At 63.1% G+C, this 57,671-nt stretch carries 46 protein-coding genes and 1 tRNA gene (1 of these 47 running past the window's edge); 23 read left to right on the top strand and 24 right to left on the bottom strand.

Annotated elements, in window-relative coordinates:
- Positions 1-3,922 carry the 3' portion of a PAS domain S-box protein gene (locus AC04SG_RS08070; protein WP_488550600.1) on the top strand. Its footprint begins 71 nt before the window's first position, so 3,922 of the gene's 3,993 nt are visible here — the last part of the coding sequence; the start codon falls outside the window, past its left edge; the stop codon is at positions 3,920-3,922.
- 259 nt (positions 3,923-4,181) lie between these two features.
- Here AC04SG_RS08070 and AC04SG_RS08065 read toward each other — a convergent pair whose 3' ends face one another.
- Positions 4,182-6,140 carry an acetoacetate--CoA ligase gene (locus tag AC04SG_RS08065; protein WP_488550599.1) on the bottom strand — a complete coding sequence of 653 codons (1,959 nt, stop codon included), beginning with the start codon at positions 6,138-6,140 and terminating at the stop codon, positions 4,182-4,184.
- A gap of 329 nt (positions 6,141-6,469) precedes the next feature.
- Here AC04SG_RS08065 and AC04SG_RS08060 point away from each other — a divergent pair, with 329 nt between their 5' ends.
- Entirely contained in the window at positions 6,470-8,323 is a 1,854-nt protein-coding gene (locus AC04SG_RS08060; protein ID WP_488550598.1) for an AsmA family protein, read from the top strand.
- Between the two features lie 68 nt (positions 8,324-8,391).
- Here the strand turns inward: AC04SG_RS08060 and AC04SG_RS08055 are convergent, their stop codons facing one another.
- The 7 genes from AC04SG_RS08055 to AC04SG_RS08025 all read right to left on the bottom strand — a co-directional run bounded on the left by AC04SG_RS08055 (position 8,392) and on the right by AC04SG_RS08025 (position 16,482).
- The gene (locus AC04SG_RS08055; RefSeq protein WP_488550597.1) at positions 8,392-9,210 is read right to left on the bottom strand and encodes an ABC transporter permease; all 819 of its coding nucleotides are present in this window, start codon (positions 9,208-9,210) and stop codon (positions 8,392-8,394) included.
- Entirely contained in the window at positions 9,207-10,172 is a 966-nt protein-coding gene (locus tag AC04SG_RS08050) for an ABC transporter permease subunit (RefSeq protein WP_488550596.1), read from the bottom strand. The genes AC04SG_RS08055 and AC04SG_RS08050 overlap by 4 nt, the downstream gene beginning before the upstream one ends.
- Before the next feature lie 9 nt (positions 10,173-10,181).
- On the bottom strand, positions 10,182-11,321 hold the full coding sequence (locus AC04SG_RS08045) for an ABC transporter ATP-binding protein (RefSeq protein ID WP_477337897.1): 1,140 nt from the start codon (positions 11,319-11,321) through the stop codon (positions 10,182-10,184).
- Between the two features lie 83 nt (positions 11,322-11,404).
- Complete coding sequence (locus AC04SG_RS08040; RefSeq protein ID WP_488550595.1) at positions 11,405-12,502, bottom strand: polyamine ABC transporter substrate-binding protein; 1,098 nt, start codon at positions 12,500-12,502, stop codon at positions 11,405-11,407.
- A 377-nt stretch (positions 12,503-12,879) separates the two neighbouring features.
- Entirely contained in the window at positions 12,880-13,833 is a 954-nt protein-coding gene (locus tag AC04SG_RS08035) for a DMT family transporter (protein ID WP_488550594.1), read from the bottom strand.
- Between the two features lie 165 nt (positions 13,834-13,998).
- Positions 13,999-14,898 (bottom strand): DUF2167 domain-containing protein, encoded by a 900-nt coding sequence (locus tag AC04SG_RS08030; protein ID WP_488550593.1) that lies wholly within the window; start codon positions 14,896-14,898, stop codon positions 13,999-14,001.
- A 150-nt stretch (positions 14,899-15,048) separates the two neighbouring features.
- Entirely contained in the window at positions 15,049-16,482 is a 1,434-nt protein-coding gene (locus AC04SG_RS08025; RefSeq protein WP_352591022.1) for a helix-turn-helix domain-containing protein, read from the bottom strand.
- Between the two features lie 247 nt (positions 16,483-16,729).
- On the opposite strand from AC04SG_RS08025, the gene aceA reads away from it, so the two are divergent.
- The 3 genes from aceA (at position 16,730) to AC04SG_RS08010 (ending at position 19,054) form a co-directional block, all read left to right on the top strand.
- Positions 16,730-18,019, top strand: coding sequence for an isocitrate lyase (gene aceA / locus AC04SG_RS08020; RefSeq protein ID WP_488550592.1), 1,290 nt, complete (start codon positions 16,730-16,732; stop codon positions 18,017-18,019).
- 54 nt (positions 18,020-18,073) lie between these two features.
- Positions 18,074-18,316 carry an SMc00767 family acetate metabolism repressor gene (locus tag AC04SG_RS08015; RefSeq protein ID WP_006202762.1) on the top strand — a complete coding sequence of 81 codons (243 nt, stop codon included), beginning with the start codon at positions 18,074-18,076 and terminating at the stop codon, positions 18,314-18,316.
- 276 nt (positions 18,317-18,592) lie between these two features.
- A complete protein-coding gene (locus AC04SG_RS08010) occupies positions 18,593-19,054 on the top strand; it encodes a response regulator (RefSeq protein WP_488550591.1) in 462 nt (153 codons plus the stop codon).
- Positions 19,055-19,094: 40 nt separating this feature from the next.
- Here AC04SG_RS08010 and AC04SG_RS08005 read toward each other — a convergent pair whose 3' ends face one another.
- A complete protein-coding gene (locus tag AC04SG_RS08005; RefSeq protein ID WP_488550590.1) occupies positions 19,095-19,811 on the bottom strand; it encodes an HAD family hydrolase in 717 nt (238 codons plus the stop codon).
- 87 nt (positions 19,812-19,898) lie between these two features.
- Here AC04SG_RS08005 and AC04SG_RS08000 point away from each other — a divergent pair, with 87 nt between their 5' ends.
- The 5 genes from AC04SG_RS08000 to AC04SG_RS07980 all read left to right on the top strand — a co-directional run bounded on the left by AC04SG_RS08000 (position 19,899) and on the right by AC04SG_RS07980 (position 25,760).
- Positions 19,899-20,723, top strand: a complete 825-nt coding sequence (locus AC04SG_RS08000) for a hypothetical protein (RefSeq protein WP_488550589.1) — start codon at positions 19,899-19,901, stop codon at positions 20,721-20,723.
- Between the two features lie 152 nt (positions 20,724-20,875).
- Entirely contained in the window at positions 20,876-21,694 is an 819-nt protein-coding gene (locus AC04SG_RS07995) for an ATP-grasp fold amidoligase family protein (protein WP_488550588.1), read from the top strand.
- A gap of 102 nt (positions 21,695-21,796) precedes the next feature.
- Complete coding sequence (locus AC04SG_RS07990; protein ID WP_477237528.1) at positions 21,797-23,233, top strand: glutamine synthetase family protein; 1,437 nt, start codon at positions 21,797-21,799, stop codon at positions 23,231-23,233.
- A 129-nt stretch (positions 23,234-23,362) separates the two neighbouring features.
- Positions 23,363-24,649, top strand: a complete 1,287-nt coding sequence (locus tag AC04SG_RS07985; protein WP_488550587.1) for an NAD(P)/FAD-dependent oxidoreductase — start codon at positions 23,363-23,365, stop codon at positions 24,647-24,649.
- 247 nt (positions 24,650-24,896) lie between these two features.
- Positions 24,897-25,760, top strand: coding sequence for an SH3 domain-containing protein (locus AC04SG_RS07980; protein WP_488550586.1), 864 nt, complete (start codon positions 24,897-24,899; stop codon positions 25,758-25,760).
- 40 nt (positions 25,761-25,800) lie between these two features.
- On the opposite strand, the gene AC04SG_RS07975 is transcribed toward AC04SG_RS07980, so the two are convergent.
- From AC04SG_RS07975 to AC04SG_RS07965, 3 genes are all read right to left on the bottom strand, one after another.
- Positions 25,801-27,096, bottom strand: a complete 1,296-nt coding sequence (locus tag AC04SG_RS07975; RefSeq protein ID WP_488550585.1) for a Mur ligase family protein — start codon at positions 27,094-27,096, stop codon at positions 25,801-25,803.
- Between the two features lie 86 nt (positions 27,097-27,182).
- Positions 27,183-28,478, bottom strand: coding sequence for a Mur ligase family protein (locus tag AC04SG_RS07970; protein WP_488550584.1), 1,296 nt, complete (start codon positions 28,476-28,478; stop codon positions 27,183-27,185).
- A gap of 181 nt (positions 28,479-28,659) precedes the next feature.
- Positions 28,660-29,406, bottom strand: a complete 747-nt coding sequence (locus AC04SG_RS07965) for an SDR family oxidoreductase (protein ID WP_488550708.1) — start codon at positions 29,404-29,406, stop codon at positions 28,660-28,662.
- 323 nt (positions 29,407-29,729) lie between these two features.
- On the opposite strand from AC04SG_RS07965, the gene zwf reads away from it, so the two are divergent.
- From zwf to edd, 3 genes are all read left to right on the top strand, one after another.
- The gene (zwf, locus tag AC04SG_RS07960; RefSeq protein ID WP_488550583.1) at positions 29,730-31,199 is read left to right on the top strand and encodes a glucose-6-phosphate dehydrogenase; all 1,470 of its coding nucleotides are present in this window, start codon (positions 29,730-29,732) and stop codon (positions 31,197-31,199) included.
- Positions 31,181-31,897 carry a 6-phosphogluconolactonase gene (pgl, locus tag AC04SG_RS07955; protein ID WP_488550582.1) on the top strand — a complete coding sequence of 239 codons (717 nt, stop codon included), beginning with the start codon at positions 31,181-31,183 and terminating at the stop codon, positions 31,895-31,897. Before zwf ends, pgl begins: the two co-directional genes overlap by 19 nt.
- 63 nt (positions 31,898-31,960) lie before the next feature.
- Positions 31,961-33,784: a phosphogluconate dehydratase gene (gene edd / locus AC04SG_RS07950; protein WP_488550581.1), complete on the top strand. Its 1,824-nt coding sequence runs from the start codon at positions 31,961-31,963 to the stop codon at positions 33,782-33,784.
- A gap of 69 nt (positions 33,785-33,853) precedes the next feature.
- Here the strand turns inward: edd and AC04SG_RS07945 are convergent, their stop codons facing one another.
- From AC04SG_RS07945 to AC04SG_RS07930, 4 genes are all read right to left on the bottom strand, one after another.
- Positions 33,854-35,506: a vWA domain-containing protein gene (locus tag AC04SG_RS07945; RefSeq protein ID WP_488550580.1), complete on the bottom strand. Its 1,653-nt coding sequence runs from the start codon at positions 35,504-35,506 to the stop codon at positions 33,854-33,856.
- Between the two features lie 149 nt (positions 35,507-35,655).
- Positions 35,656-36,618, bottom strand: a complete 963-nt coding sequence (locus tag AC04SG_RS07940; protein WP_112561945.1) for a GlxA family transcriptional regulator — start codon at positions 36,616-36,618, stop codon at positions 35,656-35,658.
- A 53-nt stretch (positions 36,619-36,671) separates the two neighbouring features.
- The gene (folD, locus tag AC04SG_RS07935; RefSeq protein WP_488550579.1) at positions 36,672-37,571 is read right to left on the bottom strand and encodes a bifunctional methylenetetrahydrofolate dehydrogenase/methenyltetrahydrofolate cyclohydrolase FolD; all 900 of its coding nucleotides are present in this window, start codon (positions 37,569-37,571) and stop codon (positions 36,672-36,674) included.
- 227 nt (positions 37,572-37,798) lie between these two features.
- On the bottom strand, positions 37,799-40,150 hold the full coding sequence (locus AC04SG_RS07930) for a GumC family protein (protein ID WP_488550578.1): 2,352 nt from the start codon (positions 40,148-40,150) through the stop codon (positions 37,799-37,801).
- Between the two features lie 200 nt (positions 40,151-40,350).
- On the opposite strand from AC04SG_RS07930, the gene AC04SG_RS07925 reads away from it, so the two are divergent.
- Positions 40,351-41,646 carry a lipopolysaccharide biosynthesis protein gene (locus AC04SG_RS07925; RefSeq protein ID WP_488550577.1) on the top strand — a complete coding sequence of 432 codons (1,296 nt, stop codon included), beginning with the start codon at positions 40,351-40,353 and terminating at the stop codon, positions 41,644-41,646.
- A 157-nt stretch (positions 41,647-41,803) separates the two neighbouring features.
- Positions 41,804-42,862, top strand: a complete 1,059-nt coding sequence (locus AC04SG_RS07920) for an alpha-hydroxy acid oxidase (protein ID WP_488550576.1) — start codon at positions 41,804-41,806, stop codon at positions 42,860-42,862.
- A 77-nt stretch (positions 42,863-42,939) separates the two neighbouring features.
- Here the strand turns inward: AC04SG_RS07920 and AC04SG_RS07915 are convergent, their stop codons facing one another.
- Genes AC04SG_RS07915 through AC04SG_RS07905 form a run of 3 tightly spaced genes read right to left on the bottom strand, consistent with a single transcriptional unit; the run spans position 42,940 to position 45,847 of the window.
- Entirely contained in the window at positions 42,940-43,887 is a 948-nt protein-coding gene (locus AC04SG_RS07915; RefSeq protein WP_488550575.1) for a DUF6492 family protein, read from the bottom strand.
- Positions 43,884-44,678: a WecB/TagA/CpsF family glycosyltransferase gene (locus tag AC04SG_RS07910; RefSeq protein ID WP_488550574.1), complete on the bottom strand. Its 795-nt coding sequence runs from the start codon at positions 44,676-44,678 to the stop codon at positions 43,884-43,886. The genes AC04SG_RS07915 and AC04SG_RS07910 overlap by 4 nt, the downstream gene beginning before the upstream one ends.
- Entirely contained in the window at positions 44,675-45,847 is a 1,173-nt protein-coding gene (locus AC04SG_RS07905; protein WP_488550573.1) for a glycosyltransferase, read from the bottom strand. The genes AC04SG_RS07910 and AC04SG_RS07905 overlap by 4 nt, the downstream gene beginning before the upstream one ends.
- Before the next feature lie 171 nt (positions 45,848-46,018).
- Between AC04SG_RS07905 and AC04SG_RS07900 the strand changes: the two genes are divergently transcribed.
- The 3 genes from AC04SG_RS07900 (at position 46,019) to proC (ending at position 49,206) form a co-directional block, all read left to right on the top strand.
- Positions 46,019-47,017, top strand: a complete 999-nt coding sequence (locus tag AC04SG_RS07900) for a glycosyltransferase family 2 protein (RefSeq protein ID WP_488550572.1) — start codon at positions 46,019-46,021, stop codon at positions 47,015-47,017.
- The gene (locus AC04SG_RS07895; RefSeq protein WP_488550571.1) at positions 46,986-48,305 is read left to right on the top strand and encodes an O-antigen ligase family protein; all 1,320 of its coding nucleotides are present in this window, start codon (positions 46,986-46,988) and stop codon (positions 48,303-48,305) included. The genes AC04SG_RS07900 and AC04SG_RS07895 overlap by 32 nt, the downstream gene beginning before the upstream one ends.
- Positions 48,306-48,390: 85 nt before the next feature.
- On the top strand, positions 48,391-49,206 hold the full coding sequence (proC, locus tag AC04SG_RS07890; RefSeq protein ID WP_488550570.1) for a pyrroline-5-carboxylate reductase: 816 nt from the start codon (positions 48,391-48,393) through the stop codon (positions 49,204-49,206).
- 3 nt (positions 49,207-49,209) lie between these two features.
- Here proC and AC04SG_RS07885 read toward each other — a convergent pair whose 3' ends face one another.
- Positions 49,210-50,523 (bottom strand): NAD(P)H-dependent oxidoreductase, encoded by a 1,314-nt coding sequence (locus AC04SG_RS07885; RefSeq protein WP_477351336.1) that lies wholly within the window; start codon positions 50,521-50,523, stop codon positions 49,210-49,212.
- Positions 50,524-50,677: 154 nt separating this feature from the next.
- Positions 50,678-52,072 carry a multicopper oxidase family protein gene (locus AC04SG_RS07880; RefSeq protein WP_488550569.1) on the bottom strand — a complete coding sequence of 465 codons (1,395 nt, stop codon included), beginning with the start codon at positions 52,070-52,072 and terminating at the stop codon, positions 50,678-50,680.
- 209 nt (positions 52,073-52,281) lie between these two features.
- Between AC04SG_RS07880 and AC04SG_RS07875 the strand changes: the two genes are divergently transcribed.
- On the top strand, positions 52,282-53,055 hold the full coding sequence (locus AC04SG_RS07875) for an SDR family NAD(P)-dependent oxidoreductase (protein ID WP_488550568.1): 774 nt from the start codon (positions 52,282-52,284) through the stop codon (positions 53,053-53,055).
- A gap of 113 nt (positions 53,056-53,168) precedes the next feature.
- Here the strand turns inward: AC04SG_RS07875 and AC04SG_RS07870 are convergent, their stop codons facing one another.
- Complete coding sequence (locus AC04SG_RS07870) at positions 53,169-53,531, bottom strand: hypothetical protein (protein WP_488550567.1); 363 nt, start codon at positions 53,529-53,531, stop codon at positions 53,169-53,171.
- Positions 53,532-53,747: 216 nt separating this feature from the next.
- On the opposite strand from AC04SG_RS07870, the gene AC04SG_RS07865 reads away from it, so the two are divergent.
- Positions 53,748-53,960 (top strand): hypothetical protein, encoded by a 213-nt coding sequence (locus tag AC04SG_RS07865; RefSeq protein ID WP_488550566.1) that lies wholly within the window; start codon positions 53,748-53,750, stop codon positions 53,958-53,960.
- Positions 53,942-54,433 carry a DUF6314 family protein gene (locus tag AC04SG_RS07860; protein WP_488550565.1) on the top strand — a complete coding sequence of 164 codons (492 nt, stop codon included), beginning with the start codon at positions 53,942-53,944 and terminating at the stop codon, positions 54,431-54,433. Before AC04SG_RS07865 ends, AC04SG_RS07860 begins: the two co-directional genes overlap by 19 nt.
- A gap of 341 nt (positions 54,434-54,774) precedes the next feature.
- Here the strand turns inward: AC04SG_RS07860 and AC04SG_RS07855 are convergent, their stop codons facing one another.
- Together AC04SG_RS07855 and AC04SG_RS07850 are read right to left on the bottom strand one after the other, a co-directional pair.
- Entirely contained in the window at positions 54,775-55,068 is a 294-nt protein-coding gene (locus tag AC04SG_RS07855; RefSeq protein WP_203279851.1) for a GYD domain-containing protein, read from the bottom strand.
- A 385-nt stretch (positions 55,069-55,453) separates the two neighbouring features.
- Positions 55,454-55,528: transfer RNA gene (locus tag AC04SG_RS07850), tRNA-Thr, on the bottom strand.
- A gap of 148 nt (positions 55,529-55,676) precedes the next feature.
- Between AC04SG_RS07850 and AC04SG_RS07845 the strand changes: the two genes are divergently transcribed.
- Positions 55,677-55,895: a hypothetical protein gene (locus AC04SG_RS07845; RefSeq protein WP_488550564.1), complete on the top strand. Its 219-nt coding sequence runs from the start codon at positions 55,677-55,679 to the stop codon at positions 55,893-55,895.
- A gap of 141 nt (positions 55,896-56,036) precedes the next feature.
- A complete protein-coding gene (murA, locus tag AC04SG_RS07840; RefSeq protein ID WP_488550563.1) occupies positions 56,037-57,329 on the top strand; it encodes a UDP-N-acetylglucosamine 1-carboxyvinyltransferase in 1,293 nt (430 codons plus the stop codon).
- Positions 57,330-57,671: the final 342 nt, after the last annotated feature.

Raw genomic sequence — 57,671 nt, 5'->3', positions numbered from 1 at the left:
CGACGCGATCGCGATTCTGTCGGCTGACCTCGAACAGGTGATCTGGGCCAACGGGCCGGGCGCGACGGTGTTCGGCTATCCCGATATCGAAGCCATCATCGGCGCCTCGGCACAGCTGCCGCTGATCGCCAGGCGGCAGATCATGGCGACCGCAGGCTTTCCGAAGATCGGCAGCGACCGTGCCATCACGGTGCGACTGGCGACCGGCATGACCAGCCGCGCCGTCGGCTTCCTGGCCAGTGCGGTGACCATGCCGGACGGCGAAAGCGCTATCATGCTGGCGCTGCCGGCAGCGCAGACCGGCTCGCGCAGTGCTGCAGACATTGCGGCCCGCGCCATCAGCGGCTTTAACGAAGACGGCCATTTCATCGCCTTTGTCGACGCCGCCGGCACCGTCGAGGCGGCTTCGGATGGTTTTGCCGCGCTCGCCATCCGGCCTGAAACGCTGGCGGCGCTCGTCGCCGATGTGGCGAGCCAGGACGACCGCATCGTCAAGCGGCTGGTCCCGGGCGGTACCACGTCCTATCCGGCGGGCTTTGCCCGTCTGACCGAGTCCAGGCATCTGCTGGTGGTCATCGACGAGGATCAGCTCGGGGAGGAAAACCCCGTCGGTGAGCTGGATGCCGAACCCGCCGCAGCGCAGCAGGACGCGGGCCCGACGCAAGCCGCCCCAGAGGACGCAGTAACAGCGGATGCAGTAGCCGACCAACCCGCAGCAAGCGGCAATCAGGGCGCACCGCTCGCGGTCGTGCCAGACGTCGCCGAGGCCGCTCCGACGGCGACTGAGCATGATGCTTCGGCGTCAACCGATACAAAGGCAGGCGATCGCGGGCAAACGACCGGCCGCGAGCAGGCGGCGAACGACAGCGCGCCTGTGCAACATGATCATTGGTACTTCCATGCCGGCGAAGAGCCGCAGGCGAGCGAGCCGGACAGCCCGACCGAAGCCGAGCCGGAATCGGTTGTGTCGGCGGTGAGCCCGCAGCCGGACAGTACTGTTGCCACCTCGCCCACCCTGCCCTCCAATGTAACCTCACCGGCTGCGCCACCCGCCGCCCGCGAGATCGACCGCACGGCGCCGCCGCTGCGTTTCGTCTGGCGCACCGACGCCGAGGGCAAATTCAGCGCGTTGTCGCCGGAATTCACCGACATCGTCGGCAAGCCCGCCGCCGACGTGATCGGCCGCCGCTTCAAGGATGTCGCGGCAACATTCGGCCTCGATGCCTCTGGCGAGATCGCCGGCCTGCTCGAACGGCGCGACACCTGGTCGGGCCGCTCGGTGCTGTGGCCGGTGACCGGCACGGACCTGAAGATTCCTGTCGATCTGGCGGCACTCCCCGTCTATGGCCGCAGCCGCGCCTTCGAAGGGTTCCGTGGGTTCGGCGTCGCCCGCGCCAGCGATGCGGTGGTCGATCCGGAAGCGATCGGCATGGCGCTGGTCCCCAACGGCACGCCACCGGCGGCAGCCGAGCGAGCCGCGGAACAGACCGTGGCGGAAGCTCCCAAGGCGGCCGATCCGTTCGAGGGCGAAGTGCCTGCACTGACCATCGTGCCGAAGCAGGAACGGCGTTTCGCCGACAAGGTCATTCGGCTGGCCGAGCATCGGCAGCCCGCCAATGATAAGGGCCTGTCGACGCTGGAACGCAGCGCTTTCCGAGAGATCGGCGAGCGGCTGAAGAAGGACAATCCTCCGCCGGAGCAGCCGGAAACCAGCAAGCCGGCCGAACCTGCCAAGCCAGATCAGGTGGCGCCGGCCCAGGCCGGGCCGGACCACGCCAAGGCAGATCAGCCCAAGCCGGATCATGTCGAGGTGGACCAGGCTGAAACGGCCGCGCCAGCCCAGCAACCCGCCGAAGCCACGGACAAGACCATCCCGGCAGCCGCATCCGAAACACCGGCAATTGAAAGCGAAACGGCTGAGGCCGAACCGCCCGAAGGCGACGCCGAGGACGAAAAGGATCTGGCGCGGCTCGACGGCGCCGAGCCGGACAAAGCGGCTGCAGACAAGGATGCGGGCGAGACGAAAGCGCCGATCGTGTCGCGCTCGCTGCTCGACTATGCCGATCCCGAACCAGGCTCCGTCACCGGCGAAGGCGACGCGGCGACGTCTTCCGGTAGCGAACCGGCGCCGGCTTCCGAGCCGGTAGAGACGAGCGCACAAGAGACCGTCGAAGCTTCCGAACCGCAACCGGCTGTTGCCGAGGCGCCGGCCGATGCCGGCGAAGACGACAGCATGACTGCCGCCGATTTCCGCGATGCCGAGGACAATGAGGATTGGGCCCCGGCTGGCGAGGCGACCGGTTCGGCCGTGCAAGACGGTGACAAGGCCGGCGCTGCGGACACCGCGCCGGCAGAACCGCCGCGCCTGAAAGTGCCGCCACTCAAGCTTGAAGGGTTCGTGCCCTCGGCATTTTCGGCCGGAGATGAACACAAGGCGCCGGACACCTCGTTGCTCGGCAGATTGCCGGTGCCGCTGCTGATCCATTCCGGTGACGAGCTTTACTACGCCAATGAGGAATTCCTCGGCCTCACCGGCTATGACACGCTCGAGGATTTGAGCGATGCTGGGGGCCTCGACGCGCTATTTGCCGATCCCTATTCTGAAGCGGCAGATGAAAGCGACCACGCGCTTCGGCTGAAGACGCGCGAGGGCCAAGAATTTCCGATCGAAGCCATTTTGCGATCGGTGCCATGGCGGGCCGGCAAGGCGCTGATGCTGGTGGTGCGGCGCACCGGCGACGATGAGGCGCCGGTGGCTGCGCATGTCGCAGCTGAAGAACAGACGCAGCCCGACGTTTCCGAGCTCAAATCGCGCATTGCCGAAATGCGCACCATCATCGACACCGCGACCGATGGCGTGGTGCTGATCGGCCGTGACGGCGACATCCGCTCGATCAGCAGGCCGGCCGAGGCGCTGTTCGGCTTCGACAGCGACGAGGTGACCGGCAAGCCGTTCGCCTCGCTGTTTGCCATCGAAAGCCAGCGCGCGGCGCGCGACTATCTCAACGGCCTGTCCGAGCCCGGCGTGGCGAGCGTCATGAATGATGGCCGCGAGGTGATCGGGCGGGAGGCGCAGGGGCGCTTCATTCCGCTGTTCATGACCATAGGCCGGCTGCCCAACGACAGCGGCTTCTGCGCCGTGGTGCGCGACATCACGCAGTGGAAGCGCGCCGAGGAGGACCTGACCCAGGCGCGCGCGGTGGCCGAGCGCGCCTCCTCGCAGAAGACCGATTTTCTCGCGCGCATCAGCCACGAAATCCGCACGCCGCTCAACGCCATTATCGGCTTCTCCGAGCTGATGGTGGATGAGAAGTTCGGCCCGGTCGCCAATGACCGCTACCGCGACTATCTGCGCGACATCAACCGCTCGGGCAATCATGTGCTCGACCTCGTCAACGACCTGCTCGACATCTCGAAGATCGAGGCCGGCCAGCAGGAGATGGACTACGAGGCGGTGTCGCTCAACGATACGCTGGGCGAGACGGTGGCGATGATGCAGCCGCAGGCCAATCGCGAGCGCGTCATCATTCGCTCCAGCTTTGCTTCGCGGCTGCCGGAAGTGGTCGCCGACCTCAGAAGCGTGCGCCAGATCGCGCTCAACATCCTGTCCAACGCCATCCGCTATACGCAGGCCGGCGGCCAGGTGATCGTGTCGACCGCCTATGAAACCTCCGGCGACGTCGTCATGCGGGTGCGCGACACCGGCATCGGCATGAGCCATGCCGAGATCGAGCAGGCGCTGAAGCCGTTCAAGCAGATCAATGCGCTGAAGCGCGGACGCGGTGACGGCACTGGGCTCGGCCTGCCGCTGACCAAGGCGATGGTGGAGGCCAACCGCGCCCGCTTCACCATCACCTCGACACCCGGCGAAGGCACGCTGGTCGAGGTCGCCTTCCCGTCGACGCGTGTTCTGGCGGAATAGAGCCGCTCCATCCAGAACCGGCACAAAGAAAAGGCGTCCAACAGGACGCCTTAAAGGGATTTTGCTGTCACAACGGGGGCTTGAGCGAATCTGATCCTCAGGGGACGAGGAACGGGATTTCTCCCTCAAGTTACGTGCGACTATCGACGCCGGGCCTTAACAACTTCTTACCGGCCGCCCAAAAAATTTACGAATGTGTACCACTCGTGAAATCTAGGTAAATTCGACCGATATATCTCGTTAACCATGCCGGCGCCGCTCACTCCGCCAGCTGCGGCAAGTTCCTGAACAGCTCCAGCGCCTCCGGATTGGCCAGCGCCTCCTTGTTCTTGATGGCGCGGCCGTGGACCACGTCGCGCACCGCAAGCTCGGTGATCTTGCCCGATTTGGTGCGCGGAATGTCTGAGACGGCAACGATCTTTGCCGGTACGTGGCGCGGGCTGGCGCCGGTGCGGATCTTCGCCCGGATGCGCTTTTCCAGATCCTCGTCCAGCGTCACGCCGGCGGCCAGCCGCACGAACAGCACGACGCGTACGTCATTGTCGAAATCCTGGCCGATGCACAGTGCTTCGAGGATTTCCGGCATCTGTTCGACCTGGTTGTAGATCTCCGCCGTGCCGATGCGCACCCCGCCCGGATTGAGCGTCGCGTCGGAGCGGCCATGGATGATCATGCCGCCATGCGCCGTCCATTCGGCGAAGTCGCCATGGCACCAGACGTTGTCGAAGCGCTCGAAATAGGCCGCCTGGTATTTCTTGCCGTCAGGGTCGTTCCAGAATCCGATCGGCATCGACGGAAACGCTTTTGTGCAGACCAGTTCGCCTTTCTCCTCGCGAATCGGCTGGCCGTCATCATCCCAGACATCGACGGCAAGGCCGAGGCCGGGCCCCTGGATCTCGCCGGTCCAGACAGCTTGCGTGGGGACGCCGAGAACGAAGCAGGAGACGATGTCGGTGCCGCCGGAGACCGAGGCAAGGTGGACGTCCTCCTTGATCCCGTCATAGACAAAGCGAAAGTCCTCCGGCGACAGCGGCGAGCCGGTGGAGGAGATCGCCCGCACGGTCGACAGATCATGGCTGCGGATCGGCTTGAGGCCGGCCTTGCGCACGGAATCGATGAATTTGGCCGAGGTGCCGAAGAAGGTCATCTTCTCGGCATCGGCGAAGCTGAACAGCACATTGCCGTCAGGGTAGAAGGGCGAGCCGTCATAGAGCAGCAGCGTCGCCCCTGACGCCAGGCCCGACACCAGCCAGTTCCACATCATCCAGCCGCAGGTGGTGAAGTAGAAGAAGCGGTCGCCGTCGACGAGGCCGGCATGCAGCCTATGTTCCTTGACATGCTGGATCAGCGTGCCACCGGCCGAATGAACGATGCATTTGGGAATGCCGGTCGTTCCCGACGAAAACAGGATGTAGAGCGGATGCGCAAACGGCAGGCGATCGAATGTGACGGACTTTGCCGCAAAAAGCGACAGCGCCTCTTCCAGCGCCACGGCCTTGTCGATAATCCCCGCGATATCGCGCGACGTCCCGAGATAGTCGACGATCAGCACCTTGCCGACGGTTTCGAGCTTCGTGGCAACGGCAGCGATCTTGTCGGCAACTTCGATTGCCTTGCCATTGTACCAGTAGCCGTCCGGCGCGATGAAGACGACGGGTTCGATCTGACCGAAACGGTCAAGCACGCCCTGTTCGCCGAAGTCGGGAGAGCAGGACGACCAGACCGCGCCAATCGAGGCGGCGGCCAGCATGGCGGCGACGGTTTCCGGCATGTTGGGCATCATCGCCGCGATACGGTCGCCCTTTTTCACCTTGAGCGACAGGAAAAGCTGCTGGAAGCGCGAGGTCAGCTGGTGCAGTTCGTTCCACGACAGCCGCCGCTCGATCTTGTCCTCGCCGCGAAAGACGATTGCCGCACCGGAACCGGTCTTTTTCAGCAGGTTCTCGGCGAAGTTGAGCGTCGCATCGGGGAAGAACGATGCGCCGGGCATCTTGTCGCCATCGACAAGCACGGTCTCGCCCTTGTCGCCGACAAAGCCGCAAAAGTCCCACAGCAGGCTCCAGAAGCCCTCGCGATCCTCGACCGACCAGCGGTGCAGTTCGGCGTAGGAGGCGAAGGATGTGCCGGTTTTGGCTGCCGCCGCCTTCATGAAGGCGGTCAGCGGCGCTGCATCGATCCGGTCTTGCGTCGGGGTCCAGAGCGGTGCTTCGGCAGCCATGATCGATCCTCCTTGAAGCCGGTCGCGTCGCAAGACTAATATGCTTTTGTTTCTATGTATGTCGCTGTCCCGGAACCGCTGCACACTTCCGGGCGACATGCATTAGCCCCAGCTTTACAGGCGCCGCTGTCCCAAAAACGCCGCGTCTCGTGCAGGCTGAAGCTGCATCGCTTATGCCTATCGCCATCCAGCAGAGCAAGATTTTGTTCAGCTAAACTCGGCCAGGTGTGCGCAATTGCCATCGCCGGGCCATAAAGACTTGAAATGCGTCAGCGCTGGGTTACACCCGTCGGGGCGATTTTTGTCGGAATGAAAGCATACGGGGCGATATGCCATCACCTTTGATCCGGCACGGAATATGGGCGATCGGCGTTGCCGTGCTCGTCATCGCGCTGGTCGTCGCCGCTCTGCCGCTGATTGCCTCGACCCGGATCGTGCGCGACCGCATCGCCTGGGAGATGAGCGCATGGAGCGGTTTCAGGGTCACCATTGACGGTTCGCCACGTATCGAGGTGTGGCCGAACTTCCGCGCCATATTGAGCGACGTCACGCTGTCGCAGTGGACCGAGACCGACGCGCCGCCGGTGATCGAAGCCGAGCGGGTCGAGGTCGACCTTTCAGCCATGGCGGCGCTGCAGGGCGATGTGGTGTTTTCGACGGCGCGGCTGGTGCGGCCGACGATCCGGGTCCAGCGCACCGCAAACGGCATGTTTCTACCCGCCATGCCGACCGGAGGGCGCATCACGCGCTCCATCGACACCGCGCGCGGCGTGGTCAGCGCCGATCCGGCGAAGCCTGATCTGAGCAAGCTGCCGACCGATCCGTTCGGCACCGTGGAGTTCAGGGACGGCCGCATGGTCGCCTCCATCGGCGGCAAGGACGTCGAATTGCTGACCAGCCTCAGCGGCCAGGCGAACTGGGCGGCGATGAACAGCAATGCGACCTTGTCGGCGACCGGCATCTGGCGCGGCGAAAGCGTCACCGTCGATGCGTCCTCGGCCAATCCGCTGGTTTTGTTTGCCGGCGGTGCTGCGCCAATCACCTTTTCGTTGAAGGCTGCGCCGGCCAGCTTCTCGTTCGACGGCACGGCCGGCATGTCGCAAAACGCCTATTTCGACGGCCAGGTGAAATTCGCCGCACCGTCGCTGCGGCGCGTGCTGGAATGGTCGCAGGCCGGAATTGCACCGGGCGCCGCAATCGGCTCGGTGTCGATTTCGAGCAAGATCACGGCGACGGCCGGCCGCATCAAGTTCGAAAACACGGCGGTCGCGCTGGACAACAACCCGGGAATGGGGGCGCTGGACTTCTCGTTCGGCGACGCCTTGCCGGTGATTTCCGGCACGCTCGCCTTCGACACGCTCGACCTCAGGTCGCTGTTCTCCGCCTTCACGCCGCTGGCGCCCACCGGCGAAACCGGCCCCGGGGAAATCGACACCAGCTTTGCCGACCGCGTCAATCTGGATCTGAGGCTATCGGCGGCGCATGCCTCGGCCGGCGCAATCCAGCTTGCCGACGTCGCCGCCACCGCACAGGTCAAGAACGGGCTTGCCGTCTTCGATATCTCCGATGCGTCGGCCTTTGGCGGCAACGTTCAGAGCAGCCTGCGCTTCGACCGCAAGCCGGAGGGTTCGCAGGTCGAGATCCGGCTGCTCGCCTCCGACATTGACGGCGCCGCTTTCGGCACGGCTGCCGGCATGACGCGATTGGTGCCGGCCAGCACCGGCACGGTCTCGGTTATCCTCAAAGGGCCGGGGAAATCGTGGGACTCGATCTTCGAGAACGCTGACGGCTCGGTCTCGGCGACGTTCGGGCCAGGCGCACTGAGCGGGCTCAATTTGCCGGCGTTTCTGAAGCACACCGAACAGGGCGGCTTCTTCGCGCTCGACGATGTCTCGGACGGGACGCTGCCGATCGACGGCGCCGAGCTCAAGGCCACCATCTCGAAGGGCGTGGCGCGGCTGGACAAGGCCGAGGCCAATTCGGCGAAATACAAGATCTGGTTGTCCGGCATCGCGTCCTATGGCGGACGCGGGCTGGCGCTGTCGGGCGGTATCACCCAGGCCGATCCGGCGGCAGCGCCCGCCAATGGCCAGCAGGGGCCCAACCAGTCGTCTTTCTTCGTCGGCGGCACCTGGAGCACACCGTTCATCTCGCCGATCAGCCGCGGCATCTCAGGCGAATAGGCAGCCCCTCCCCGGGGAGCTGCCGTGCTCTGTTTGTTTGACGCAATTCCGAACGGAATTGCTCGGGATCAGCCGCGCTGCGCGGCCTGTTCGTCGAGCTGACGCTGCACCTCACGCCGTTTGTTGGCGACCGAGGCGATTACAACGCCTACCGCCACGACGGCGATCAGGATGGTGCAGGCGGCATTGATCTCCGGCGTCACGCCGAGACGCACCTGGCTGTAGATCTTCATCGGCAGCGTGGTGGCGCCGGGGCCAGACGTGAAGGACGCGATCACCAGATCGTCGAGCGAGAGGGTAAAGGCCAGCATCCAGCCGGACACGATAGCCGGCATGATGACCGGCAGCGTGATCTGGAAGAAGGTCGTCACAGGTGTTGCGCCGAGATCCATCGCGGCCTCCTCCAGCGACCGGTCGAACGAGACCAGGCGCGACTGCACGACAACGGCCACGAAGCACATGGTCAAAGTGATGTGGGCAAGCGTGACGGTGAAGAAACCGCGGTCGAGACCGACGGCGACGAACAACAACAGCAGCGACAGACCGGTGATGACTTCCGGCATGACCAGCGGCGCGAACACCATGCCGGAAAACAGGATGCGGCCCCGGAAGCGGGTGTAGCGGGTCAAGGTGAGGGCCGCCAGCGTGCCGAGCACGGTTGCCACCGTGGCGGAGATGACACCGACGCGCGCCGTCACCCAGGTTGCGTCCATCAGCCCCTGATTGTGGAACAGCGAGACATACCATCTGGTCGAGAAGCCGCCCCAGACGGTGACCAGCTTCGATTCGTTGAACGAGAAGACGATGAGCAGCACGATCGGCAGATAGAGGAAGGCAAAGCCCAGCACGACCGAGGTGACGTTGAAGCGGCTCCAGGTGGCGTTCATTTGTCCTGCTCCTGGGCGCGTGCCTGGGCCTGTTGGAACAGCATGATCGGCACGATCAAGAGCAGCAGCAGGATGACGGCGACGGCCGACGACACCGGCCAGTCACGGTTGGCGAAAAACTCGTTCCACAATGTCTTGCCGATCATCAGCGTCTGCGAGCCGCCGAGCAGGTCGGGAATGACGAACTCGCCGACCGCGGGGATGAACACCAGCAGGCAACCGGCAATGACGCCGGGCAGCGACAGTGGGAAGGTGATCTTCCAGAAGGCGGCGGTCGGCGGACAGCCGAGGTCCTTGGCTGCCTCAATCAGCGAATAATCCATCTTTTCCAGCGACGAATAGAGCGGCAGCACCATGAATGGCAGGTAGGAATAGACGATGCCGATGAAGATCGCCGTGTAGGTGTTGAGGATGATCAGCGGCTGATTGATGACGTGCAGCGACAGCAGCAGCTGGTTGAGCAACCCTTCGGGCTTGAGGATGCCGATCCAGGCGTAGACGCGGATCAGGAACGAGGTCCAGAACGGCAGGATCACCAGCATCAGCAAGGTCGGGCGGATGGTCGCCGGCGCGCGCGCCATGCCATAGGCGATGGGGAAGCCGACGAGCAAGGTCAGGATTGTCGAGACTGCAGCGATGATGACGCTGGTGACATAGGCTTTGAAGTAAAGCGCGTCCTGCGTCAGCCAGACATAATTGTCGAAGTTGAGTTCGCGGAAGCCGGCGAAGAAACCGGTAATTCCGTCCGTGAAGTCGAGCACGGGCGTGTAGGGCGGCATGGCGATCGCCGATTGCGACAGCGAAATCTTGAAGACGATGATGAACGGGATGAAGAAGAAGAACAGCAGCCAGAGATAGGGGACGATGATGACGAGCCGGCTTGCAAAGCCGGCGCCGAGCCGTGTGAGCAATGGTTTGGCCGCTGTCGATGGGCCGGCGTCGGTGATGGCGATGTTGGACATGGCCGCCCCCTATCGTGTCAGCACGACGCCGGCGTCCGGCCGGAAGGAGACCCAGGCGCGGTCGTTCCAGGTCAGCGGATCCTCGGTCACACGCGCTGCGTTCAGGGCGCTTGCCCGCACCATCTGCCCGTCGTCAAGCCTGATATGATAGACGGTCATGTCGCCGAGATATGCGACGTCATAAACCTCCCCTTCGAGCACATTGGCGCCATCAGCCGGCTTTTTGGACGACACCTTGATCTTCTCCGGCCTGATGGCGAAGACGATGTTGGAACCAGCGACGGCATCGGCGCTGTTTTCGACGACGATCTGGGCTCCGGTCGCTCCGGTGATGCGCGTCGTGTTCCCCGCGCGCTCGGCGACCTTGCCTTCGAACATGTTCACATTGCCAACAAAGTGCGCGACGAAGCGCGAGCTGGGCGCCTCATAGACTTCGGCGGGCGTGGCGACCTGCATCACCTCGCCCTTTTCAAGGATGGCGATGCGGTCGGCCATGGTCATGGCCTCCTCCTGGTCGTGGGTAACGACGACAAAGGTGAGCCCCAGCGTCTGCTGCATATCCATCAGCTCGAACTGCGTTTCCTCGCGCAGCTTCTTGTCGAGTGCGCCGAGCGGCTCGTCGAGCAGCAACACTTTCGGCCGCTTCGCAACCGAGCGGGCGAGCGCGACGCGCTGGCGCTGGCCGCCCGACAATTGGTGCGGCTTACGCTTGGCGAACTGCTCGAGCTTGACCAGCTTCAGCATCTCGGCGACGCGCTTTTCGATATCCGGCGCCGGCATGCCTTCCTGCTTGAGGCCGAAGGCAATGTTCTTTTCCACGCTCATATGCGGGAACAGCGCATAGGACTGGAACATCATGTTGACCGGGCGGCGATAGGGCGGGATGCCGCGCAGGTCCTGGCCGTCGAGTAGGATGCGGCCGGCGGTCGGCTCCTCGAAGCCGGCGAGCATCCGCAGCAGCGTCGACTTTCCGCAGCCGGACGCGCCGAGCAGGGCGAAGAACTCGCGCTCGAAGATGGTCAGCGACAAATTGTTGACGGCGGTGAAGTCACCGAACTTTTTGGTGACGTTTTCGAATTGAATGTATGGCTTGGCGTTCGGGTCGTTCCATGGCGCGAAATCCCTGCGGATGCTGCCAAGCGATTTCATGTCCCACTCCGTCCTGTTTTTTTGCTTCTTGCCCCAGAGAAGAATGGCCCCGGCAGTCACCTGCCGGGGCCATGTCGCATTGCTTACTGGCCGGTGACGATCTTGGTCCAGCTGCGCGTGATCAGGCGCTGCGTCTTGGGATCGTAGGGCTGGACCGTATAGAGTTTTTTCAAGGTCTCGGCGTCCGGATAGACAGCCGGATCCTCCAGCAGCGCCTTGTCGACGAACTGCTGCGAAGCCTTGTTGCCGTTGGCGTACAGCACATAGTTGGACGACTTGGCAATCACTTCCGGCTTCATCATGTAGTTGAGGAATTCGAGTGCCTCGGCGACATGCGGCGCATCGGCAGGGATCGCCATCTGGTCGAACCACATTTGCGCGCCTTCCTTCGGCACGGAATAGCCGATCTCGACGCCTTGCTTGGCCTCCACGGCCCGGTTGCGCGCCTGGAAGACGTCACCCGACCAGCCGACCGCCAGACAGATATCGCCATTGGCGAGCGCGTTGATGTATTCCGACGAGTGGAATTTGCGGATATATGGCCGCACCTTCAGCAAGGTCTCCTCGGCCTTGGCGATGTCGTCGGGCGAGGTGCTGTTGGGGTCGAGGCCGAGATATTTCAGTGCCGCCGGGATGATGTCGGCCGGCGAGTCCAGCACATAGACGCCGCAATCCTTCAGCTTGGCCAGGCTATCGGGATTGAAGAACACATCCCAGCTGTCGATCTTGTCGGTGCCGAGTGCCGCCTGCACTTTCTTGAGGTTGTAGCCGATGCCGACCGTGCCCCACATGTAGTTGATCGAATATTCATTGCCCGGATCGTATTTGGCGGTCCGTTCCTGAACGGTGTCCCACATGTTGGAAATGTTCGGCAGCTTCGACTTGTCGAGCTTCTGGAACACACCGGCCTGGATCTGGCGCGCCAGGAAGTTGCCGCTGGGCACGACGACGTCATAGCCGCTGCCGCCGGCAAGCAGCTTGGTCTCGAGAATCTCATTGGAATCGAAGGTGTCGTAGACGACCTTGATGCCGGTTTCCTTGGTGAAGTCGTCGATGATCGAACTGTCGATATAATCCGACCAGTTGAAGACGTTGACGACGCGGTCCTCGGCATGGCCACCGACGGTAAAAAGCGTCAGAAATGCCGAGGTTGCCGAAAGCCAGAGCGCTTTGCGGATCATGCTGTTCTCCTTTGATGAGTGTTCCTTCGCCAATTCGTCGCTGTTCCAGCGCGATTGGGCATTTGCTTCAGAGTATTGAGCTTTCCGGGCAGCCACAAGCGTGAACTGCCGGCGCCGTTCGGGCGGTTCGACAAGCAGCGGATGATGGCTCTGTGTGCCCGCGTGGCGGGCGCGCCGACGCCGTCAGAGGCTTTCGCCGTGGCGCGGGCAGGGATACGACGCTGTGATCCGGTCTTGGTCCGACCGGCGGGGACACTTGGCAAGATACGCCTGTCTTGTTGTTGCCGTGTCTCCAGCCTGCCCGCGCGGTAGCAACGTTGTCAATGGCCCATCTCGCGCTTTGGACGCGCGGCGTCGTCAAATGGGCAAAGGCAGCGTCAATTCGGGGACGGCAGGCCGGTGACGCCTGGCCGCGCCGGCCGCGCCTGGCGCTTGAATTCGAGCCCGATATGGACAACCAGCGCGGCAACCACAACGGCGCCGCCGATGATGGTGCGCACCGAGGGCACCTCGGCATGGACGAGCCAGACCCAGATCGGGCCAAGGATCGGCTCGAAAGTGCCGAGCAATGCAGCGATCGCCGCCGGAACGAGGCGGGCGCCGGTGGCGAAGAAGGCAAGGCCAAGGCCGAGATTGACGACGCCGAAGGCAAACAGGAAAGCCATGTCGTGGGTGGAAACCGCGAACTGCGTGGCTTGCGACGCGGCGAACGCCGCTGCCAGCATCGTGCCAAGGCAGGTCGCCGGCGTCATGCGCACATGGGCGAAGCGCCGGGTGATGACGGTGGCAATCGAGAACATGACGGCGATCAACAGCGCCAGCCCGTCGCCGATCGGCGATACGGCGCCGTCGAGCGATTCCGACACCATGATGGCGACGCCGGCGATGACGGCGGCAATCGCCACCCAGGTCGCGACGGCGACGCGTTCGCGAAACAGCACCCAGGCAAGCAAAGCCGCCAGCAGCGGCACGCCGGCCTGCATCAACAGGATGTTGGCGACGGTGGTGTAGGCAAGCGCGACAACGAAGCAGGTCGAGGCAGTGGCGAAGCACACGGCCACGGCAAGGCCGGGCAGGCCCATGTCGCGAAACAGCCGCGGCACGCCGCGCCACCCGTCGCGCCAGGCCATGAAGCAAATCAGGAACGCAGCCGCCCACAGCGAGCGCCAGAACACCACCGTCCAGCTGTCAGCGGTGTCAATGAAGCGGGCAATCGTGCCGCCAAAGCTCCACATCAGCGCCGACAGGAACACCAGCAGGAAGCCGATGCGCTCGTCGCGCGGCGACACGGTCGGCGAAGCAGTTATCGGCATTGATGCGGTGTCGGTCATGGGCGCGACTGTCGGCTATCTCGGGACGGCATGATGCACAATGGACGACAGAAACGTGCCGCATTCGCCTAGCGCAAAGGCCACGGCCGCACGTGATCCAGCCCGGTATTCCCTTTGGCGCACCGCCTGCCAGTCGGCGGCATTCAGTCAAAAAATCGACGGCGTCTATGACTTGGTCTTGTTGCCGCGGATGAAGCGCCAGAGACCGGCCAGCGGAACCAACAAGAGAATGCCGAACTTCTTCAGCGCGATCAGCGCGACCGCAATCAGCCCTGCCTTGGCCGCCAGTTTGCCGGCGATGAGGCCGCCAATGCCGACTGCGGCGACCGTATCGGTGCCGGGCAGGAAGTCGGTGTATTTGCTGCCGGTGTTGAAGTCGGCAACGCCCAGCACTTCATCCAGGCTCTGCTTGATCTCCGGCAGTTGTTCCACCGTGGCGATGTAGCTCATCACGAAGACACCTTCCCGGCCGAGGAAACGGACATCGTAGTTGAGCGTGTGGACGGTATCGTCGCCGAACTGCAGCTCCTTTGCCCAGTGCAGCCGCTTGTGGACGAAATCATAGACCGGGGGCGAAGCCCAGCCGATCAGCTTGATCGGCTGATAGCCGTCCTTCACCCGCTGATCGTTGGCCGACAAAGTGTCCGCCTGCATGCTGCTCAGCAGCTCGGCGTAGTCGATGGCGGCGGCGTCGCTGTCATCGACATGGCCGATCTTTTCATAGCGCAGCTCGATGCCCCAACCGTTGCCGGCGATGGGTTCATACTTGGCCGGGAAAATCATGCCGATCGCTTCAGAGGCGGTGCCAGGCGGGTTGCCCCAGGCCTCGGTCAGAACGGATGTCGCATCCTTCTTGTCCAGAAAGTAGAACTTGTCCTTGAGATCGAGATGGATGCCTTCCGGAAGGTCGACCGCGCCGGTCTTCGGATCGATCTTGTCCAGGAACGCCTTGCCGTCGTCGCTATACTGTTGATAGCCCTTGAAGAATTCAGAGGATTTTTCCGCCAGAGCAGGCCCTGCCGAAAAGGCAAGCGCCACGCCAAGCCACAAAGCTTTCCTGTCCATATAAGCCACCCCCCTTGGCTGCCCTCACCTTTCGATACCGCAGCGCCGATGCTTAATCAATATTTCGATCGCCTCGGCTGGGACAGGATCTATATTTCTCGTCGCTAATGTGCAGGCGCCTCTTCGAGGACCCACAAACCTCGACAAGCATCACTGAAAGTCGAAGGCGCTCAAGCCCGTCACCATCTCGTCGAGGCCGAGCGGGCGGGTCACCGGCGGCTCGGCGCGGGCGAGACAGCCGATGCGTTCGCACAGCCGGCAAGCCGGGCCGATCGCCGTGGCGGCGCCCTGTCCGGTCTTTGCCGACGCCGGCAGCCCCGCGCCATAGACGATCTCGTCGCGAAAGCCGATGTCGCAGCCCAACAGCAGGGCGGTACGGCGCGGGCGCTCCGAGAACGAGCCTTGCGGCCCCTCGAGCGTGCGGGCGATGCAGAGGAACTCGGCGCCGTCAGGCATTTCCACAGCCTCCACCAGGATCTGGCCAGGCAGTGCAAAGGCGGCATGCACAGGCAGTTTCGGACAGCCGCCGCCAAAACGGCTCTGTGGAAAGCCTTGGCCGCCCGCCTTGCGGAAGCGGTTGCCGGCATTGTCGACCTCGAGCATGAAGAACGGCACGCCGGAGGCACCCGGACGCTGCAGCGTGGTCAGACGGTTGGCCGCCTGCTCGAAGGAAACGCCGAAGCGTGAGCGTAGTACATCAATGTCGTAGCGGGCGCGGACGGCAGCGGCATGGAAGGCCTGGTAAGGCATCATCAAGGCATGGGCGGCGTAGCGGCCGAGTTCGAAGCGGGCGAGCCGGCGGGCTTCATCGGTGCCGAGCTTCAGCGCCTGGATTTCGCCGGCGACTGCGACGGTCATGCGGATCAGGCAGGCCTCCATGGCGACCTCGCGCAACTGGTCGAAAGGCGACAACCGTTCGGACAGGAACAGGCGCTGCGAATGGCGGTCATAGCGGCGGCGCCAGTTCGGCATGGTGGCGACCGGCAACACCTTGACGACGATGCCGTATTCGCGTTTCAGCCAGGCTTTCAGCGCGCCGAACAGATCATCGCCCGGGTCGAGCACCGAGGTGAAGGCCTCGGCCTCTTCCTCGAGTGCTGCAAAATGGTTCGGCCGGCGTTCGAAAATCTCGTGCACCTCGTCGATCGGCAGCCTGGCGCCGGAGAGTGCTGTTGCCCGGCCCTCGCGCGCCAGCAGCTCGTTGAGATCGGACAGCCGCTCGGCCTGCTCGCGATAGGCGCGAAACAGCTTTATCATCGCGGCCGACGCGTTGGGCGCAGCCTCGGCGAGCTCGATCAGCTCCTGGTCGCCCGGCAATTCGCCGGCAAGCAGCGGATCGCCGAACACCTCCTTCAAAGCCGAGATCGATCCCCTCGCCTCGCCCTGCAGTTCATGCGGGTCGACCTTGTAGACCGAGGCCAGTTTCAGGATCAGCTGCACCGTCAGCGGCCGCTGATTGCGCTCGATAAGATTGAGATAGGAGGGCGAGATGCCGAGGCCCTCGGCCATCGCCGTCTGGGTCAGGCCCTTGGCGAGGCGGATGCGGCGGATGCGCGGCCCCGCAAAGATCTTCTGGTCGGCCATCGGCTGTCCTTGACAGGAATTTTACACTGCTTGCGCGCCATGAGCGCGCATCGGTTTTTACAATCGTGACAAATTTACAGCGCTCGCCCGTCAAACACAACACAGGTTTTCTCTTATTTTCTGTGAGATATGGCGGTTTCTCTGGGCTCTCTTCGCGCCGCAATGTAAATAGTGTCACACGCCGACGGCGCAGATTTCCGAGAACGCGGCGTTGCAGACACTGGCATCGATTGATCTGGAGTGAAAAATGACCGATTTTTACAATCTCGTCCCATCCGCGCCCGAAGGCCGCTTCGACGGCATCGAACGGCCTTACTCGCCGGACGATGTGAAGCGGCTGCGCGGCTCGGTCCAGATCCGCCAGAGCCTCGCCGAAATGGGCGCCAACCGGCTGTGGAAGCTCATCCATGAGGAAGACTTCGTCAACGCGCTCGGCGCCATGTCGGGCAACCAGGCGATGCAGCAGGTGCGCGCCGGGCTAAAAGCAATCTATCTCTCAGGCTGGCAGGTCGCCGCCGACGCCAACACCGCATCGGCCATGTATCCGGACCAGTCGCTTTATCCCGCCAATGCGGCGCCGGAACTGGTCAAGCGCATCAACCGCACGCTGCAGCGCGCCGACCAGATCGAGACCTCGGAAGGCAACGGCCTGTCGGTCGATACCTGGTTCGCGCCGATCGTCGCCGATGCGGAAGCCGGGTTCGGCGGACCGCTCAACGCCTTCGAGATCATGAAGGCGTTCATCGAGGCGGGCGCTGCCGGCGTCCACTATGAGGATCAGCTGGCGTCGGAAAAGAAGTGCGGCCATCTCGGCGGCAAGGTGCTGATCCCGACCGGGGCGCATATCCGCAACCTCAATGCAGCGCGCCTTGCGGCCGACGTGATGGGCACGCCGACGCTGGTCGTGGCGCGCACCGACGCGGAAGCGGCAAAACTGTTGACCTCGGACATTGACGAATGCGACCAGCCGTTCGTCGACTACGCTGCCGGCCGCACGGTCGAAGGCTTCTACCAGGTCAGGAACGGCATCGAACCATGCATCGCGCGCGCCATTGCCTATGCGCCGCATGCCGACCTGATCTGGTGCGAAACCTCCAAGCCCGATCTGGCGCAGGCCAAGAAGTTCGCCGAGGGCGTGCGCAGGCATCACCCTGGCAAGCTGCTCGCCTATAATTGCTCGCCGTCGTTCAACTGGAAGAAGAATCTCGACGACGCGACGATCGCCAAGTTCCAGCGCGAGCTAGGCGCCATGGGCTACAAGTTCCAGTTCATCACGCTGGCCGGTTTCCACCAGCTCAATTTCGGCATGTTCGAGCTGGCCCGCGGCTACAAAGCGCGGCAGATGGCGGCCTATTCCGAGCTGCAGGAAGCCGAATTCGCGGCCGAAGTCCATGGCTACACCGCGACCAAGCACCAGCGCGAGGTCGGCACCGGCTATTTCGATGCGGTGTCGATGGCGATCAGCGGCGGCCAGTCATCGACCACCGCCATGCATGAATCGACCGAGCATGCCCAGTTCAAGCCGGCAGCGGAATAACAGCAAACAACCAGAGGAAACGCCCAACAGGGCAAGGGACACAGGAGAAGAAAAATGGCATCGATAAGCCGCGTCAAGGAACGTGCAGAAGAGCAGTCCACCACCATGAGCGTCGACCAGCAGGCGACCATCCGCATGCTGGCCAACGACCTGCACAGGCTCAATCAATCGGTGATGAAGGCAGTCGAGGCGGGCGTCTCGGTGGAACTGGTGCGCTCGGCCCGGCACCATGGCGGCGACGGCAATTGGGGTGACCTGCTGATCCCGGTGATCGTCACGCAGCAGAGTCACGGATGATCTTCCCTTACGGAAGCTTTGTGCTTACGGAATCTTCTGACACGGTCATGCACTGGCTGATTTCAACGTCATCCGCGCGTTTTCAGCGCGGGTGACTTTCGCTTTTGAGCACAAACTTAACTACAGTTTGAAAACAGACCTTGGCTTCGCGGTTTAATATTTCTGGCTATATTTCCCGGCTCCGCCATTTCAGCTTGACATGGCGCGCGATCTCGCGCCAATTGGCTCTCGTATTTCAACCCTGCATTGAAGCAGCGCCGAGTGCCCGCATCGCCCATGTGCCCTGTGAATCGCGAGACCGACACCGCCAAACATCTGAAGTCGACAAGCAGGGATGCGAACTCCGAGCTATCAACGGATTTCTCCCACGTGCTGGTCGTCGGAAAATCGCCGATCAACCGGGTGGTGGTGTCGAAGATCGTCGAGAAGTCCGGGCTGAAGCCGATCTCCGAGTCACTCGAAATGGCGACCAAGACACTGCGCACCCTCATTCCGGGCGCCGTCGTTCTCGATGGCGGCGCCGACAACAAGGATTGCGACGCGCTGATGTCGGCCATCGATGCCTTGCGGCGAGCGTCGGGCCGGTCGCTTCCCTCGGTGATCCTGCTTTCAACCAAGACGGGCACGCCCGAAAGCCTCGGCCTGTCCAGCGTGATCGACGTGGTGGTGACCAAGCCGATCACCACCGAAAGACTGCAGCCGGTGATCGACCGGCTGATCGGTCTCGGGCGCGACTGATCGCACTCCGCGCCTCACTGTCTGAAACGAGGTCAGGCGGTCAGCCGTTGCTGTCGATGCTTTCGATCAAAGCCGGCAGTTCACCAAGATCGGCAATCGAGCGGAAGCGGGGAGCTTCGACCGGCGGCTCGACGTGCTCCAGCACCCAGGTCAGTTCGTGCGGCACGTGGACGCCCCAGCTGCCGGCCTCGATGGCCGGCACAACGTCGGACTTCAGCGAATTGCCGACCATCATGCTGCTCTGCGGGCTACCGCCATGGCGACTGAATATCCGGGCATAGGTGGCGGCGCTCTTGTCGCTGACGATCTCGACGGCGTCGAAAAGGTCGCCAAGGCCGGAGGCCGCCAGCTTGCGCTCCTGGTCGAACAGATCGCCCTTGGTGATCAGCACCAGATGATAGGCGCCGGCGAGCCTTTCCACGGTCTCGCGCGCATGCGGCAGCGCCTCGACAGGGTGGCCGAGCATGTCGCGGCCGGCGGCAAGGATTTCGGCGATGGTCGCGGCCGGCACACGGCCCTCGGTCACCTCGATCGCCGTCTCGATCATTGAGAGGGTGAACCCCTTGATACCGAAGCCGTAAACGGCAAGGTTGCGCTTTTCGGCTTCGAGCAGGCGCGCCGAGATGTGCTCGACCTCGCCATGATCGGCGAGCAATGCCGCAAAGCGCTTTTCGGTCATGCGGAAGAACTGTTCGTTCTGCCACAGCGTGTCGTCGGCATCGAAGCCGATGGTTGTCAGATGTTTGCGAGGCTGCATGGTCGACTGCCCGTTTGCGTGAATGTCGTGGTGTAGACGTTGTCGCCGGGCGCTGCTAGCTAAGGCAAGGGTTATGGGTTGGGCAATATGACGGAACCGAGCGTCTGGAAGGATAGGCTGGAGCGGATTCTGGGATCCTTGCAAGGTCATAATCCGACCGAGCTCATCAATGCCATCCGAGATCTCGGTATCGCCATGGGACACGATGCCGGCGAAGGATTGCTTGACGCCCACCCGGAATTCTTCTCGTACCGACCGGCGCTTACCGCCGCATTCGGCAAGATGGTGCAGGCGCAGGACACCGCCGAGATCAGGCAGATGCTGGATCAGGATCTGGATGGTCCGGCATCGTTCGGACGGATCGCGGCAGGGAAAACAAGCATAGGCGTGCTATCGTCAAAGGATGCCTATAACCGCCTCGACGAAGTCTTCGATCATGTCGATTTCGATAATTGCCGCCGCGCTGTCATGGTCGGCTGCGGCGGGCGACCATTCACCATGTTCCGTATTCACGATCAGACAACGGTCCCTGAGATCATCGGTCTCGACATTGTTCCCGAAGCCGTAGAAACGGCAAACAGGCTCGCGGCCAAGCTCGGCTATGCGCGCATGCGGGCCGAGCTTTGCGACGGGTGCGATTATGATTACGGCGGCGCTCAGATTGTCTATGTCGCGAGCATGGTTTCGCCCAAGGCAGCCGTCGTGTCTCGTATCGCCGATACCGCGCCCGACACTGTGCAGATCGTGTTGTGGGAGCCAGTTTCGCTAGGCAGGCTTTGGGCTGAAAATGCGGAACGCACACTTGACCCCCGGCTTGAGGTCATTGGCCGCACGAGCATTTCGCGAAACATGACCAGAGACGTGTTCGTCGCCCGACGAGGCGGTTCATCTTCCACCCGGCAACTGGGCTGATCGTGCCGGCTCTTGGAACGAGCGATCGAGTGATCCTCGCCCTGGCGCGGGCATGGTGCCTGGTGCGCCATCCCATGATTTGCAAACGCACATTCGACCATAGCGGCGTGTTGCCGGATCCGGCGAGACCCGCTTCCTATGCGGACAAGTTCTTGTGGCGAAAGCTTTTCGACCACAATCCGTTTTTCACGACGGCTTGCGACAAGCTCGCTTCGAAAACCTACGCTTTGTCCACCTGTCCAGAACTCAGGACTGCCGACGTCCTATGGTCTGGGGCCGACGCCACAAAAATTCCGGCAGAGCTGTTTGCCGGCAATGTCGTGGTGAAAGCCAATCACGGCTGCCGCTGGAACATGATGATCCGCAATGGCGTTGTGGACAGAGCCAAGCTGCGCCGGCGTGCCGCTCGCTGGATGCGCCGCCGCTATGGCAGGAAATTCGGCGAATGGGGCTACAGGGACGCCACCAGGCGCATCCTTGTGGAGGAGATGCTGATCGAGAACGGTGAGCCGATCCGCCTGGAATACAAGTTCCACGTGTCTAGCGGGACGACCGCCTATGTCTATGCCGCACGACGGGACGAGCAAGGCAACGAACAAAAATGTCATTTCGACCGTGACGGTAACTATGCACCGCCGCCGCCGGGAAGCGGCCCCCAATGGGTGAAGATTGACCTGCCTGCATCCTTCCCGCGCATGCTTGAAATCGCGGAGAAACTGACAGCGCCGTTCGATCACATGCGCTGCGATTTCTACGACCTCAACGGCGTCGTCTTCTTTTCGGAATTCTCCGTCTATCCGCTGTCCGGCAAAGGCATCATCAACACCCGGCTCAGAGATTTGTGCAGCGACAGTTGGGATTTGCGCCAATCCTGGTTTCTGACCGCACCGCAGACCGGATGGCGCAGGCTCTATGCCGGCGCTTTGCATCGATGGCTGGATACGAACGCGCTGCCCGGCAAACCCTTCTAGCCGAAGTCCATCCCGTTGCTGGCACAACCTATCGGGTGGCCTCCCCTTCCCTTCCATCACCCGCCCCGGCTATACTCCAAAATCCGCAACCCAATCTGGTGAATGATGCCGCCTGCAAAAAAGGAAGTCCGTCCGTCGAGCCGCGGAGGACGCGTCCGCACGCCTGCCTTCGTGAAAAACCAACGCGGCGTGAAGAACTGGAAGGAAGTCAGCGCCTGGCTGGAATGGCGCGGCATCGAAGACATAGAATGCATCACACCAGACCAGGCCGGCGTTGCCCGCGGCAAGATGATGCCGTCGAAGAAATTCACCTCCAACACCTCGCTGGCGCTGCCTTCGGCGGTGTTCATGACGACGATTTCGGGCGGCTATCCCGAGGATGGTAACGGTTTCCACTATCCGGAAGACGATGGCGATCTGAAGCTGATGCCGGATCTGTCGACCCTGACCGTGGTGCCGTGGGAAGAAGACCCGACGGCAGCTGTCATCTGCGACCTCGTCCACCAGGACGGCCGCTCGGTCGAGTTCACGCCGCGCAACGTGCTGAAGCGCGTGTTGGCTGCCTATGACAAGCGCGGGCTGAAGCCGGTGGTGGCGCCCGAGATCGAATTCTACCTGGTGCGCAAGAACCCCGATCCGGACTATCCGCTGACGCCGCCGGTCGGGCGTTCGGGGCGGGCCATCGGCGGCGGCGCCGGCTATTCGATCGCCGGCGTCAACGAGTTCGACGAACTGATCGACGACATCTACCATTTCTCGGAAAGCCAGGGCCTGGAGATCGACACGCTGATCCATGAGGAGGGCGCCGGCCAGCTCGAGATCAATCTGCGCCACGGCGATCCGATCGAGCTTGCCGACCAGGTGTTCATGTTCAAGCGCACCATCCGCGAGGCAGCGCTGAAGCACGAGATCTACGCCACGTTCATGGCGAAGCCCATCCAGGGCCAGCCTGGCTCGGCCATGCACATCCACCAGTCGATCATCGACAAGAAGACCGGACAGAACATTTTTTCGGCCGAAGACGGCTCGGAGACCGACGACTTCTTCCATTTCATCGGCGGCATGCAGAAGCATGTGCCGAATGCGCTGGTGATGTTCGCGCCCTACGTCAATTCCTACCGCCGGCTGACGCAGTCGGCCTCGGCGCCGGTCAACAACAAATGGGGCTATGACAACCGCACCACGGCGTTCCGCGTGCCGCGCTCGGACCCGGCGGCTCGGCGTGTCGAAAACCGCATCCCGTCTTCCGACGCGAACCCCTATCTGGCGCTGGCGGCGTCGCTTGCCTGCGGGTTGATCGGCATGACCAACAAGGTCAAGGCCGAGCCTCCGGTGCTGACCACCGCCAACGCAGACGAGATCGATCTGCCACGCGGCTTGCTCGAGGCTGTCGACCTGTTCGAAGGCGACGAGGAACTCTGCGCCCTTTTGGGCAAGTCGTTCGCCGCCACCTATGCGGCGATCAAGCGGGCGGAGTTCGAAACCTTCATGGAAGTGATCAGCCCGTGGGAGCGGGAGTATTTGTTGCTGAATGTTTGAGCGGCGACTTCGCCCGCATGAATGGTGAATAATGAATGGTGAGTAGTTTCATACTGGATGGATGAGCGCAGGCGACGCGCGTCGCGCAGCCATTCACCATTCACTATTCACCATTTGACTGGCGTTCCCATGCCTTACCAATCACCGATTTCACCTGGCCGCTCCTGGTACGAAGACACAGCCGGGCCACGCCCTGAGTACCCCGCCCTAGACGGCGACCGTAGCTGCGACGTCGTCATCGTCGGCGGCGGTTTCACCGGTCTGTCAGCGGCGGCGCATCTGGCCAAAGCCGGTGCGAACGTCGTGCTAATCGAGGCGCATCGCTTCGGCGACGGCGCCTCCGGGCGCAATGGCGGCCAGCTCGGCACCGGCCAGCGCGCCTGGGCCGAGGAGATGGAGGCCGAATACGGCTTCTCCCGCGCCAAGGCGCTGTTCGATCTTGCCGAGGAAGCCAAGGCGCACCTGATCGAATTCGCCGCCGTCAACCAGATCGACATCGACTATATGCCCGGTCAGTTGTCGGTGGCGCACAAGCAGCGCTATGTCGACGACTACAAGGCGCATGCCGAGATCATGGCGGGCCGCTTCAACTATCCGCACATCGCCTTCATGGATGCCAGGGAAACGGCCGAACGACTGGGCTCCACACGCTACTTCGGCGGCACCCGCGACACCGGCACAGGACACATCCACCCGATGAAACTGGTGATCGGCACGGCAAAGGTGGCGACTGCAGCCGGCGCCCACCTGTTCGAGCAGACGCCATCGACCGGCATAACGTCCAGCGCGGGCAAGGTCAGGGTCACGACGCCGAGAGGCACCATCACCGCGCAGAAATGCCTGATCGGCGTCAACGCCTATGGCGGCACCCTTGAGCCGGTGAGTGCCGCGCACATCATGCCGATCGGATCCTTCATCGGTGCGACGGTGCCGTTGGGTGTGGACTCCAAGGTGCTGCCGGGCGGCGAGGCGGTCGACGATTCGCGTTTCGTCGTGCGCTATTTCCGCAAGTCCAGGGATGGAAGGCTGCTGTTCGGCGGGCGCGAAGTCTACGGCGTCAACGATCCGAATGATATCCATATCCATATCCGCCGGCAGATCGCGGAACTCTATCCGGACCTCCGGGATATCGAGATCACCCATGGCTGGGGCGGTTATGTCGGAATCACCGTGCCGAGAAAGCCGTTCGTGCGCGAGGTGATGCCCAATGTGATCTCGGCCGGCGGCTATTCCGGTCACGGCGTCATGCTGTCGAACTTCTTCGGCAAACTCTATGCCGAAACCGTCGCCGGCAACCGCGATCGGCTGAAGCTGATCGAGGATTTGAACATCCCGGCCTTCCCCGGCGGCCGAAGCTTTCGCACGCCGCTGCTGTTCCTGGCGCTCAACTGGTTTGCGCTGCGCGATCGAATCTAGAGCAACAAGCGATTCCGTCTGTAATATTCGTTGCTTGAGCGACACATTGCAGAATCCTTAACAAGGGTGCAGAATCCACGGTTGGGGCGCACTGATGCCACAATCGCGGGTAAAAGGTGCCGGTTCTGGGTGATTGAACGGGGACTTTTGCGGGCCTGCCCGCTTGTTTTTGGGACCGATGCCGATCGAATGCCGGCCTTCCGGCGCTGATCGAAAGAACATCGGCCGCATGTTGGAGGTGGCAAACGTGAACGAGCCCTTCAGTTTCGGTGCGCCGGAACGACGGCGCTTTGCCATGCAGTTCGGTTATGACATGCGGCCCTCCTTCTGGCAGGGGGTGCGCACGAATTCGCATCTGGTGATCGCCGCGGTCGGTACCGCAGCGCTGCTTGGAGTTGCGGGTATCGCGCTTTGGCTGGCATTGCCAGCGAGTGACCGGCAAGCGGTTGCCAGCACCCAGCAGAGCGTTCCGACCATTCCGGTCAAGACAACGAAGATCGCCCCCGTCACGCCCGCGGCGACAGTTGCCGCGGTGGCGGCGCCGCAAACGGCGCGCAAGGGCGACGCGGTTTTGCCCAAGGTCGCTGGCAGCGAGGCCGCGATACCGGCACTGTCGGCCAACGATCCGCGCTGGACAGCGCCGCAATCGGACACCGACCCTGCGGCCACGCCGTCCGATCAGGCTGCGGCCGAGCAGGCAGCAGCCAAGCCATCAGATGCGGCAGCTTACGAGGAACCGTCGGCGCAGAGCGATGCCACCACGCAGCTGTCAAAGGTTGCTGCACCCGACGCCGCTGCGAAGGACGGGCACACCGACGGCGCCGAAACCGCCGCCATCCCGACGCCGAAGCCGCAACTGCCGGACGCGCAATCCTCCGCCGCAACGGACGAGGCCAAGACCAAGCCACAGAACGTGGCAGCTGCCGCCGGCACCGGACGTATTCTCAGGACCGTGACAATGCGCACCGGCCCGCAGAAAAACGCCGCCGCGATGGGAACCGTGCCCGCCAAGTCATCGGTGCACGTGGTGAGCTGCAAGAAATGGTGCCAGATCGTCTACAACGGCAAGCGCGGCTGGGTTTACAAGAGCTACATCAAGACCGGGGCGTGAGACAACGACGTCGTCGAGGGGACCAAGCCGCCGATTTTGGTCAGCCACCGAGCAACCATCTGAAACGGTGTCTTCTGCGGGCAAGTTTGCGCTTTGCCAGGAAATCCGAGTGCTCCTCGAACGGCACCTCATACAGGCCGCACATTTGGCAGCTTTCTGACTTGCCGCATACCGGAATCCAGCATTTCACATCGTGCGTCCAGGCGAGCGCGATCCTTTCCAGATGAAGGTTGGACGAACTTTTCAGCAGAATTAGTTCTCCTGGGACTGCCGTCTGTTTGATATGATCCGAAACTTCCTTGGCACTGCGAAGCTCGATGAAACGGCCGCTGTCGCGGTCGGCCTGGCTGGCGCGCGAGCGATGCGCATTGTCGCCCGTGTAGATGACCTCATCGGCGATTTCGCGCGCGATCTTGTAGGCGGTGCCATATTTCCTCGACGAGCCGGCGTAGTCGGATATCTGCCCAAGCACAATGCGCTTCCGCGTGGCCTTGGCCTTTGCAATCATCTCCAGGGCAATGTTGATCGAATGCCAGGGCGCTTTGGCGGTATCGACCAGGAATTGCGGACCTGCTTGTACCTCTTGCACGGTGGAGCGGTTGGGTAACGGTTCAAACGATGCCACTTGCCCAGCAATTTTCTCTGGCGAGACGCCAAGTTCCAAGGCGGCGGCCACCGCGGCTGCAGTCGGCAGCCAGAACTGCTCGCCGGGAAAAGGCGCATGAATATTCAGGCTGCCACCGCGCCAACGAAGAGTGAACCGCAGCAATTCCGGATACGCGGCATACACGTCACTCACGCGGTAGTCTGCCTTTTCGGATTGGCCAAAGGTCGCAATCCGGCACTTCGCGCCAGATGCCATACCGAGCACCAGTGGGTCATCGCAATTGAGAACCGCAAGCCCATCGGGTCGGAGTGCGTCGACCAGCGCCCGCTTCTCTGCCGCCACAGCGTCCAGAGTCCTGAACTTGCCGAAGTGCTCCAGCCGGATCATCGTAACCACCGCCACGCTCGGCTTCAGCATCTGCGCCATGGCGCTGATCGTGCCGAAGTCGGAAGCGCCGGCTTCGAAAACGACGTAGTCGACTTTGCCGGCCTTCCTCAGGCGCTTGTAAAGCGTTCGAATGAGCGCAGGCATTGTGTTGCCTTGGGCCTGTAGATGCACCTTGCCTTGCGCGCCCAGTATGTGTGCAAGCAGGCTGGTGGATGTGGATTTGCCGGAGCTGCCGGTAATGCCGATGAACGTCGCCTTGTTACGCGCTCGCACCCAGCGCGCCTGCAGCCGTCGCAGCGCCCACCCCAAGTCCTTGCGAATTTTCAGGAATTCCAGTTTCACAACCCGCCGGTTTTTAGCCCAGCCTTATATGCGTCGTGCCGAGTTCCCGAGTCAAACGGAGCGCTGGCGTGCTCGGGCCAAAAACTTTAGCGACCGACGAGCCGCAGCAGTCTGTGCTTACGGCGCTTCAATTTTTTCTGCGCCACAAACTCGCGGTGCTGCTCAAACGGCACTTCGTAGAGACCGCATTGCTCGCACCCCTCGGTTTTGCCGCACACCGAAACCCAGCACTGGACGTTGTGGGTCCAGGCAAGCGCGACACGCTCGAGGTGAAGGCTGGATGAGCTCTTGATCAGGATCAGTTCGTCCGGCTGCGCGGTTTGCGCGACGTAGTCCGACACTTCCTTTGCCGTGCGCAGTTCGATGAAGCGGCCGCTATCGCGATCAGACTGGCTTGCCCTGGAGCGATGGGCGTGATCGCCGGCATAGACCACCTGGTCTGCGATCTCGCGTGCGCTGCTGTAGGCGTGGGCATACTTGCTGTTCGAGCCGGCAAAATCCGATAGCTGGCCAAGAACGATGCGTTTTCGCCCGAATGTGGATCTGGCTACCATGTCGAAAGCAAGGGTCAGAGAATGCCAGGGCGCCTTCGCGGCATCCACGATGAAGTGGGGGCCGCCAGCGGGGGCGAGCACCTGGCCGCGGTTCTCCAGGGGCTGGAACGTCGCGGTCCTGTCCTTTACGATCTGTGCAGGCACTCCAAGTTCAAGAGCTGTTGCCGCGGCCGCGACCGTCGGCAGCCAGAAATGCGCGCCGGGGAACGGCGTCTCGATATTGAGCACACCGCCGCGCCAGTGGAGCGAGAATCGCAATCGCCTGGGATAGGCGGCCTCGATATCGCTGACGCGATAATCCGCCTGCTCCGATGTGCCGAATGTGACGGCGCGGCAATCGCTCACCAAGGCCATGCCCAGCACATGCGGGTCATCGGCGTTGAGCATTGCGAAGCCACCCGGCTCCAGAGCCGCGACCAGTGCGCTCTTTTCATGCGCAACGTTTTCCAGAGTCTTGAAACTGGCGCGATGCTCCAGCCGGACCATTGTGACAACAGCCACATCAGGGCGAAGCAACTCGGCCATCGGCTTCATTGTACCCGGACCGAACGCAGCCGCCTCGAAGACGACGTAGTCGGTTTTGCCGCTCTTCCTCATTCGCCTGGATAGCGTCGAGACCAACAGCTTCATCGTGTTGGCCAGAACCTGCGTATAGACCGAACCGTGGCCCGCCAGGATATGTCCAAGCAGGCTCCCCGCCGTCGTCTTGCCGGAACTTCCGGTAATGCCGATGAACGTCGCCTTGCTTCGCGCCCGCGCACGCCTGGCCAGGTAAAGCCGCAGCCGCCATCCCAGATCGTTGCGTGCCTTCGGCTGCTTGATCTTCATCTCCCATCAACACCAATGGCCGATCCGTTATGCCTTTCGGTGGATCGCGAAGTCAAACTGGGGCCTGGCGTGACAGCGTCAACTGTTCGTTCCTCGGCCGGCCGGCGAACCGATGCGAACTCTTGCTGACGTTGCTCTGCCGCCATGCCTTGCAAATAGAGAAGTACTTCCCTCAAATTGCTCAGATGCAGCGGCCGCCATCGACCTCCAGCGCCACGCCGGTGATGAAGGCGGCTTCGTCGGATGCGAGCCACAGCGCGGCGTTGGCGATATCGAGCGGCGTCGACAGCCGGCCGAGCGGGATCGAGGCGCGGAACTTCTCGCGGATTTCGGGCGTGTCGGCGCCCATGAATTTCTCCAGCATGGCGGTTTCGCCGGCGACAGGGCAGAGACAGTTGACACGGATGTTCTTGGGCGCGAGTTCGATCGCCATCGACTTGGTGGCGGTGATCGCCCAGCCTTTCGAGGCATTGTACCAGGTGAGGCCTGGCCGCGGCCGCAGACCCGCGGTCGAAGCCGTGGTCAGGATGACGCCGCCGCCCTGCCGCTCCATGATCGGCACCACGGCAAGCGCGGCATGGTAGATCGCCTTCATGTTGACTGATGTGATCAGGTCGAAGGTCGCCTCGTCGACGTCGAGCATGTCGCCATTGCGGTGGGTGTAGCCGGCATTGTTGACCATGATGTCGATGCGGCCGAAGGCGTTTTTTGCCGCATAGACCATCTCGTCGAATTCGGAACGCTGCGAAACGTCGGTCTGGGTCCAGATCGCGGCCTTGCCGATGTCGGCGGCGACACGCTCCGCGCCCTTGGCGTTGAGGTCGGCGACGACGACCTTGGCACCCTCTTCGGCAAAGCGCCTGGCCATGCCTTCGCCGAAGCCCGCTGCCGCACCGGTGATGACGGCGACCTTGTTTTCCAGACGCATGCTTTTCCCGCTCATTCCAAGATCACCTCGCAAGCGCATTTCTCTCTTTGTTTTGATGCATGTCGTACTCTCAAAAGCGGGGCCACTTTTGAGCGACGTGCATTAGCTTTCGTCACATTCCCGCTCTATGTTGCAGGTGCGAAAGCCCCCCGGGACCATAGCTTGACGAAAAGCCTCCGGGTGGCAGCCAGTGTCAAGGCACATTTGGACCGAATCAATATGCAGTGATTGGTCCTTGATGTGACACCATGGCACTGGATAATTTAAATCGATTAGATTATATCCAGCCGCGTCACAGTGTGCGGCGTCAAAGCGGACAGACCATGACCAGCCAGATCATTCCCGTCGATCCCTTCGACTTCATCATCTTCGGCGGCACCGGCGACCTGTCGGAACGCAAGCTCCTGCCGTCGCTCTACCATCGCCAGCGCGACCATCAGTTTTCCGAGCCGACCCGTATCATCGGCACGTCGCGCTCGAAGATGAGCGACGAGGAATTCCAGGCTTTCGCCAGCCAAGCGATTTCCGACCACGTCAAGCCGGCCGATATCGACGCCAAGGAGCTGAAGACGTTCCTGGCGCGGCTTTCCTACGTGTCGGCCGACGCGACGACGGGCGCCGGCTTCGACAAGCTGAAAAAGGCGATCGGCGACAGCGACCGCGTCCGCGCCTTCTACCTGGCGGTAGCGCCGGCGCTGTTCGGCGACATCTCGCACCAGCTGAAAGCGCACAATCTGATCACGCCGAATTCGCGCATCGTGCTGGAAAAGCCGATCGGCCGCGACCTCGATTCGGCGCGCAAGCTCAACGACCTGGTCGGCGACGACTTCCACGAAAGCCAGATCTTCCGCATCGACCACTATCTCGGCAAGGAGACGGTGCAGAACCTGATGGCGCTGCGCTTTGCCAATGCGCTTTACGAGCCGCTGTGGAACTCGGCGCATGTCGACCATGTGCAGATCACGGTCGCTGAGACCGTCGGGCTGGAAGACCGCGTCACCTATTACGACAAGGCCGGCGCGCTGCGCGACATGGTGCAGAACCATATGCTGCAACTGCTTTGCCTGGTTGCCATGGAGGCGCCATCGTCGATGGATGCGGACGCCGTGCGCGACGAGAAGCTGAAGGTGCTGCGCGCGCTGAAGCGCATCAACGGCAATGAAGCGCCCAAGCACACCGTGCGCGGCCAGTATCGTGCCGGCGCCTCGGCCGGTGGCGCCGTCAAAGGCTATGTCGACGAGCTCGGCAAGGACAGTAACACCGAGACCTTCGTCGCCATCAAGGCCGAGATCGGCAACTGGCGCTGGGCCGGCGTTCCGTTTTATCTCCGAACCGGCAAGCGCCTGGCCACCCGGGTCTCTGAAATCGTCATCGAGTTCAAGCCAATCCCGCATTCGATCTTCGGCGACAGCGCCGGACCGATCTTCGCCAACCAGTTGGTCATCCGGCTGCAGCCCGACGAAGGCGTCAAACAGTTCATCATGATCAAGGATCCGGGCCCGGGCGGCATGCGGCTGCGCCAGATCCCTCTCGACATGAGCTTCGCAACATCTTTCGACGGTCGCGCGCCCGATGCCTATGAACGGCTGATCATGGATGTCGTGCGCGGCAACCAGACGCTGTTCATGCGCCGCGACGAAGTCGAGGCGGCATGGAAGTGGATCGATCCGATCCAGAACGCCTGGGAAAGCGCCAGGCAGGAAGCGCAAGGCTATACAGCCGGCACATGGGGCCCCTCGGCCTCGATTGCGCTGATCGAACGCGACGGGCGGACATGGCACGAGAGCAATTGAGCGAGGCCGCCTACAGCTGGAACGGCTTTGCCGGGCGCCAGGACCTGGCGGCAGCCCTTGCCGGCAATGTCGCGGCGCGGCTGACCAAGGCCATCGGCGAACGCGGCACGGCTCTGCTTGCCGTTTCCGGCGGCACCACGCCGGCGAAGTTCTTTACAGCACTGTCGGCCATTCCGATCGCCTGGAACAAGGTGACGGTCACGCTGGTCGACGAACGGTTCGTGCCAGCCTCCTCGCCGCGCTCGAATGCCGGGCTGGTAGCCGCCAATCTGCTGCAGAACGCGGCGGCGGCCGCGGAATTCGTGCCGATGTATCACGAGGCCGCAAGCATCGAGACTGCCGCAGCGTCCGACGACATGGCACTCAAGGCACTGGCCTGGCCGCTCGACGTCGTCGTGCTCGGCATGGGCGGCGACGGCCACACCGCGTCGTTCTTTCCTGATGCAGATAACCTCAGCGACTTGCTCGATCCTGCTTCGCGCAGGATCGTGCTGCCGGTGCATACACCGAGCGGCGGCGAGCCGCGGCTGACCCTATCGATGGCGCGCATCATCGCCGCCGGCTTCATCGCGCTGCATATCGAAGGCGAGGACAAGCGCACCGCCTTCGAGAAGGCGATGGGACCGGGTGCGAAGAAGCCCATTCGCAAAGTGCTCGAAGCAGCCCCGATACCAGTAGAGGTGTTCTGGGCACCCTGATTTCACGAAAGCAGTCCCGGCAAACAGTGGGAGGACGTTCTCCGGGGCTCGAAAGGACCGACCATGACAGCCAGACGCGACATTGAAGCCATCACGGAACGCATCCGCCAGCGCTCGAAAGCCGGCCGCGAGCGCTATCTCGGCCGCATCGCCGAGGCCTCGAGCCGCACCGCCAACCGTTCGGTGTTGTCCTGCGGCAACCTCGCGCATGGCTTTGCCGTCTGCAGCCCGTCTGAAAAGGTGGCCCTCGGCGCCGACAAGGTGCCGAACCTTGGCATCATCACCTCCTACAACGATATGCTGTCGGCGCATCAGCCGTTCGAGACGTTTCCGGCGCTGATCAAGGATGCCGCGCGCGAGGTTGGCGGCATCGCGCAAGTGGCCGGCGGCGTGCCGGCCATGTGCGACGGCGTAACCCAGGGACAGCCGGGCATGGAGCTTTCGCTGTTCTCACGCGACGTGATCGCTATGGCCGCGGCAATCGGCCTGTCGCACAACATGTTCGACGCCGCCGTCTATCTCGGTGTCTGCGACAAGATCGTGCCGGGGCTGGTGATCGCGGCCCTCACCTTCGGCCATCTGCCGGCGGTGTTCGTGCCGGCCGGACCGATGACGACGGGCCTGCCCAATGATGAGAAGGCCAAGGTTCGCCAGCTCTACGCAGAGGGCAAGGCAGGACGCGCGGAGCTTCTCGAGGCCGAGTCCAAATCCTATCATGGGCCGGGCACCTGCACCTTCTACGGCACCGCCAATTCCAACCAGATGCTGATGGAGATCATGGGCCTGCATACGCCCGGCGCCTCCTTCGTCAATCCAGGCACGCCGCTGCGCGACGCGCTGACGCGTGAGGCGACGAAGCGGGCGCTGGCGATCACCGCGCTGGGCAACGCCTACACGCCGGTCGGCCGCATGATCGACGAACGCTCTTTCGTCAACGGCGTCGTCGGCCTGCACGCCACCGGCGGCTCGACCAACCACACCATCCATCTCATCGCCATGGCGGCGGCGGCCGGCATCACGCTAACCTGGCAGGACATTTCCGACCTGTCGGAAGCGGTGCCGCTTCTGGCCCGTGTCTATCCGAACGGGCTTGCCGACGTGAACCATTTCCATGCCGCCGGCGGGCTTGGCTTCCTGATCCGCGAACTGCTCGACGAAGGCATCCTGCATGAGGATGTGCAGACGGTGTGGGGCGAAGGCCTCCGGCCCTATGCGGTCGAGGCCAGGCTCGGCGAAGACGGCAGCGTGGTGCGCGAAGCCTCGCCGCTGCAGAGCGGCGACGAGAAAGTGCTGGCGCCGTTCGCCAAAGCCTTCCAGCCGACCGGCGGCCTGAAGGTGCTGGCCGGCAATCTCGGCCATGCCGTCATCAAGACCTCCGCCGTGAAGCCGGAACGCCGCGTCATCGAGGCGCCGGCCAAGGTGTTCGACAGTCAGCAAGGCCTCAACGAAGCCTTCAAGGCCGGCACGCTCACAGGTGACTTCATCGCCGTCATCCGCTTCCAGGGGCCGAAGGCCAACGGCATGCCGGAACTGCACAAGCTGACCACCGTGCTTGGCATCCTGCAGGACCGCGGCCAGCGCGTGGCGCTGGTCACCGACGGGCGCATGTCGGGTGCTTCCGGTAAGGTGCCGGCGGCGATCCATGTGACACCGGAAGCGGTCGAGGAAGGGCCTATCGCCCGGATCCATGACGGCGACATCATCCGGCTCGACGCCGACGCCGGCACGCTGGAAGTGCTCGTGCCTGGGCCTGAGCTCGCGCTGCGCCGCACGGCCGACATCGATCTCATCGGCAACGAGTTCGGCTTCGGCCGCGAGCTGTTCGCTGGTTTCCGCCAGCTGGTCGGCCGCGCCGATCATGGCGCCAGTGCTTTCGGCACGGCCTGAACCATCATTTTCCGCGATGTAAAAGGGCGGCTCAAGGCCGCCCTTTTTTCGTTTGGGATGAAACGCCAATTACGGCTGGACCGTAATCTCGGTCCGCTCGCCGGCCTTGACCGTCACCGGCATTTCCTTGTCCTGGCCTTCACCGGACATGTGGCGGACGACAGCATAGTCGCCGGCCGGAATGGTCTGCTGCCAGGTGTCTCCATAGCTCAGGCCAAGCGCCTTGCGGTTGCCCTGGATGTCCTTCTTCGGCGACAGCACCTCAATCGAATAGGCGCCCGGCGCCGACATCGCCAGCACGCCGGCATCGAGCGTCACCTTAACGTCTTGGTTGTCGCCGACCTTGACGCTGAACGGCTGCTCGACGGTCGCGAGGTCGAGCGCGGTGACCGCGACATAGTCGTCCGGCGGCAGCCAGAACTTGCTGTCAGGGCCATAGGAATGGGCGACATCTTCGCGCGAGCCGTCGATCTTTTTCTTGGCCTTGACGATCTGGATGCTGATGCCCGAAGAGTCGGCCTTGTCGCCGCCTGCGGTGTAGTAGGCGTTGACGACGGCATGTCCGACGCCGACGACGATGTCCTTTTCGACCGTCTGTCCGGCGGCGAGCTGGATGGTCTCGGTCACCGAGCCACTGCCGATCGCAACCGTCACCTTCTGCTCACCCGCCGGGACGACGATCTTGGTATCGCCATAGTGAGTGGTGCTGCCGCCCGGGAAGGCGAAGTCGACATGGGCTTCGTCGCTGATATCGGCACCCTGGTAGGCCTTCGGATGGATGAGCATGATGCCGGCGTTCAAGGTGAAGAGCGGCTTGTAGACCTGCCCGGCCTCGATCTTGACCTTCTGTTCCACCTGGGCCTCATCGGAGCGCGCGACGACGATATAGTCGCCCGGCTCGAGATCGGCCTGGTAGCTGTTGTACTGGGTGGTGACGGACTCGCCACGCGTGCCATCGGACTTGGCCTTGTAGACCTCCCAGGCATTGCCATCGGTGATCGGATCGCCGCCTTCGGCCATGACCACGCTCGGTATGAAATTGAATTCGGGCTTGGCCGGTTCGGGCGCCGGTGCCGGAGCGGGTTCAGGCGCCGGTGCTGGGGCCGCGACGGTTTCGACCAGCGCTTCCTGCAGAGCCTTCTCGTCCGAAGCCTGGATGTATTTGCCGCCGGTGTTGTCGGCCAGGCAGGCGATCTGCTTGCCTTCATCGGCGGTCAGGCCGAAGCCGACGACATCGGCGGTGAAGTCGACGCCCGACGCTTCCAGTTCCTTGCCCAGCGCGCACGGGTCACCTTCGCAGGTTTCAAGCCCGTCGGTGATGAGAACGACGGTCGCCTTGTCCTCGGTGTATTTCAAGGCTTCAGCCGCCTGCTTGACGGCAGCGGTCAGCGGCGTCTTGCCCAAAAATTTCAGGCTGTCGGCGGCGGCCGAAATGGCACTGGCCGAGCCGGCCTGCGGCGGCACGATCAGCTCGATGTCCTCGCAGCTGCCCTTTTCCCGGTGGCCATAGGCCATGAAGCCGATCTCATCGTCCGAAGGGACTGACTGCAGCACGGTCCTGAGCGATTCGCGCGCGATTTCGAGCTTCGGCTTGCCGTCGATCTGGGCCCACATCGAGCCTGAAGCGTCAAGGATGATGATGACCTTGTTCGCGGCAAAGCCGAGCGACGTCATCGACAAAAGGAGCAGCGCCGCAGCGACGCTCCGCAAAAGTCCCGCCATTGGAATCTCCTTGAGGCCGCCCTCTGGTCCGCGCCGGAAGCTATTTGACGGCGCGTTCGGACACAAGCCTAGAGCGTGTCACGAACGGTTGCAGTGTAACAGGATCGGCCCCGGGCCAAGGCCTGTTCCGAGGCTGGCTCGGCACCGCATCAGTAGGTGGTGCGCCGCTCCTCGGAAGGCGGACGGCCGAACTGCAGCCGGTAGCTCTGCGCGAAATAGGAGTGCGAGGTGAAGCCGGTGGCGATCGCCACATCGAGGATCGGCATGTTGGTCTGGCGCAGCAATTCGCGCGCCCGCTCGAGCCTGAGCCGCATGTAATAGCGGCCGGGCGTGACGCTCAAATGGCGCAAGAACAGGCGCTCGACCTGGCGCACCGACAGGCCCGCCGACTTGGCAAGCTGCACCGCCGACAGCGGCTCGTCGAGATGGTCGGCCATCAGTTCGACGATGCGCCTGAGCTTCTCCGATTTGCCGGTAAGGTCACGTTCCGGCCCGACGCGCTGGCGGTCGCCGGCAGAGCGGATGCGCTCATGCTGGAACTGGTTGGCGACGCCGTTGGCGAGGTTCGAGCCGAAATCGCCGCGCACGATCTCCAGCATCAGGTCGATCGAGGTGGTGCCGCCGGCGCAGGTATAGCGCTTGCGGTCGATCTCGAAGACATTGCCGGTGCAGTTGATATCGGGAAAGCGCTCGACAAAGCCGGCGCGGTTTTCCCAATGGATGGTGCAGCGATAGCCTTCGAGCTGGCCGGCTTCGGCCAGGAGATAAGAACCGACAGACAGCGCGCCGAGCGCGTTGCCGCGCCGGCCCCAGCTGCGCAGCGCCGCCAGCACCTTGCTCTTGCCGGGGAATTCGATCGACAAGCCCACCGACACGAACAGGATGTCGACCGGCGGCAGGTCGGCTACGGCATAATCGATCTTGAGCGGCAGACCGTTGGAGGCCATGACCGGGTCACCGTCGGCCGAGACAGTGGTCCAGCCATAGAAATCGCGGCCGAGCAGGCGGTTGGCCGAGCGGAAAGTGTCGATTGCCGCGGCCAGCGAAAACATCGAAAACTTGTCGACCAGCAGGAACGCGAATTGCCGGCCGCCTTGAACGGGATCATCCATGACCGGCCGTTCAGAGGGAACAATGGGGTTCGGCAAAGAAGCTGCTTTCTGGGTCAGAAGGAAGGCCGCTTCAAGCCGGCCGCAAGGTAGGCTGAGGCTAACGTATTGGCCATCAGCATGGCAATGGTCATCGGTCCGACACCGCCGGGCACCGGGGTGATGGCGCCAGCGGCCTTCGCCGCCTCGGCATAGGCGACGTCGCCGACGAGGCGGGTTTTGCCTTCGCCCTTCTCGGGTGCCGGGATGCGGTTGATCCCAACATCGATCACCGTGGCGCCCGGCTTGACCCAATCGCCCTTGACCATTTCTGGCCGGCCGACGGCCGCCACCAATATGTCGGCGGTACGGGCCAGCGCCGGCAGGTCCTTGGTGCGGCTATGGGCGATGGTGACTGTGCAGTTGGCGGCAAGCAACAAATTGGCCATCGGCTTGCCGACGATGTTGGAGCGGCCGACGACCACGGCATTGAGGCCGGAGAGATCCTTGCCGCGCACGCGTTCGATCAGCAGCATCGAGCCTGCCGGCGTGCAAGGCACGAAAGCGGTTTCGAGTTCGCCGGTGCCGAGCTTGCCGACATTGATGAAGTGGAAGCCGTCGACATCCTTTTGCGGCGCGATGGCCTGGATGATCTTGCCGGCATCGATATGGACGGGAAGCGGCAGCTGCACCAGGATGCCGTTGACGGCCGGATCGGCGTTGAGCTCGCCGATGATCTTCAGCAGTGCTTCTTCGGACGTGTCGGCCGGCAGCGTGTGCTGGAGCGAATGAAAGCCGCATTCCTTGGCGGTGCGCGACTTGGAGGCGACGTAGACCTGGCTTGCCGGATCCTCGCCGACGATGACCACCGCCAGGCCGGGCTTGGCCTTGCCCTTGGCGATCAGGTCCGCGGTCAAGGCCTTGACCTTCTGAACCACGTCTTCGGCGACGCTCTTTCCGTCAATCACTTCGGCCATGAACCATCCTCGACATCATTCCAGCCAAGGCGCGGCACGCCTTGAACGTTGTTTCGCGCATGTCGTTGTTCCAAACGTTCCGCCCGTTCGGGTCAACCCCGAAGGCAGCGCTTTTCGGGCGCCATGCTGCGCGGCATTTTCACGAAATTTGGTCCAAGCAATCCCGTCAAAGCGCCGTCAGATGCCGCTAACTCGAAACCGGCAGCTTTTATTCCGTGCCGGCGGGTTCAGAAATAACGGCGGCGCGAACGGTTTTCGGTGAGTTCGCGCACCGCCTCGCGAAATTCGCGCAGGCCGGCGCGGATATCGTCGATTTGCGCCTGCTGGTCGTCCGGCGACGCCTCGGCCGGCTGCGGAGAAGACCACTGCCCGGACGCTGCAGGCATCGACTGCTGCGAATAGGCGTAGTCGGCCGGCTGAGCGGGCTGCGCGTAGGCAGGGTGCTGCTCATAGGGATAGGCGTGCGGAACCTCTTGCCGGAAGTCCGGCTGACGATAGCCCACGGGCTCCTGCACCGGCCTTGCAGGTTCGGCGGCTGGCTGGGCGCGGTAGGTCTCGACGGGCCGTTCACCTGATGTCCCGTTGCCTGTCGTGGCTTTGCGTATCGCCGAAAACAGTCCGGCGAACAGACCTGGGCCGCGGGCGGCGGGAGCGGTCCCGGCCGGCAAGACTGGAGGTGCCGCAGGTGGCGCCACAGGCGGCGGCGCGCGATAGACCTTGTCTTCGACCGGTGGCCGGCGCTCGTCCATCCGGCCGCTCGAGCGCGAATTGGCGGCGTCGCGCAGGCTTGCAAAGGCGCCGCGCATCGCACCGAGACCGATGCCGGAAGCAAGGCCGAGCAGCAGGCCGGCCAGCGCTATTACAGCCCGCGACGGTCCGTTGGGTTCGAGTGGCGGTTGCGCGGGGGTCATCAGATTGATGTTGGTGGTGTTGATGTTTTGCTGTTCGCCGGTCTCCTTGGCGCGCAGAAGGTATTGTTCGTAGACGTTGCGCTTGGCGGTGGCATCGCGCTCCAGTTCGCGCAGGCTGACAAGGTCGCTGTTGACGTCGCCGCTCTGGACCTTTGCCTGGGCCAGGCGGGAAGCGAGATCCTGCTCGAGTTGAACCGAGCGCTTCAAGTCGACCTGCAGCGACGAGGCGATGCGGCGCAGTTCGCCTGCGATGCGCTCGCGTGAGCCGTCGAGCTGGGCGTTGAGCGCCTGGTATTCGGGATGGCGCGGCCCCAGACGCACGGCGGCGCGGTCGGCCTCCTGCTTCAACGCTGCATATTGCGCGCGCAGTTCGCTCATCGTGTTGGAATTGATTTCTTCCGGCAGCGTGCCGTTGATAACCGAATTGACGTCCAGCGAACGGGCCGACGCCGCCCGGGCGTTGAGCTCCAGCGTGCGGGCGCGGGTGACGGAGAGCTGCTCGTTGAGCTTCAGCATCTGGTCGTCGCTGATCAGATGGCCCTGCGCGTCGACGAGATCATGCGTGGCCCTGAAGTCTTCGACCTTGCGCTCGGCCGTTTCGACATCCTTGCGCAGGTCATCGAGCTTGGCCGTCAGTTGGTCCGTCGCGCGTCCGGCCATCCCGAACTGGTATTGGGCCGCCTCCTGCTGGAAGACGTCCCTCGTCGTGTTGGCGATCTCCGCCGACTTGTCGGGACTTTGGGTGGTGGCGCTGATGGAAACGACAAAGCTCTTGCCGCTGCGCTCGACCGACAGGCTCTTGGCCAGATTGCCGACCGCCAGCGCCTGGCGGCGCACTTCACCGGCACCGCCAGGTCCATCCTGGCGCGACAGGATCGAGCGGATGAGCGACATGACGCCAAGGCCTCCGGACCCCTGTCCGTTAAACTCCGGATCGTCGACGAGATTGAGATCGGCGACGACCTTGTCGAGGACCTTGCCTGATGTCACCATCTTGATACGGGTTTCGACGACGGCCAGCGCCGCGTCGGGCTGCCCGACCGGTTGGGTGAGATCGTTGTCGGAAAGCTTCAGGTCGCCTGGCTCGATGACCATCTGTGTGGTGGCTTCGTATTTCTTCGGCGTCGAGACGGCAACGGCAACGCCAAGCATCGTTCCCAGTATCGTCGTCGAGACGATCAGCAGCTTGGACCGGGTGATGCCGCGGACGACCTGTAGCGGATCGATCAGCGGCTTCCATTGCTGTCCGTCATCGTCGTCGCGGTCCGCCCGCTGTCCGTCGGCATGGTGGGGCTCGTAGGCGGCGCGAGAGCGATCGAAACCCCGGGCAGGCTCTTGACGCCGAACAGGCTCCTCGACCCCACCGGCTCTCGGATAGCGGACAGCTTCGTCTTCTTGAGACCATGTGCTGGCTGCCGAAACGGATTCGCCAGCCGTCTGGAACTGCGGCGGCTCGGGCGGTGACGCTGGCGCGGGATTCGACCGCGCCTCGCGCTGCGAGCGGGCGATCCGGTGGCGCGTTGCGGCGTCCTCGCGCCATGACGGGTCGGCCCGGTCGCCGATCGAAACCGGCGACGCATCCGCCGCCTCGTCGCCGCGCACAGCTTTGCCGAGCGCCAGGAGAGAGCGCTCGCGCCTCCAGTCTTCACGGTTTTCCCTGTCGACCATTGTCTCGAAACTTTACCCTTGGCGGCTTGGGAGCGGCGGTCGGCCAATCGTTAAGCCACGCTAAACAGGCATGGGAAACAAAAGGTTAATTTCCTTGGTCCGAAGCCGAAGTTTCTCGCTTCTGCCGCACATTATCGAGAGTGTAAAAAGGATGGTCAGAACCGCACGTTAAACTTTCCGGCCTATGGCTTTCCCTCGACATGATGCAGGCCAGCGACATACCGCAAAGGCGGACACTCGCCCGGATCGGTACCTTCGTGGCCGAACGACGGGGGTTGGTCCGCGACTATCTCTCGGCGATCAGTGGCGCCGGCGGGCGGCTGGTGTTCTCGCTCGCCTATTTCATCGCACTCGCCAACACGCTGTCGATCGCCGAGTTCGGCATGTTCGCCACCGCCTCGGCGGCCGGCGTCATGCTGTCGCGCATCCTCGCCTTCGGTTTCATCTCGGCGCTTTACCGGACCGCCACCATCCGACCCAACCTGATCGGCACCTTCACAGCCGGCTTCCTGCTGCTTGGCGCTGTGTCGTTGCCGCTGCTGGCGGCGGCCTCGTGGGGTGTCTACCTGATCTTCTTCGCCAGCACCGTGCCGCTGGCCGTCTTTGCCGCAATCGTCTTTGCCGAAGCACTTTTGTGGCGGCCGGTCGAGGTCGTGCTGATCGTCAACAACGGGCTCGGCAAATTCGGCCGCGCCGCCGTGCTGTCGATCGTGACCACGGCGTTTCGCGCGCTGGGCGCGGTGCTGTTCATGCTGTCGGGGCAACACAGCGTCTGGGTGTGGTCGTTGTTCTATATCGGCGCCAACGCCGCCTCGCTGCTGCTCGCCTTCGGCTTCTACTATCCGCGCCAGAGGCTCAGGCTGCGCGCCGAGCTGTATCTGCGGCGGCTTGCCGATTCGATTTATGTCGCCGGAGCCGAAGTGCTGTTCTACCTGCAGTCGGAATTCGATAAGCTGCTCGTGCTGGCGATCGGCGGGCCGCACCTGGCCGGCATCTATGCCATCATCATGCGGCTGGTCGACCTGACGGCAATCCCGATCCGCACCTTCTCGATGATGCTGGTGCAGAAGATGATGCGAGCGCCGGAACTGTTGTCGCGGCTGCGGGTCAAGAGTGGCATCGAAGCCGGCGTGTTTCTGGTATCGACATTGGCGCTGGCGGCACTCGGCATCGTGCTGCATTTCTTCCCCAATGCGCTGGGCAGGAATGTCGCCGAGGCAGCACCGCTGGTGGCATTGGCAATCGGCGTGCCGGGACTGCGCAACCTGGTCGAATATCAGGCCGAGCTTCTGTTCGCGCGTGGCCAGACCGCGATCCGCGCACTCAATCTCGGCCTGCTGGCCGGGCTGAAGGCGGTGCTGTTGACCTATGTGCTGACCACCATCGCCGACACGCCCACTCTGGTGCTGTCGCTCAATGTCGTCTTCCTGCTGCTCTATCTCGCCTCGGCGCTGCTGACGTATTCAGCGATGCGCAAGCCGGCAAAGGCTATTTAGGTGTTTGATCCCAGGCTTTAATGGTATGATGTTTTCCTCGGGCCGGAAGGAGGTACATGGGCCGGCTTCGGTGTGTGCCGCCGCCTTGCGGTTAGCGGCGATTCGCGCGAATGTCGTCTCTGGATTGGCCGACTTGAGACGCTGACCGGATTGGTCTATGCCGCTTGACATCGAGACCCGGTTTCTCTGCCTGGCGGATTTTGAACCGGCGGCGCGGGAGCTATTGCCCCACGCGGTTTACGAGTTCATTGCCGCTGGTGCTGGCGAAGAAATCACCAAGCGTGACAATGAAGCCGCATTCGACCGCATCAGGTTAAGGCCGCGCGTGCTGCGCGATGTGACAAGACTTGATACCGGGATCACGCTTTTCAGGCAGAGTCTGCCGCATCCGATCATCCTGGCCCCGATAGCGTATCAGCGGCTGGCGCATCCGGAAGGCGAGGTGGCCGCGGCTCGCGGCGCTGGAATGGCGGAAGCGGTGTTCACTCTGGGTACCACAGCGACGGCGGCGATCGAGGATTGCGTGGCGGTGAGCCAGTCTCCGGTCTGGTTCCTGCTCTATTGGCAAAGCGATCGCGGTTTCAATGGCGAACTCGTATCGCGCATGGCCGCCCTGGGCGCAAAGGCGATCACCGTGACGGTCGACCTGCCAACGCCAGGCGATCGCCGCAGGCAGTTCCGGGCAGGATTCAAAATTCCCGACAGCCTCGCAACGCCATACTTCAAGGACCGGAACACTGGCGTGGTCAAAGTTGGCACGGCGCAGCGGCGAGCCATGCCGACCTGGGCGGATATTGCCTGGCTGCGTTCGCTGACAACCCTGCCGCTTATCCTGAAGGGCATCCTCGATCCTGACGATGCCGAGCAGGCGATCAGAACCGGTGCCGATGCCATAGTCGTCTCGAACCACGGTTCGCGTAACCTCGACACCCTGCCGGCGACCATCGACGCCCTGCCCGCCATCGCGGAGCGGGTAGCCGGGCGGATTCCCATCATCCTCGACGGCGGCGTGAGGCGTGGCATCGACGTTTTGAAGGCGATTGCCTTGGGGGCAAGCGCAGTCATGATAGGCCGCCCCTATGTCTACGCGCTGGCGACGGATGGTGCCGAGGGCGTAGCCCATTGCGTCGACCTGTTTCGCCGGGACTTCGAGATGGCAATGGCGCTAACCGGCCGGGCGCGCATCGGCGAGATCGACCGGTCGGTAATCTGGTGAAGCCCGGACTTATTCCTCGGCCAAGTTCAGCCCTCCTTCCAGTCCGAGGAAAACATCACGCCGCTAAGGGGTCGGGATCAAACACCTAGGCTGTGTCGCCTCTGATCGAGTCCGACCAGACGGCGGATGCGGCCGATATCGGTGCCGATGAAGGATTGCATGCCGATCGCCACCTGTTCCGGCGCCATGGCGGCGACGAAGCTGCGGAATTCGTCGTCCGACAGCGCTTCGCCGGTCCAATGCACGCGGCAGAATTCTTCCGAGCCGTGGAAATGGCCGGCGCCCTTCAGCACATCATCGACATAGCGGCCGTAGATCATGCATTCGGAGAATCGGCGCGCCGAGCCGATAACCTCGACCCAGTTCCGACCATGAACCTTCTCGATCTGAGCACACATCGCCGTCACGGTCTGCCTGCGCCAGGCAATCAGCGTCGAAATATAGTCGTGGGTCGAAACGTCGGATGGATCGATGCCAAGCGCCGAGCCCGCATTGCGCGACCAGATGCGGTGCTCGTCGTGACCCTCGCTCGACAGCACACCGTCGCGGCGGAACAGCCGCACCTTGCCGTCGCGCCAGAAGGCGTTCAGATCGAACGGTTTGACGAACGCGACGTCGGAATCGCAGAAGACCAGCACGTCTTCCCCCGCATGCGCGGCGATGGCGATGCGACGCAGCTGCTGCACATGCCAGCCGCGCAGCGGCTGGGTCTTGAAACTGAGCCAGAGGCGGCGGCGAAACAGGCTCATCGGATCGTCGAACACGCGCAGCCAGCGCGGCAGCAGGTGGCGTTCGTCGACGACAGTGCGACGGCTGTTTTCCAATTGCCGAAACAGCGCCACGTCGCGATGCTCAACCAGTATGTAGTGATGCGCCACGCCGGAGACATGGCGGTCGAGGGTCTCGCACAGCAGGCGGCAGCGCTCGAAATCCGGCGCATAGCTGGCGGTCACCACCGCCGCTGTCGGCGTCTGCGGCAGGACAGCCGTGTCGGCGGCGGTATCAGGCACGAAGCGGCTGTTCACCGCAACTCTCCGGCAGGCCTGGGTCGATGCGAGAATTTCTGCCTGACGGCACGCCACAGGAACAAGGGATTGCCGACGACGTAACGACGCCACAGCCGGCCCGGCTCGATGCACAGGCGGAACAGCCATTCGAGCCTCAGCTGGCGCATCCACAGCGGCGCCCGCGGCACGGAGCCGGAGAGGAAATCGAGCAGCGCGCCTACGGCGATCGGCAGTGTGCAGTGGCGAGCGTCGATATGACGGGCGATCCACAATTCCTGGCGCGGCACGCCCATGGCGACAAGCAGCACGTCGGGCCGCAACGCCTCGATGCGGTCGATGATCGCCTGCTCTTCGGCGGGCGAGAAATAGCCGTCATGGACGACGACGAATTTGTGCTGCACGGCCAGCGCAGCCAGCTTGATCGACGCCGCCTCGGCGTTGGCGCGGGTGGCGCCAAGTAACCCGACGGTCAGCGGCCTTGCCGATGCCTGCAGAAAGGCAGGAATGAAATCCGTGCCGTTAAGATTGTCCGGGAATGGTGCGCCGTAGAGCAGCTTTGCGGCCAGATCGACGCCGACGCCGTCGGGCAGGATGAGGAAATCGTCGAGCGCTTCGGCAAAGACCGGATCGGTATAGGCGATGTTGGCATTGTGAGCGTTGAGAAAACTGACCTTGGTGAAGCGCCGCTCGGCAATCAGCCGGGCCAGCAGCGCGATCGCGTCATCCCAGCGGATGGCGAGGACCGAAATGCCGAGGATCATCTTCAGCCTATCGAGCCCAAGGGCGGCGCGGGCGGTGTGCATGTTCATGCAAACACCTCCTGCCCGACCGGTCCGAGCCTTTCCAGGCCGAGCCTGATTGCGGCATCGAGCGCCTTCATTTGACTGCGATGGAAGGCGCTGCCGTCGACATCCCTGACATCGGCCGCCGCCGCTTCCAGCGCGCCGGCGAAGGCAGCCGGATCGTCTGTCACCACGCAGTTGACGGGGCGATGGTCGATGCCGCGCAGCGAGCGGCTGGTGGCGACCGACGGCAGGCCGAGCTCGAAGGTTTCGATGGTCTTGAGCTGCACGCCGCTGCCGGCGGTGCTGATCAGCGGGATGACGGCGGCGCCGCGCACGAAAGCCTGCGCGTCGGGCACGCGGCCGACGAATTCGACGCCGGGATGCGCGGAGGTGATGTCGGACGGCATGTTGCCGGCGATCCTGATGCGAAAATTCCGTCTGAGATGTGGCACGACTTTTTCCAGGAACCAGTCGAGGCCGATGCGGTTCGGCTGCCAGGTCCAGGTGCCGATCAGTGCCGCGTCGCAATCGATGCGGCGCGGCTTTACCGGCTTCGGCGCCGTGGCAGTGGTCACCAGCGGCAGCACCGCCGAGCGGTCGTCGGAGGCAACGCCGAGTGCGGCGCGGTCTTCCTCGGCCAGCGTGAAGACGAAGCGGGCCCGGTGGCAGAGCCGCTCTTCCATGGTCTTGAGGAGCCTCGCCTCGCGGGCAAACAGCAGGCGCTGGAAGCGACTGTTTGCAGCGGCCGCATTCTCCCTGGCCGAAGCATGTTCGACATTGTGGGCGACGAAGATCGATGGGCGGTCGGCGAACAGTTTTTCAAAGGCGCCAGCGAACTGCACGGAATTCAGGACATAGCCGTCGAAAGGGCCGGCACGTTCGATGGCGGCGCGGACTTCGCTGTCGGAAACCGCGCGCAGCTTGACGGAAGCGAAGGTGAGTCCTGACAGCATCGCCTTGCCGAGCCAGGCGAGCTTCCGCATCGCCGATGCGCTTTCCGTGCGCACATCGACGGCGCCGAGCACGATGGTGTTTTCGGGGTCGCTTGCCGCCTTGCCCGGCCAGATGAAGCCGATGACGGTGACGTGCACGCCGGCGCGCCGCAAGGCGGCGATGATCGCAGCGTTGGCGATCTCATAGCCCGAAGCGAGTGCGCCGTCGGGCACGATCGATGTGGCGAACAGCAGATGCATCTCACCTATCCAGGCGTCAGCCACTATCAAAGCTGGGTGAACCCTTGATTAAGTCACGCAACGCAACGGATGAAAGGCACCGATCAGCAGGCTCGCTGCGAAAGGTGATTAACGAAACGTTATCATCGCGGTGCTATCGGAAGCCAGATTTAATACATGCGGCTGGAGCGGATGATCCCTTTGCCATCGGATGGTTCGGTATCGATCGCGGGACGCTCTCCGGGGCTCGCCGCCGACACCATCGAAGCCGTCGTCACGCTGCCGACCTTCAAGCGGCCGCAACTGCTCCTGGAAACGCTGGCGTCGCTCAAGGCGCAAACGACTGCCAGGCGTTTTGCCGTCATCGTCATCGAGAACGAAGCCGATGCGCGTGAAGGCGCCAAGGCGGCAGTGCCGCTGTTCGAGCGCGGCGATATGACGGGCATGGTCATCATCGCGCATGAACGCGGCAACTGCAGCGCCTACAATGCCGGCTGGCAGACCGCGATCCTGCATTTTCCGGACTTCAGGCATTTGCTGGTCATCGACGATGACGAGATCGCCGACGCCGACTGGCTGGAGCGGATGTGCAATGCGTCGGAGACGCTCGGCGCCGACATTGTCGGCGGGCCGCAAGTACCGGTGTTTGCCGATCCGGCCCATGCAAAATGGGCCGAGCACCCAGTGTTTGCGCCGCCCTATCGCGAAACTGACCGCGTTGCGGCGCTCTATTCCTCGGGCAATCTTCTGGTCGGGCGCAACGTGCTCACCACCATGGGGCCGCCCTTCCTCGACCTCCGCTTCAATTTCATGGGCGGCGGCGATTCCGACTTTCTCAGCCGGTCGGCGCAGAAAGGGTTCGTGCTTGGCTGGTGCGCCGAGGCCAAGGTGCGCGAAGGCGTTCCGGCCAGGCGTGTCGAGGCCGACTGGATCCGCGCCCGATCCTTGCGCAACGGCGTGATCTCGACCCTGGTCGAAAAAAAGAAACGCGCCGGCACGCCGTTGGCCGGGGTTAAGGTTTTTGCTAAAAGCCTGGCGCTTCTTGCCGCCTCGCCGCTGCGCGGTGCAGTCAAGCTGGCGCGAACAGGCTCCCCGTCGACAGCGCTTTATCCCGTCTATGTCGCGCTCGGCCGCGTGCTTGCCGAATTCGGATACGCCAATGAGCAATACAGGCAGCCTGAGAAGAACTGACGAGCTGCTGCTGGGCGGCATTGTCACCCGCGACGGCGTGGCGACGGCGATTGCCGCGCTGTTGTTTGCCGTCATCATCGTGTCGTTCCGGCCGTTTCAGCCGGCAGGTGCGGAACTGACCGGCGACGGAGGCGACATCGTCAACCAGCTCGGCTTCAGTTCGCTCGGCGCCATTTCGATCTTCTCCCTGCTGACGTTCGCCGACCCGAAGGTGATGCGCTCGCTGCTCAGCCCGTCCTGGATCCTGATGCTCGGCTTTTTCATGCTTTCGGTCATCAACGCGACCGACCCGTCCTCGGCCATGCGCGCGGCCTTCTTCACGCTGCTCGGCGTCTTGACGATAGCGACGGTCCTGGTGCTGCCGCGCGACGCGGACAGTTTTTCGAAAGTCATCATCTTCTGCGCGGTCGTCGTTATCGGCCTGTCCTATATCGGCCTCATCGTTTTTCCGCATGAAGCCCTGCACACGGCCGATTCGCAGGAGCCCGAACATGCCGGCCTGTGGCGCGGCGTCTTCGCCCACAAGAACATCGCCGGGCCGATCATGGCCTGCTTCAGTTTTGCCGGTCTCTATCTCTTCCGGCGCGGCCAGAAATTCTGGGGCGTGGCGATCTTCGGCGCGGCGATGGTCTTCATGCTGCACACCGGCTCCAAGACGACGGCGGGTCTGGTGCCGTTCTCGATCCTGATCGTGGTGCTGCCCGGCCTGATCGGCATGCGGTTCGGCACGCCGATCCTGTTTGCGCTGGCGATCATCGCGACGGCGGTCGGCACGCTCGGCATCGTCTTCATCCCGCCGGTCAAGGAGCTGGCGGCGACCTATTTCCCCGACCTCACCTATACCGGGCGCACGACGCTGTGGGAGTTCTCGGGCGAGATGCTGGCGAAGAAGCCATGGACCGGCTACGGCTATGAAAGTTTTTGGGGCACGCCGCTGCTGCTCAGCCAGGACCAGCCTTTCGATCGGCCCTGGGACATCAGGACCATCGTGCACGGCCATGACGGCTATCTCGACATCGCCGTGCTGATGGGCATTCCGGCGCTCTGCGTTGCCGTCTACACCTTCCTGATCGCGCCGCTGCGCGACTACATGCGCATCCCGCCGCGCAAGGAGAACATCTATCTCGGTGATTTCTTCATGATGGTGGTGCTGTTCACGGCGCTGAACGCCTTTCTCGAAAGCTTCTTCTTTCATCGCGGCGACCCGGTCTGGCTGTTCTTCGTGCTCGGCGTGCTTGGCCTGAGGCAAGTGTCGCTGCGGCCGATCGCGGTGCGCCGGCGCTCTTGACCGGCTGGCCTGATCCAGCCAGCCTTGAGGGTCTTCCCCGCCCGTCGGTGAGCGTTTAAGGAGAAGCTTGTCTCGGAGGCTCTCAATGACGATCAGGCTTGTTCTCGCCGGCTGCGGCAATATGGGTTACGCCATGCTGGCGGGCTGGCTGAAATCCGGCAAGCTTGCGCCGCATGCCGTGTTCGTGGTCGAGCCCAATGCCGAGTTGCGCAAGCGCGCCGAGCATCTTGGCTGCGGTGTCGCCGAGGATGCCAACGACATCCCGGCCGATGCTGAGCCCGACCTCGTCGTCATCGCCGTGAAGCCGCAAGTGATCCGCGACGTCACCGCTGCCTACAAGCGTTTCGCCGATGGCAGGACCACCTTCGTCAGCATCGCTGCCGGCACGCCGGTCGCGACGTTCGAGCATATCCTCGGCCATCTCGCGCCGATCATCCGCTGCATGCCGAACACGCCGGCCGCGATCGGCAAAGGCATGATGGTGGTCTATTCCAACCCGCTGGTGACCGACGATGTCAGGCGTTTCGTCGCCGAGCTGCTGTCGGCGAGCGGGGTGGTGACGACGATCGACGATGAAGGCCTGATGGATGCGGTGACGGCGGTTTCGGGTTCCGGTCCGGCCTACATCTTCCACTTCATCGAGGCGCTGACAGTTGCCGCCGAGAAAGCCGGGCTGCCCACCGAGACTGCCAGGCTGCTCGCAATGCAGACCGTCTATGGCGCCGCCGCGCTCGCCGCCGAAAGCGGCGAGGAGCCCGGCCTGCTGCGCCAGCAGGTCACCAGCCCCAACGGCACGACCGCCGCGGCGCTTGCGGTGCTGATGGGCGAAGACCGGCTGACGAAGCTGCTGACCGAGGCGGTGGAAGCGGCGCGGCTGAGGTCGATAGAGCTGGGGAAGTAGACTTCAGCCGCCGTAAAGCATCTCGTCCTGCAGCTTGCGCAGGGCGTACAGCCTTGTCGTCTGGTCGGGCGTGGCATTGTCCGTGGTCAACAATTCGCCCTTCCTGACCGGTTTCAGCACCTTGCCACCCTCGAGCAAGCCGACCGGCACGGCGCGGTGGGCGCGCGCCTCTTCAGCGGTCATGGTCCAGGAACGGTAGCAGGTCTCGCCAATGGCATCGAACGTTTCGCCCACGGCGAGATCGCGCTTGGCGACCGCGCAGACTTCGGCGACCGGCTTCGGCAGCGGCACCATGTCGGGCCGGCCATAGAGCATGATGCGCGCCGCGGTCAGCGGCACTTCCAGCGAGGTCAAATGATAGGGCCGGAAGAAGCTGTAATAGGGACCATGGCCGATATGCAGATCGTCCATGCGCTCGACGATGCGCGGATGCGTCGCCTCGACGATGACGAACACGCCGGGCGCCACGCCCTTGCCGATGGTGTAATCGACCACGCCCTTCTTCGACAGGATGCCGCCATCGGCGCGTGGAATGAGCACCTTTGCCAGCTGGTCGCGGTCGGCTTTGGGGCCGTGCATGCCGGGCACATCGGGCACCAGTCCGGTGGCGTTGGCGATGGCGCACATCTCGACCATGGTTTTCGAGCCGTCGACGAACTCGACCAGCATGCGCGGGTTCATGTTGCGGCGGATCGCTTCCTCGCGATAGTCGTCCGGCACGGCATCGTGGTTGAGCGGGTTGTTCTTGCCCTTGCCAGCCGAGACGATGGTGTAGCCGAGCGCCGAGGCGAACTCGATCAGCTCCATGCAGCTCGACGGCTCGTCGCCGGCGCCGACCGAATAGACGACACCGAGCCGGTCGGCCTGCTGCTTGAGATAACAGCCGATGGTGACATCGGCCTCGACGTTCATCATCACCAGATGCTTGCCATGCTCCATTGCCTTGAGGTCGAAATCTGCGGCGACACCGGGCTTTCCCGTGGCGTCGATGACGACGTCGATCAGCGGATTGGTGACCAGCGTCTCGTTCGAGGTGATGGCGATTTTCCCCGACTCGATCGCGGTGGTGACTTTCGATGCCGTGTCGGCCTCGACCGCCATCGCTTCGTCGCCGTAGGCGATGCGGATGGCGTCACGCGCGGTGTGCGGGCGGCGCGTCGAGATGGCGCAGATCGAAATGCCCGGCATCAGCATGCCTTGCGTGACCAGATCGGTGCCCATTTCGCCGGAGCCGATGACGCCGATGCGCACCGGCTTGCCCTCGGCGGCGCGCCTGGCGAGATCGCGGGCCAGTCCGGTCAGGGCAACATTGGTCATGCAAGCGTGTCCACGGCTTCTTGATTTGCAGGCGGGAATAGCAGGGAACGGCCCTGCTTTGCCAACGAAACCGGCGGACTGCGGCAATTTCTCGAACAATAAGCTTGGCCGGCCAGGTTAACCCGCTCCTGAAGCCGGATGGCCGAGCGTCACTTCAAACCACCCTGATGTAGCTCGTCATGCCTGATTTCTGATGCTCGATGATGTGGCAATGCAGCAGCCAGTCACCGGGATTGTCGGCGACGAATCCGAGCTGCACCTTCTCATTGGGCTGAATGAGATAGGTGTCGGAGATTACCGGCTGCACCTGGCGCGTCGACGACGACAGCACCTTGAAGCTCATGCCGTGCAGATGGATCGGATGCGATTGCGGCGTCAGATTCTCCATGTCGATGACATAGCTTTTGCCAAGCTTCAACTCGGCTAAGGCTGCGGTCGGGTCCGGCGTGTCGCCCGGCCATGGCACCTTGTTGATGGCCCAGAAACTGTAGCCGAGCGAGCCGCATATGCCGTCGCTCGGGACGTTTTCCGCCGTGGCGCTGAGCGAGAGCGCAATGTGTTTCGCGCTGCCGAGATCCACCTCCGCCACGGGGTTGGCTTCCAGCGGCGCGAGGTCGTGCAGGTCCCGCTTGAGCGAGCTGCCGGTGCTGCGCAAGGTGGCGAGCGTCTTGGGCTTGGTGCCCCTGACATCGCCCAGATTGACGATGGCGCCCTCCTGGTCGGGCATGCGAATGGCGAGGTCTATGCGCTGTCCCGGTCCAAACAGCAAGGCATCGGGCGAAAAACGTTGCGGCACCGGATTGCCGTCGAGCGCGATGACCGCGGCCTCGGCGCCCTCGACGCGAAAGGCGTAGATGCGGGTGACGTCGGTGATGGCGACGCGCAGGCGCACCAGCCCGCCGGCCGGCGCGTCGAACTGCGGCTGGTCGACCCAGTTGGCGGTGCGCACCGTGCCATAGGTTCCGGTTTTTGCGGCATCGCGCGGGCGGAACTGCTGGATGAACTGGGCGTCGTCGCCGAGCCGCCAGTCGCGCAGATTGACGACCGCCTCGGCGTCGAATTTCGGATCGTTGGGATTCTCGACCACGATCACGCCGGTCAGGCCGTGGCCCATCTGCTCCAGCGTGTTGCAATGCGGGTGATACCAGAAGGTGCCGGCATCGGGCGGCGTGAAGGCGTAGTCGAAATGATCGCCGGTATAGACGTAGGGCTGAACCAGGAAGGGGACGCCGTCCATCTTGTTTGGAACGCGAATGCCGTGCCAGTGGATGGTCGTCGGATCGTCGATGGCGTTGACGAGACGCGCGGCGAAGGGTTCGCCCTTTTTCATCCTGAGCACCGGAGGCATTCCGGCTTCACCATAAGTCAGCACGTCCCGGGTCTCGCCGACATCCATGAACTTCGCCTGGATTTTTGCCGTCTTGAGCACCACCTGCTCCGGAGCGGCCGCGGCCCAGCCGCCGAGCCTGGCTATCGCCGCAAGACCGACCCCGCCGACGCCGGTTACCGCGGCTGTTTTTAGAAGCCTGCGGCGGGTGAGTACGGTCATCTAGCGCTCCAACTGAACATAGTCGCGCCAGTGTCCTGGATGGTGACGGCAACCGGCGCAAATGCCGATACTGCCACATCGCTTCCCTGTCATGCCATGGGTGATGCGCACGACGCCGGCTGGCTTTCAGCTTGCGAGCGGATACTGTTCAGCATGGCCGCCGGATAATGCAATTCAGGCTTGACGGCTTTCTTAGGGGAGGGTTTGCAATGACAACGGATTACACGCCGAAATTCGACCTTGCCGGCAAAGTGGTGCTGGTCACCGGGGCCTCACGCGGCATTGGCCGCGCCTGTGCGCTGGCCTGCGCCGGCTCCGGCGCCGACATGATCGTGGGCGTGCGCAGCAAGGCCGACGGGGCCGAGCTTGTCGCCGAGATCGAGCGCATCGGCCGGCGAGCGCTTGCCGTGCATATGGATGCGACCGATCTCGCCAGCGTGCGAAAGGCGGTCGCCGAGGCGCATACCGCCTTCGGCCGCATCGACGTTCTGGTCAACAATGTCGGGCTCGGGCCGGAAAACCTGGCCGAGAACGTCACCGAGGAAGATTTCGACCTGACGGTCAACGTCAACCTCAAGGGCACCTTCTTCACCACTCAGGCGGTGGCAAAGCTGATGATTGCGCAGAAAGGTGGGCGCATCATCAACATCAGCTCGCAGGCCGGCACGGTGACGCTGAAGGGCGAGGCCATCTACTGCATGAGCAAGGCGGCGATAAACCATCTGACCCGCTGCCTGGCCGCCGAATGGGCGCAGCACGGAATCGCCGTCAACAGCGTGGCGCCGACCTTCATCTGGACCGATGGCACGCGGCCCTCGCTGGCCGAGCCGGAGTTCCACGCCCATGTGCTCGGCCACATTCCGCTCGGCCGCATCGGCGACCCGATCGACGTTGCCGGAACCGTGGTGTTCCTGGCCTCGCCGGCGGCCTCGCTGATCACCGGCGCCAACATACTGGTCGATGGTGGCTGGTCGGTGGCTTAGAGCGCCCGGCATCCGCGCCGCGGTCAAAAGCGCGGCAGGCGCGCCGGCGGAATGGATGGCGCCATTGGCGACGGCGACCAGGCCGACAGGTGGAAGCGGCCTTCGCTCCGGTGCTATCTCTTCGACATCGTCGAACGCAAAAGCGTCTGCATATGCACCGGAAGGTCAAGTTCGCCGCGGGCCTCTATCTCCAGGAGATATCGAGCCTTGACCAGGCGGTCGCCTTCTCCAGCCGCGGGATAAGCGCAGATGGCCAGCAACGCCTTCTCCTCATCCCGGCTCGCTCTTTCGCGGTCTGAGCGGTCAGCGCGCACGTCGCGAACGACCTTGCCGAAGGCAACGTAAGCTGCCCGGTGGGTTTCGATCAGCCCTTGCAGGTGATTGGACGATTGCTGTTCCTGTGGCGATGGCTTTGCGACGGCGGCTCTCGCCACAATGGTCGACGTGACAACGGCGCCACCCGATTGAAACAGCAAGGCGCGGCGATTGATCCTGGACGTGACACTATCTCCTCTTCACGCAATGGCAGGCGCAACGTGGTGCGGCGAGCACCATCGGCACCGTAACACGACGGTCTGCCCGTTTTTGTCAAGATGGTGAAATGGCCACGCGGCGCTGAGGCCGTTGGGCCGCTCGCCTCTTGCAATGGCCCCCGCGCCACGCGCCGGAGGTTGGAATGCCGGAGGTCGGACATGATCGTCACCTCCGCCTGCGGCCTCGCCGGTGCGGTGTTCTTATTTGATCACGATCGTCGCGTTCGGGATTTTGACGCCGTTGCTGCCTGGGAAGGACGCGCCAAGAAACGCCTTCGAATGGCTTTGCCCGACGCTGTCCGGGCCTTTAATGTTATCCATGACACGAAGCGCGGTATTGTTACGGATATAATGTGGATCGCATCTATTTGACCGAAGATGCGGCCGGCGCCGACGCCAGGCCGTGGCAGAGCATCGCCGACAGCCTTGCCGGCGACTGGACGGTCCGCCGCACAATGATCGATTTCCTTGCCGGTGCGACATACAATTTCACCGGCAACGCCGTGGTGACCGCGGATGCATTCACCGAGCGCGGCATCATGCAAATCGGCGCTCATGCGATGCCGGCGAGCCGGGCCTACCGGCTTGAGCGGGGCGACCGTTCGATCCGGATTCTTCGTGCCGACGGCAGCGACTTCATCGAGCTCGAGCCGAAGGCAACACAGATCGTCCAGCATCATTGCGGCGCCGATGTCTATGCCGGGCGCTTCTTGTTTCGCGGCCCCGACGAATGGGCCGAGGCGTGGCGGGTCAAAGGGCCGCGCAAGAACTACGCGAGCCTCAGCCGGTTTCGTCGCCTAGATGCCGGGGATGTTGAGCGGGCGAAACCTCTTCCAGGTAATTGATAAAGACCCGGACTTTCGCAGGCAGGAATTTCCGACTGAGATAGATTGCGTAGAGGCTGAAGCCGGTCATGCTCCAGCCTTCCAGGATCGGTACCAGCCGGCCTGGATCACGAATGGCTGTTCTGGGACAACCAGGACCTGATGAACCAGCTTGGCCCAGGCAAGTAGATTACGAGGTCATGACCTCGTAGATCGAGCCGGAAAGGCCCCATGCGTCGAGTTGAACGTCCTCAAGAAACCCCGGCTCTGCCGGGGTTTCGCTTAACGGAAAACATACAGGCTTGCCGCCGTTCGGCTTAGCGGTCGGCTTCAACCGTCTGCGCAAGGCAGCACAGCGGCGGTCAGGCCATCTTTGCCATTATCTTGGCCATATCCGCCGCATCGAACGCTCTCAATGTCTGGGTCCTGATGTTGCCTAGCGACGCGATCGATAGGGCCAGTGCGGTCGCAGCAATGTCGTCGTCGGCTTCGGCAATCGCTACGACATCATGTTGACCAAGCGTCCACAACAGGGTGTGAACCTTGATGCCGTTCTTGCTGGCCATCGCCTTGAAGGCCTCAGCACGTTTCTGAGTATCCTTGATGGCCTTGATACCTTGATCTGTGAAATTTGACAGCAATACGTAATAAGCCATTTGTTCCTCCCATGGTGGGAGCGGGCGGGCACTCACGGCGCGTCCGCCGTCTCCCGGAACTACGATAACACGAGTCAGGTGCGCGAACCACTTGCGGCAAGGAAGGCCATGATCACCGTTGGATGGTCGCGACTGCCCCTGGAAGTTTCTTCGGCGCGGCGCGGCGGTCAGCTCGGAGGGGCGTTCAAAGTTGCGTCTTCCCGCCATGGCAGGGCGAAGGTCCTTCAGAATGACCGGCCGAGCGTAGTAGCGGCCGTCGCGGAATAAGAAATACCGATTGGCTCCGGGCCATGACGCTTGCAACCATTTGTTACGAATTTTGCAACAAGACAATGGCCGCAATGCCTTGCAAATCAAGGGCTTCAATGATTTCAAGGAGATAGGCTGGTGCTGCGAGAGAGGATTGAACTCTCGACCTCTCCCTTACCAAGGGAGTGCTCTACCACTGAGCTACCGCAGCCGCTGATGGCGGGGCTTCTGCCATATCGAACCGACAAGCGCAAGGCATCTGTGAAAGGCTTTGCCAGACAAGTTTCGCTGACATGCCGGCGCCACAATGCTAGCTATCCCAGAACGGCAAGCCTGCCAGTCACGGGTGGGACGGGACGATGAACGACAAGACAATTCCACCGAAAAGGGCCGATCCGGAAAAAAAGAGCGGCACGGACCGCAAGGACCGCCTGGCAGAGCAGCTGCGCGCCAATCTCATGAAGCGCAAGGCGCAGGCGCGTTCGCGGCGCGCCGGCGACGCTGGCAAGCAGCGCGCCGGCGATGCCGACCAGCGGCCGGAAGGCCTGGCGGCTGCTGAAAAAATGCACAAGGACTAACCAAAAGCTGCCACACTGGCCCGCCACCTTGGCCAAAGGGGCAGGAAATCCTATTTCTTGAACCAAGCCGGCCAATGGTCTAGACGGGCCGATACTCAAACTGACGAAAACCGGCCTTTCGGGCCGAGGGGACATTCTCTCATGGATCGCATCAGAATTGTCGGCGGCAACAAGCTCGCCGGAAGCATTCCGATTTCGGGCGCGAAAAACGCAGCCCTGCCGCTGATGATCGCGTCGCTGCTGACCGACGACACGCTGACGCTGGAAAATGTGCCGCATCTGGCCGATGTCGAGCAGCTGATCCGCATCCTCGGCAATCACGGCGTCGATTATTCGGTCAACGGCCGCCGCGAAAAGCAGAATGAGGGCTATTCGCGCACCATCAATTTCTCGGCCCGCAACATCGTCGACACGACCGCGCCTTACGAGCTGGTGTCGAAAATGCGGGCGTCGTTCTGGGTGATCGGCCCGCTGCTGGCCCGCATGGGCGAGGCCAAAGTGTCGTTGCCGGGCGGTTGCGCCATCGGCACGCGGCCGGTCGATCTGTTCCTTGAAGGCCTGCAGGCGCTGGGGGCCGACATCGATGTCGACACCGGCTATGTCCTGGCCAAGACCAGGAATGGCCGCCTTGTCGGCAACCGCTATATCTTCCCTAAAGTGTCGGTCGGCGCCACCCATGTGCTGATGATGGCGGCGTCGCTGGCCAAGGGCGAGACGGTGCTGGAAAACGCCGCCTGCGAGCCCGAGATCGTCAACCTCGCCGAATGCCTCAACGCCATGGGCGCCAAGATCTCCGGCGCCGGCACGCCGACCATTACCATCGATGGCGTCGAATCGCTGTCAGGCGCGCGCGTGCGCGTCATCCCCGACCGCATCGAGACCGGCACCTATGCCATGGCCGTGGCCATGACCGGCGGCGACGTGGTGCTGGAAGGCGCGCGCGCCGATCTGTTGCAGACCGCGCTGGACGTGATTGCGCAGACCGGCGCCGAGATCACGCCGACCAATTCCGGCATCCGTGTGCGGCGCAACGGCGCCGGCATTGCGCCGGTCGACGTGACGACGGCGCCCTTCCCGTCCTTCCCGACCGATCTGCAGGCGCAATTCATGGGCCTGATGACCATGGCCAAGGGCAAGTCGCGTATCACCGAGACCATTTTCGAAAACCGCTTCATGCATGTGCAGGAACTGGCCCGCCTCGGCGCCCACATCACGCTGTCGGGCCAGACGGCGATCGTCGACGGCGTCGCCAAGCTGAAGGGCGCGCCTGTCATGGCGACCGATCTGCGCGCGTCGGTGTCGCTGGTCATCGCGGGCCTCGCGGCCGAAGGCGAGACCACGGTCAACCGCGTCTACCACCTCGACCGCGGTTTTGAGCGGCTGGAAGAAAAGCTGTCCAACTGCGGCGCGGTGATCGAGCGGATTTCGGCATAGGCGGCAGGATTCCAGGCGCCAGACAATCGTCGATCTCGGCGCCGCCCCTCATCTGCCTGCCGGCATCTTCTCCCCGTATAGTGACGGGGAGAAGGGGCTGATCGCGATATCGGCTCCTCTCTTGCAACGTAGAAAATTGGCGAAATCCTTCGGATCTGCGTCCTTCTCCCCGTCACTATACGGGGAGAAGTGCCCGGTGTCCGAACCGGATAGATGGGTAACAGAATGGACCGATTAGATGGGTGACAGTTTTCTCCCTCGCCGGGAGGACCGGCGATGGTTTGGCGAGAGACTGGCATCATGGATGAGCGGCTTCGGTTTGTGGTGGGGTGGCTGACCGGC

The sequence above is a fragment of the Mesorhizobium sp. CNPSo 4684 genome, assembly GCF_057784315.1.
The sequence above is the reverse complement of the archived record's forward strand: the minus strand, read 5'-3'. Positions and strand labels throughout refer to the sequence as shown.

Bases quoted from the DNA above. Each gene is read 5' to 3' on its own strand.
- AC04SG_RS07920 (WP_488550576.1), top strand. From the start codon at position 41,804: ATGCCGCTTGACATCGAGACCCGGTTTCTCTGCCTGGCGGATTTTGAA.
- AC04SG_RS07880 (WP_488550569.1), bottom strand. From the start codon at position 52,072: ATGACCGTACTCACCCGCCGCAGGCTTCTAAAAACAGCCGCGGTAACC.
- zwf (WP_488550583.1), top strand. From the start codon at position 29,730: ATGACCAGCCAGATCATTCCCGTCGATCCCTTCGACTTCATCATCTTC.
- AC04SG_RS08015 (WP_006202762.1), top strand. From the start codon at position 18,074: ATGGCATCGATAAGCCGCGTCAAGGAACGTGCAGAAGAGCAGTCCACC.
- AC04SG_RS07925 (WP_488550577.1), top strand. From the start codon at position 40,351: ATGATGCAGGCCAGCGACATACCGCAAAGGCGGACACTCGCCCGGATC.
- AC04SG_RS07900 (WP_488550572.1), top strand. From the start codon at position 46,019: ATGATCCCTTTGCCATCGGATGGTTCGGTATCGATCGCGGGACGCTCT.
- AC04SG_RS07905 (WP_488550573.1), bottom strand. From the start codon at position 45,847: ATGCATCTGCTGTTCGCCACATCGATCGTGCCCGACGGCGCACTCGCT.
- AC04SG_RS08055 (WP_488550597.1), bottom strand. From the start codon at position 9,210: ATGAACGCCACCTGGAGCCGCTTCAACGTCACCTCGGTCGTGCTGGGC.
- AC04SG_RS08065 (WP_488550599.1), bottom strand. From the start codon at position 6,140: ATGGCTGCCGAAGCACCGCTCTGGACCCCGACGCAAGACCGGATCGAT.
- AC04SG_RS08025 (WP_352591022.1), bottom strand. From the start codon at position 16,482: ATGGCCGACCAGAAGATCTTTGCGGGGCCGCGCATCCGCCGCATCCGC.
- AC04SG_RS07940 (WP_112561945.1), bottom strand. From the start codon at position 36,618: ATGGATGATCCCGTTCAAGGCGGCCGGCAATTCGCGTTCCTGCTGGTC.
- AC04SG_RS07845 (WP_488550564.1), top strand. From the start codon at position 55,677: ATGAACGACAAGACAATTCCACCGAAAAGGGCCGATCCGGAAAAAAAG.
- AC04SG_RS08005 (WP_488550590.1), bottom strand. From the start codon at position 19,811: ATGCAGCCTCGCAAACATCTGACAACCATCGGCTTCGATGCCGACGAC.
- AC04SG_RS08000 (WP_488550589.1), top strand. From the start codon at position 19,899: ATGACGGAACCGAGCGTCTGGAAGGATAGGCTGGAGCGGATTCTGGGA.
- AC04SG_RS08045 (WP_477337897.1), bottom strand. From the start codon at position 11,321: ATGAAATCGCTTGGCAGCATCCGCAGGGATTTCGCGCCATGGAACGAC.
- AC04SG_RS08035 (WP_488550594.1), bottom strand. From the start codon at position 13,833: ATGACCGACACCGCATCAATGCCGATAACTGCTTCGCCGACCGTGTCG.
- AC04SG_RS08040 (WP_488550595.1), bottom strand. From the start codon at position 12,502: ATGATCCGCAAAGCGCTCTGGCTTTCGGCAACCTCGGCATTTCTGACG.
- AC04SG_RS07930 (WP_488550578.1), bottom strand. From the start codon at position 40,150: ATGGTCGACAGGGAAAACCGTGAAGACTGGAGGCGCGAGCGCTCTCTC.
- AC04SG_RS07970 (WP_488550584.1), bottom strand. From the start codon at position 28,478: ATGAAGATCAAGCAGCCGAAGGCACGCAACGATCTGGGATGGCGGCTG.
- AC04SG_RS08060 (WP_488550598.1), top strand. From the start codon at position 6,470: ATGCCATCACCTTTGATCCGGCACGGAATATGGGCGATCGGCGTTGCC.
- edd (WP_488550581.1), top strand. From the start codon at position 31,961: ATGACAGCCAGACGCGACATTGAAGCCATCACGGAACGCATCCGCCAG.
- AC04SG_RS07855 (WP_203279851.1), bottom strand. From the start codon at position 55,068: ATGGCTTATTACGTATTGCTGTCAAATTTCACAGATCAAGGTATCAAG.
- proC (WP_488550570.1), top strand. From the start codon at position 48,391: ATGACGATCAGGCTTGTTCTCGCCGGCTGCGGCAATATGGGTTACGCC.
- pgl (WP_488550582.1), top strand. From the start codon at position 31,181: ATGGCACGAGAGCAATTGAGCGAGGCCGCCTACAGCTGGAACGGCTTT.
- AC04SG_RS07865 (WP_488550566.1), top strand. From the start codon at position 53,748: ATGATCGTCACCTCCGCCTGCGGCCTCGCCGGTGCGGTGTTCTTATTT.
- AC04SG_RS07885 (WP_477351336.1), bottom strand. From the start codon at position 50,523: ATGACCAATGTTGCCCTGACCGGACTGGCCCGCGATCTCGCCAGGCGC.
- AC04SG_RS07945 (WP_488550580.1), bottom strand. From the start codon at position 35,506: ATGGCGGGACTTTTGCGGAGCGTCGCTGCGGCGCTGCTCCTTTTGTCG.
- AC04SG_RS07990 (WP_477237528.1), top strand. From the start codon at position 21,797: ATGATGCCGCCTGCAAAAAAGGAAGTCCGTCCGTCGAGCCGCGGAGGA.
- AC04SG_RS07895 (WP_488550571.1), top strand. From the start codon at position 46,986: ATGAGCAATACAGGCAGCCTGAGAAGAACTGACGAGCTGCTGCTGGGC.
- AC04SG_RS07965 (WP_488550708.1), bottom strand. From the start codon at position 29,406: ATGCGTCTGGAAAACAAGGTCGCCGTCATCACCGGTGCGGCAGCGGGC.
- AC04SG_RS07875 (WP_488550568.1), top strand. From the start codon at position 52,282: ATGACAACGGATTACACGCCGAAATTCGACCTTGCCGGCAAAGTGGTG.
- AC04SG_RS08050 (WP_488550596.1), bottom strand. From the start codon at position 10,172: ATGTCCAACATCGCCATCACCGACGCCGGCCCATCGACAGCGGCCAAA.
- AC04SG_RS07985 (WP_488550587.1), top strand. From the start codon at position 23,363: ATGCCTTACCAATCACCGATTTCACCTGGCCGCTCCTGGTACGAAGAC.
- AC04SG_RS07910 (WP_488550574.1), bottom strand. From the start codon at position 44,678: ATGAACATGCACACCGCCCGCGCCGCCCTTGGGCTCGATAGGCTGAAG.
- AC04SG_RS08030 (WP_488550593.1), bottom strand. From the start codon at position 14,898: ATGGACAGGAAAGCTTTGTGGCTTGGCGTGGCGCTTGCCTTTTCGGCA.
- AC04SG_RS08010 (WP_488550591.1), top strand. From the start codon at position 18,593: ATGTGCCCTGTGAATCGCGAGACCGACACCGCCAAACATCTGAAGTCG.
- murA (WP_488550563.1), top strand. From the start codon at position 56,037: ATGGATCGCATCAGAATTGTCGGCGGCAACAAGCTCGCCGGAAGCATT.
- folD (WP_488550579.1), bottom strand. From the start codon at position 37,571: ATGGCCGAAGTGATTGACGGAAAGAGCGTCGCCGAAGACGTGGTTCAG.
- aceA (WP_488550592.1), top strand. From the start codon at position 16,730: ATGACCGATTTTTACAATCTCGTCCCATCCGCGCCCGAAGGCCGCTTC.